Raw genomic sequence first — 57,671 nt, 5'->3', positions numbered from 1 at the left:
GATTTTTCCCTTGGGTTTCGGTTAAAAGTGCAGTCATCTTTTTAAGTGTTTTTACAGCAACTCTTCCACACTCACGCCATTGAGGCCGTCTGAAACCACGCTGATTTTGTAATCGCCAAAACCGCTTGCGGGCGTACCTGATTCGCCGTTTACGCGTTCAACTTTCACGGCGTCAAACAATTTATGTGCAGGCTGGCTGCCGAGTGTGCTGTCGTGTTTGAAGACAATCAGTTTGCGCGCCGCCATTTCGCCACAGGCGGCGGATCGGTCGTGTTCAAACATCAGTTGCAGGGCTTGCCAGAGTTTGGCTAAATCGTCGTCTGAAAAGCCGGTTTTGGCGGCAAGGTTGGCGGAGATAAAACCGTGCACGCGGTAGAGCGCGTAAGGAACGATGTATTTGCGCCCCATGGTGCGTTCTTTTTCCAAGTCTTTTTCGTTGGTTACTGCCATGCGGGTGATGGAAACTTCCAGCGGCACAATCGGATCAATGGATTGGGCAAACGCCAGTTGTACCGGGCCGCGCACTTGCCCGCTATTGACTTCGGTGGTCATCACGGCGCCGAAGGTGCGGATGTCAAAGAAGTTTTTACACATCCAAGCGGTGATGTCGCGGGCTTTGGCTTCGTCTTTTGGCAGTTTTTTGGCTTCAGATTCAATACCAAGCGCTTCATAAGCGCGTTTGTTTTGCAGGTTTAACACGCTTTTTTCTTTGACGTAGATTTCGTAACCGGCTTCGTTTTCGCTGCTGATTTCCACAAAATTACGGATTTTGCGTTTCAGGCAGACATCGGTTACCAAGCCTTTGCTGGATTCAGGGTCAAGACGCGGCATATTGCCCGCATCGGGGTCGCCGTTGGGGTTGCCGTTGGTTACGTCAAAAAAGTAAACAAATTCATAGCGGTTTTGAATGGCAGACATTTTCTGGCTCCTTAGTTTTCAATGGTTTCAGCGGTTTCTTTTTTAGCAAAATAGCTTTGTTTTTGATGGTAATAGCCGATGGCAAAGCGGCCTTGCTCGTCAATGCTTAGATGGCGCGGAAAGGTTTCGGGCAGTTTGGCAATGATTTCGCCCAAATCTTTATCCAAATTCACCGCCATGCCGGCTTTGTCTTTACGCAAGCGCGACAAATGGTGTTTTGCACCCGACAAAAGGCGCGGAAAAACCGAAAACGGCACGGCGGATGCAGAACCGTAATAGCGGTCGGCAATGCCTGCGTTTAATTCGCCCAGCGCCTGATATTGGATGCGCTCCAACACGGCAAACAGCCGCCCTAAAAGATAGGCGCGATTCGGGCTTTCATTGTTCAAACTCATAGGAACTCCTTCTTCGATAAAATCTTTTCTAAAACGCCGCTGCAATACAGCTTTAATCATTGCCACGCGCAGTCCGTTTACATCTCCGTCGGCGCGAATTCGGGTAATCAATTGCGACAGCAAACTTAAGGGATACGGTGTACCGCAAATCACGGCGCGGGTCATTTCACCTGCCAATACGGGCGAGATATTTTCGCTTTTGCCCAGCACGGCAGTTTGCAATAAGAGTCGCCAAATAGACGGCGGTGTTTTCCACGCGCAAGGCTCAAGGGCTAAATCTTGCCAATGCTGCGCCAAATTTTCCGCCAGCTGCCCAAAAGTGGTATCCAGCCAAAACCGAACAGAAATCCGCGCGGCGTTGGGGGCAAGCCCTAAGATATAAAAACGGGTATTGGGAGAGAGTTCGGGCGCAATTTCTTGCAGCGGACGACCTTTGCCGATTTGTTCCAATACGTTGAAAACTTTGGCGCTTTCTTGTTCATCATCCGGCGGCGTGAACACTTGCGCGAAGAAACCTTCGGCAGCCTGCGCCGTAGCGCTATCGTCCGCTTCCGCCCAAAAGACCGTGCTGGCATCGCCGATGGTCAGACAGTGATTATTTTCGCGGCGCAACAGATAGTTCAGTGCGGTGGTGTAGGCAAAGGCGGATTGTTCAGAAACAGGCGCATTTGCGCCTTGCTCTTTACCAAAAGAGGCAAAGGCTTCTTTATTGAACGAAATAATCGAACCGCCGGAGCTTTGTCCGCCAAACACGCCTTTAATCGCCGGATGCAGCCGTGCAATCGGCGCGGTGTCGCCGCTAATCAGGCATAAGCCTTCGAGCGCTTCGTCGCTTTTCAGGTAGCCTGCCCACAAGCTTTGCGCGGCTTCGCGTTTATGAATAAGTGCGGTCGGTTTTTCAAGAGAAAATGCGATGTTAGCATCGAGTATTTCAATAGGCAGATTTTCGGCAGTAAAATGTGCAGGCTGCCAGTTTTGCAAAAAACGGCACAAGCCTTGTAAGCCTTCATCGTCGCTGTTTTGCAGTAAATCGAGATGGTATTGCTTAAAGGCGTCAAAAGTTTTTTTAGACGACGTAAACGGTTTTTCTTTGGCCTCGGCTTTGTTTTTATTGGCTTCCACGCCAAGCGCGTAGGCGGTTTTATCCCACAAAAAATTCGGTTTGATACCCGACGTGCGTTTTTCAGGGCGTGGTACACTCATCAGCTTCGGCTGCGGCTTTTTATCGGCGGTCAGATTCGGCACGGCAGTTTTCAGACGACCTTCTTTATCCAACACCAAAATCCAGCTGATTTTCTCCTCGCTAAAGCCATAAGGCGGCACTTTCGGGTTACCCATTTCATCGTTTTCTGCTGCCAAACGGCGGTAATAGCGGGCAAGGGAGGCAAGAATCATGCTTTCACCTCCTCGGCGTAAAACGGCGGTACATCAATCACGCCGTCTTTCATTTGTGCGCGGAAAAAATGCGGCGTGTTGCCGTGGTCAAAATCAATATCGTGCAGCATCCAACCCAAATCGCGGTTTGCCTCGCTTTCCGATAACGCCGACAGCGGCAGCGGCTCACCTTCATCAATCAATGCAAAATCGGCAGGAAATTCACGCACGCCCAAACAAGGCTGCTGAAAGCATTGCCCCTTTTTCGCACGGCGTTTGAACATCTCGATATGCTTGGTAACGGTCTCATCCACCCCCGCTTTTGCCGTCAGCACCGCATGGGCTTCAATCACATAAGCCACGTCTTTAAGCACCGTCGCCGCGCGCTGCTGGCGGTCGTCTTCAATCAGCATATATAAATCGGCAACGCTCTTGCGCTTCATCGCACCGCCGACCTTGCCCGCCGAGATCTTGCCACCCAACTCATTGCGCCGCACCGACTCAAACCGAATCGGCTTCAACACATAAATCCGGTCAATCACCCACCGAATCGCCGGCTTCCAATGCACCGCCGCCAAAATCCCGCGCGCCGCCGACGGCGTGATGACATCATAAGACACCCGCTCCACCTTCATCTCCGGACGGGTAAAACAGGCATAATCGCCCCAAACGTGTAGGCGGATTTGGTTCATTTGGTTCTCCTTTTGGTTGGGAAGTTCGGTTTCAGACGACGTTTTGAAAACGTTAGCGAAAATGACCGCACTTTGAATGATATTTTTATATATCTGTAATTTCTGCAAATCTTACTTCTGGAAGTGGATCATTCTTTGCCATTTCCAATATTCTTTTTAGCTCTATATCATTATTTTGTTCTTTATTTAAAATATCTCTAGCCAATCTAACGCAAGCAGCACGAACAAGTGAAATACTTACAGATTCTTGATTATATGGCGGAGTTCTCTCGTAACTCGTACTATCAAAAATAACAGGAAGAATTTCACTTAGCGATTCAATATCTTCGTTTGAAAGATATTCTTTTTTATACATTTGATTAGCCGTCCAAAGAAGTGCTGCTAATCCTTGTTTTTGATTTGAACCAATTATATAAATCAATCGCTTAATTAATTTGTTTATAACTGGTGAATCTTGGAGCTTCCTCCAAGTAAGAAGAGCATAAGAGGCATACGCTAATTTATTAGATCCTGTAGATTGAAAACCTTTCTTTATAAAACCTTCAACTCTACCGACAAACATTTCATCTGATGCAGCAAAATATGGATACGCCATCAGAATTTCCGGTTTATCAAGTGCTATATGCATATCACACAACTTCTGGAAATTTTCTTCAGTTAATGCTTCTTTTGATAATGCAGGAACAATAGAACGCGCTAATACTTCACTAATTAATTCAGCCGTTTTAGAATTTATATTTTTAGAAAAACCTATTTCGTTATTATCTTTTTGAGGCAATCTCCAAGAAGTTAATTTTTCAAAATAATCAAGAGCTCGTTCTTCACTTGGCAATTCCTTAACATTTTTTCCAAGTGCTGCATTAGCAACATCCATTAAAAAATCCAATTTAAACAAGTTTTCTTCTTTCTGTTCAAATAAGTATTCTCTAACTAATGTTTTTACAGACAAAGAATCCATGTTTGGCAATTCAAGTAGAACGTAATTAAGCAATCCAGTTTCAGGTATATTTTTATAATCAGGATTATCCCCCCATATATTTAATGCAATTTGTCTGCATTCTTTTTCGGTAAGGAATTTACTCTTTATTAATGGTAATAATCTTAATAATGCTGGAGCATTTTTAGAAGAGTTTCTTTCTATAGTATCTATAATTTCATTAATACGTTTATCAATAAAAATATTTTGCTTACGCTCCCCCGGATTATCTATAACAGGATTAGCCCACTTACCATATTCATTTTTTTGAATTTCTGTTTCAAGTGGATAAGATAATGCATCAAGCAACACCTCATGTTGTTCAGCGTCAGGAATACTTTTAAGAGAAAATTCAATTAAGTCTTTAATTGAATCAAATAGCCATAAGTGTTGAAGTTTATTATTCTGCCCTAAAGATACTGCTAAGCGAAATATTTGTTTAGCTTGTTCAGATGTTGCTCTTACAGAAATTCTAGCTAAAACTTCAATAAAAACACGTAAGCGATCAATTGCATAGTTTGTAATACCGCTTATACTCGATTGAGTCTCTCTCTTTTTAGACCAATATTCAATTAAAGATATAGTTTTTTCTATTAAAAAATTAGCCTCATCCTGAGATAAACACGCAATTTTAATTCTAGAAAATACTCTTTTTAAGACATTAGATGTCTCACTACTGGCGGCTCTAATAGCAAGAGAGAAACGTTGGATATTATCAATTTCAGTTAATTCAGCAATTTTTGCGGCTGAATCGACAAGAAAATTTGTATGTTGCCAACGTAATGGTAGTCCAACAGTATTAGATATACCTTCAAGTAGAAGTAGCGGGTGTAATTCATTACTCCAAGTTACAGTATTGGAGTTATCTTTGTAATGCCCTGGTTCAAATAAAGGCTCAATCTCTTGTTCTTGTTGCTTTGCTAATTTTTTGGTAATTTTTTCCTGCATGTATTCTATGTAATCCCAAGGATCACATTTAGATTCTTTATAATCAAAAGAGAAAATTCTAATTTTCTCTTCCAGTTCACTCAAGTTAACACCTCTAGCTAACCAGTATGCCCAAGCTAAGCGAGAGAGCAAATAAATAGAACCATGATTGTTTCTATACTGCTTAAGTAAATCACTATATGCTTCACTTATTAAGTGTTTACCTTCTTCAAAATTTCCAAGCTCTGCAAATAAAGAAGCTTTTTTCAACTTCCAAATTGGATCATTGGTAGTAATTTCTTCTGCATATTTCTCTAAAGCTGGATAATCAAATGAATCCCGAGCTAAAATAGCAGAATAATAGGACAATTCGTTATCAATCTCTGTCCAATATTCTTTTCCTTTTTCCAATATACGTCTTGTTATTAGAATAATATCTTTACTTTCTGACTGTTCCATCCAATGTGTATTTTTCAATAAAAGAAGCGCAATATCTAATTGTTGTTTCTTTGTTAAACAACAAGGTTTATCAAGATCACATACTGTTAGCAGTTCATTTACCAACCAATTTGGAAGAATTTCAAAAGTTACTTTATAATGCCAAGCAATTTCATAAAGCAGCTTAGCTCTTGAATCTTTATTCATTCTTGACAAATTATCAGGATTAGGCCAAGGATCTGTTAACTGCATATGCAAGGTAAATCTCAATAAATTTGGACATACCAACCACTCAGGGTAAGACAATCTATCCTTTTCCAAAGGAACTAATTGCCTTTCAAGGAGATGAGCTGCATGCTCATGATCTTGATAACGCCTATTTAGCTCTTCTTCTGTCATTTCTGTTCGATGTAGCTGACTTGGCTCCCATTCCCATGTATTCTTAGGTTTTAGTTCCTGCAAGGTCTGAAAAAATATTTCTGTGGCCTTAAAATGACGCATATCCGCGTCATCATAATCTTTAACCAAACTATATAAATCTATGGGTGCGATATTGAGCGACTCTAAATATTTCCGTTTTGAAGAATTTAATCCTAAAGCTCCAACGAGGTAAATCCGTCTAGAATGGCTAGTTAAATGATCTCTAACCCAACCAGCCCACTGTAAGAAATTTGGGTCATCTCCAGAGAACCCAATTAGACATAGTTCATTTTCAATAAATACTTGCCGAGCAAAGTTCACAAATGCTGCATATTGTTGCGGATATTTACGGTAATCTTCCTGAGTAAAAATCAAATCTTTACTTACATCGATAGTGCCATGCAATTTCACGATACGAGGTGATCTTGCACTTGAAAGATCTTCCTGTTTTGAAACAATACTATATACAGGCTGATGAATTTCTTCTGAAGCACGTTCAAGCAAAGTATCCCAGTTTGTAGTCAAAACCTCTGACCATGGTAATTCTAGTAAGGATTTATGTAGTTCCCCCGGTATCCAGGCTGAATCATTAATTTCCTTTTTGATTAAATCATGTAATGCTTGTTTACCGAAATATGCATTGTATTCTTCAGCTAGTCGTAATGGATCTGAGCTATTTGAACTCAATTCTTTAGTTAATAGTTCAGAAAAGTTAAACCAAAGTGGAAGCTTTTTATTGCTATCTCCTGTTGTCGCAGCGCTTCTACTAAAACCAGCACCTATCATAATAGCTGCACCATGATAAGAGTTATTTTGTTGCCAAAGGGCAGAAGCAAGTTTTTTTAATTTTGTATAGTCATCAAGTTGTGTAATATCTTTAGCCATTCTGAATTCCTATGTAATTATCTTCTCAATTAATCAAAATAATTTTCTTTAAAACACCAAACTCTCCCCCTTCAAAAACCCCGTACCCCCCCAAGAAACCCCCGCCACTTCATCATACAAATCCAGCCCAATCAGCGTATAAAACTGTTTGCCGAAGTTTTTCTCGTTAATCGGTTCGATACGCCCTGCTTTATATAAAGCGGCGAGGGCGCTTTCGGGGATTTGGACGGTGTAGGGTTGCAGTTTGCGTAGCAGTCCGCCAATGTGGCCGGCATGGTGCAGGCTGCTGATGAGGTTTTCGGCCTCACCATCAAACGGAATAATCAGCGGCTGCATATGGCTTTCAATCATGCGGAATTTGTCGGCGATGGTTTGGAATGGGAAATCAAGGCTTTGCCCTGTGTCGTTGTGCATTTTCAGGATTTTTTTATTGTCCAGTTCACTGCCTTTTAATTGATAAAGCTCGGCGAAATAGGCGGCGACGGCTTGGGTGGATAATAGGTCGTCTGAAAAGCTGTCGGCGGTCAGGCGCATAACGGCGGCTTGTGTGGCAAGTTCAGGCGGGGCTTTCCATTGTTCTTCGGGCGCGAATATCCAGACAAAGCTGTTTTCAGACGGCCTTTTACCTTCTCGATTGCAGCGTCCTGCAGCTTGCGCAACGCTGTCTAAGCCTGCTTCGGCGCGCATCACCAGCGGAAAATCCACATCAACACCGGCTTCGATTAAAGAGGTGGCGATGACGCGGCAGGGTTCGCCATTTTTCAGACGACCTCGAATCTCATCGAGTTTTTGGCTGCGGTGTTTGGCACACATTAAGGTGGTCAGATGGAACATGCCGTCAAGGTGTTTGGCTTGGTCGTACAAGCTACGGGCGTGGCGGCGGTTATTGACGATGACGAGCATTTGCGGGTGTTCACCAAGTTTGGCAAGCAAGTCGGCGTCGGTTTGTGTGCCGATGTGATGCACGGTGGTGCGGCGCAGTTTGTCGAAAAGTGCGGTCGGTTTTGGGGCTATTTCGCGCACATTTTCAAAGCCGCGATAGAAGCCGTTTTCGGCTTGCACGGCTGGCTGGGTGGCGGTGCACATGACGACGCTGCAGCGGTAGTTTTGCGCCAATTCTTTAATGGCTTGCATGATGGGCAGCAAAAGATTGAGCGGCAGCATTTGCGCTTCGTCGAGAATGATGACGGAGCCTGCAATGTTGTGCAGCTTGCGGCAGCGCGAGGAGCGGTCGGCAAAGAGGGATTCGAAGAATTGCACGGCGGTGGTTACGACAATCGGCACATCCCAGTTTTCTGAAGCTAGGCGTAATTTGTCTTTAGTGGCTTCGTCTTGCAGTTTGTCATCGTTGAAGGTGCTGTGGTGCTCCAACACGGCTTGTTCGCCCAATTCGCCAAAGGCTTTGCGGAATTCTGCGGCATTTTGTTCGATGATGCTGGTGAACGGGATGACGTAAATCACGCGCCGCATACCGTGCCGTTTGGCGTGTTCCAACGCAAAGGCCATGGAAGTGAAAGTTTTACCGCCGCCGGTCGGCACAGTGAGCGTGAACAGCCCTTGCGGTTGTGCCGCTTGTTCTACGGCATAATCGAGAATTTCGCTGCGCAGGCGGTTTAAGACGGCATTGCGTTTTTCGGCTTCGGTTTGCTCTGGCGCTTGGGCGATACGTCGTCTGAAATTGTTGATGAATTGATTGAAATTGTGTTGTAAGGCATTTAAATCGGGATAGCCGCCGCGCTCGACGGCGTTGTTTTCTAGGTTTAAATAAAAGGCTTCGGTATCGAGATAATCAGCATCCACCAAGCAGGAATAGAGCATTCGGGTGAAAAAAGCGTAGGAGAAATAAGGATGATGCGCGTCGGCTTTGAGTGGCGGTGCGGACAGGTTTTGAGGGAGTTTGATTTCTTGTTGCCACACGTTATCGAGGGTGGGAATATCTGCGCCGAACTGCAACGCCAAACGCTGTTTTAACGTGCGGCGGTTATCGCCTTCGCCATTTCCATTTGCCAGCCCGGCATGATGCCCCGCAATGCAAAACGCCATCAGCTTGCCGATAACATTTCCCCAACGCTCGATGGCAACTTTGGCTCCGGCAGTAGCATGATCGACTGATGGGCCACCATGCAATCGCTGATTAAAGAGTTCTGAATATTTCCCTAAATCGTGAAGTTGTCCCGTCTGGTAGGCAATTTCCTGCGCCCCGAATACCCGAGCAAACTCCGCCGCTATTTCCCCAACATTGACCAAATGGCTTTGCAAGGTTTGCCAATGTTTGTAAGGCAAGAGATTGCCGAGTTTGTCTTGGGCGGAATGGGCGTAGTAAATGAGGGGTTTCATATTGAAATTCTAAAAAATTCAAATTGATACAAATGCAATGATAATATGCTATCAAATTTAATATGTAAATAGAAAAATGCCGTCTGAAACTTTTTCAGACGGCATTGTTATTGATTACCCTTTATAACTTACTTCTAATATCCTCTACTGCTTTCACTAATGCTTCAGAAAGCGAGGGATCAAAAGAAGAGTGGCCTGCCTGGACAATTCTCAATTCTGCTTCTGGGAAGGCTTGTGAGAGTTCCCATGCGCTTTGCATCGGAGTGCACAGGTCGTAGCGGCCTTGGACGATGATGTTTGGGATATGGCGGATTTTATCGATATTTGACAAGATGGCTTTATCGCCCTGCAGCCAGCCTTCGTTCACGAAATAATGGTTTTCCATTCTTGCGATGGCAAGGGAGGCTTGCGGGTCTTCATCCACGTCTTTGGGTTCAAACTGAATAAGGTAGCTTTCCCAGTCTGCCCATGATTTAGCTGCTTTGAGGCGCGTGGCTTCATCTTCGCTGAACAGCATTTCATGGTAGGCTTTAATTAGGGTTTGGCGTTTGTTTTCGGCTACGGGAGCAATGAATTTTTGCCATTGAGCCGGATAAATTTGGCTGACGCCACCTGCTTCGTTCAGCCATGCCATTTCAGACGGCCTGCACAGGAAAATACCGCGCAAAACTAAGCCGCTGACGCGATCGGGATGGGTTTCGGCATAAGTCAGCGACAAGGTGCTGCCCCATGAGCCGCCGAAAACCAGCCATTTTTGAATGCCGAGCATTTCGCGTACTTTTTCAATATCGGCAACCAAATCCCATGTGGTGTTGTCTTCGATACAGGCATACGGTTTGGAGCGTCCGCAGCCGCGTTGGTCGATGATGACGATGCGGAAATGTTCTGGATTGAAAAAGCCTCGGCAAGCAGGTGATGCGCCTGCTCCGGGGCCGCCATGCAGGAAAATCACGGGGTGTCCATCAGGATTGCCTGACTCTTCCCAGTAGATTTCGTGAATGTCGGATACGCGTAAAAGGCCGCTATTTCGTGGTTCTTGAATCGGATGCATGAGCTTTCTCCTTTGTCTGATAAATATATTTAATTGTAACACTTTACCTGCTGATTTTTCAGACGGCCTACATAGGTTTAACGCCACAAATGGCGTAAAATACCACTTTTTGACAGGATTTTTTTATGACTGACAACAAACAAACCCATGCCGCCCCCGAAGGACAACTTTTATTGCGTACGGTAGCCATGCCGCGCGATACCAACCCTAATCAGGACATCTTCGGTGGCTGGATTATGTCGCAAATGGATTTGGGCGGCGGTATTTTGGCGGCAGAAATCGCACAGGGACGAATTGTAACCGTGGCTGTTCAAGAAATGAATTTCATCAGACCGGTAAAGGTCGGCAACGTCGTATGCTGCTATGGTCATTGCGTACGCGTCGGCAATACTTCTTTGCAACTGAAAATCGAAGTGTGGGTGAAGACTTTGATGAACGATATGGTAACGGAAGACCGCCAACTGGTTACTGAAGCTGTATTCACTTACGTCGCCATCGATGCACAAGGTAATCCGCGCCCTATTCCACGCGAAGGCAATGCAAAGCTGGCTCATTTGTCAGTTTAAGAAATCAAAACCAGGCCGTCTGAAATTTCAATGTTCAGACGGCCTTTTTTAATATGGGGACAAAATGTAATAATATTTCTTTTGAGCTAAAACAAGGCGAAGTATCTGTTTTTTAGGTTTAATTCAGACTGATTGATAAGATAAAGACCGTACACCGGCTCCCTATAACACCACTCTACCGCGACAGTTTGTACCACCTTTAAAACAACGTTTCCTCCTCAACCCACTTTAAGGAACATCATGGCTTCGCGCGATTTATACCCACAGGAAATTTTACAGGTTGTTCTCGACAAAAGCTGCGCCAAAGCACAATCCAGCATCCCCACACTGGCAATTTTGAGCATTTTGGCCGGCGGATACATCGGCTTCGGTTATCTTGCCTATTTAAAAGTAGTCAGCGGCATTCCGCACGAATGGGGCGGCGTTGCAACTTTGCTTGGCGCCGCCGTATTCCCAATTGCCTTGATTTGTATCCTGCTTGGCGGCGGCGAGCTGGTAACCAGCAACATGATGATTATGTCTTTAGGCAGGTTGGCCGGACGGATTTCCTCTAAAATGCTGCTGCGAAACTGGGTTATCGTCTGCATTGGCAATTTGGTAGGCACGCTGGCGATGGCGTTTTTTCTCGGACACTATGTCGGCATGACCGAAAGCAGCGTGGCAGAAAAAACCATTGCTGTGGCGGAAGCAAAAGTCCATATGGATTTCGGCCGTGCTTTCGTATCGGCAGTCGCATGTAACTGGATGGTCTGCATGGGCGCGTGGCTGCACTTTGCCGCTAAAAACACAACCGGACGAATGCTGGCCATTTGGTTCCCTGTCATGATTTTCGTATTAAACGGCTTCCAACACCTTGTCGCCAATATGTTCGTTATCCCGGCCGGCATTTTGGCAGGTGCAAACATCACATGGGGGCAGTTTTTCTTCAACATGATTCCCGTATTCCTGGGCAATGTCGTCGGTGGCGCATCCTTTGTCGGCGCATCGTATCTTTATACTTATAAAGACACGCTAAAAAATAGTGCCGAATAGACCTGCTTTAGAAACAACAAAACCTGCTTTTTTAAGCAGGTTTTTCGTTATTTTCAGACGGCCTTTGCTACACAAAATCATCATACTGCCCCACAAGGTTGCAAGATTTTTTTCAGCCTAATAGTCTATACCTAAGTGAGCAATCTATAATGAGACTTGAAGAGTAAAAACAAAAAGGACTTAACCGGAAAAATAGGTTAAGTCCTTAAATCTTTTGGTCGGAGTGAAAGGATTCGAACCTTCGACCCCTTGCACCCCATGCAAGTGCGCTACCAGACTGCGCCACACTCCGACTCGATAAGCTATGAATTTTAGTTTCAAATACTGATTTTGACAAGTGTTTTTTAGGAAGGGAAATTTACTCGTTTGAAAATATTTGAATTATTTATACACAAAAAAGGCCGTCTGAAATCGTTCAGACGGCCTTTGATTATTCAGTCAAATATCAAGCTTCAACCGGAATAATACCGATTTTGGCCTGCCATTGTTTTGGCGCAATGGCGTGAACCGATTCGCCGTTGCTATCTACTGCAACGGTCACAGGCATGTCTTTGACTTCAAATTCGTAAATCGCTTCCATACCCAATTCTGGGAACGCCAAGACTTTAGATGCTTTAATGGCTTTGGCCACCAGATATGCCGCTCCGCCAACAGCCATCAGGTAAACGGCTTTGTTATCGGCAATGGCTTGGCAAGTCGCTGCGCCGCGTTCGGATTTACCGATCATACCCAAAAGGCCGGTTTGTTCCAGCATTTGGCGGGTAAATTTATCCATACGGGTGGAAGTAGTCGGACCGGCTGGGCCAACAACTTCATCGCGGACTGGATCAACCGGGCCGACGTAGTAAATCAGTTTGTTGGTGAAATCCACCGGCAACTCTTCGCCTTTATTGAGCATGTCAACCAGACGTTTGTGCGCGGCATCGCGGCCGGTCAGGATTTTACCGTTCAGCAACAATACGTCGCCGGTTTTCCATGTAGCCACTTCTTCTTTGGTCAAATTGTTGACATCGACACGTTTGCCGTTGTCAGGGCTGTAAGTCAGATCCGGCCAGTCTTCCAAAGATGGGGCTTCCAGTTTGGCCGGACCTGAGCCATCCAATTCAAATTCGATGTGGCGGGTTGCCGCGCAGTTTGGAATCATGGCAATCGGCTTGGAAGCCGCGTGGGTTGGGTAGTCAAGGATTTTGACATCCAGCACGGTGCTCAAACCGCCCAAGCCTTGTGCGCCAATGCCCAAGGCATTTACTTTTTTGTAGAGTTCCAAGCGCAGGGCTTCGGTGGTAGACAATTCTGCACCGGAATCGGCTTTTTCTTTGAGCTCCTGAATATCGATATGGCTCATCAGGCTTTCTTTGGCCATCAACACTGCTTTTTCAGGCGTACCACCGATGCCGATACCCAAAATACCCGGAGGACACCAGCCTGCACCCATTTGAGGAACGGTTTTCAATACCCAATCAACGATACTGTCTGATGGGTTGAGCATGGCCACTTTGGTTTTGTTTTCAGAACCGCCGCCTTTGGCCGCGCAAGTAACCTCGACTTTGTCGCCTTTCACGATTTCCATGTGTACAACGGCAGGGGTGTTGTCTTTGGTATTTTGACGTTTGCCTGCCGGGTCGGCCAATACGGAGGCGCGCAGTTTGTTGTCAGGATAGGTATATGCGCGGCGTACGCCTTCGTTGACCATTTCCTGTACGCTCATCTCGGCATCCCACTGTACATCCATGCCCACTTTCAAGAATACGGTCGCAATACCGGTATCCTGACAAATCGGACGATGGCCTTCGGCACACATACGGCTATTGACCAAAATCTGCGCCATTGCATCTTTGGCGGCAGGGTTCTCTTCTTTTTGGTAAGCCTTGTACAAAGCCTGAATGTAGTCTTTAGGATGGTAGTAGCTGATGAATTGGAAAGCGTCGAAAATACTTTGGATAAAGTCTTCTTGCTTGATGACGGTCATGATTGTGTTCCTTTTCGGGAGTCATGGTAGGAAGGGTTTGTTTATTTTTTAAGAGACCGATTTTTCAGACGGCCTTCAATAGTGTAATAGTGCTTTCAAATGAATAATCCAGACAATATCATTTTCATACCTTATTGATTTAAATAGAATTTAATAACATATTAAATCACTTGGTTATTGATAACCTATATCTACTGGCCATTCGCTCACATAGAAATAAAACTACATTATTTTTAAACGATAACCTTATTGCTAGGCCGTCTGAAATATTTGCCCTACACATCTGAGTAAAAAATTTAGTAGCCTGTATTTAAAAGAGAACCATCCCCATTTCAGACGGCCATTTTATTTTTTAATACGATACACAATTGTAAAATTTATGTCATTCCCTCCCTCAACCTTCTTGACGAATGTCAAACTTATTTAATTTTCTGAAATTTTATAACAGCCTTTTCGTTTGTTTACAAAATTAGATATTATCCAATCTATACAACAGGTTATATATTAATTTCTAATATATAATAATGATTTCTACTAGCAAATATTAGATTATTTTTGCAAATATACTAAAAAGGTAATTTTCTTTTACCTTTAAAATCAAATATAAATAATTAATTTGTCTAAATAATAGGCATATTTTGTTTACAATCTTTTCCTTAAGTAAGGCTAATCCCTCCCTATCATCAAATCCAACAAATTCTGATACACTTCGCCTTATATAGATAAACATTGATTTTAAAAGAATTTCCGAGTAAATCACTTGGATATTTTCCTCATACGCAATAAATGTAATAAAAATACAATTAACCAAATTATCCACTATTCCAACTTCCAATTTCACAGGAACAAATCATGAGTGAAAATTTGTTAACCCTGACCATAGACGGCCACGAAGTCAAAGCTTCCGCCGATTCGTCAATCATCCAAGCCTATGCACGTTCGGGCAATGCAATTACTGCCAACGTCGGCTGCATGGGTCAAGGCGTATGCGGTTCCTGCCGCTGCATGATTCGTAAAGAAGGCGAGCGCGAAGTAACGACTGCACTGGCATGCGAGACCAAAGTCGAGGAAGGCATGCAGGTTAGCTTCTTGGACTACTTTATTCCTGAGCATATCCAATATTACGACGTGAGCGAGATTGGCGACGGCTGGAACTGGTTGGACGATACCGCCAAAGCCTTCCCCGAAGCGCAAAACTGCCGTCATTGCGGTGGTTGCAACCGCGCCTGTCCTAAAGGTTTGCAAGTGGAAAACGGCGTAGCGCAGGTAGTTTCCGGCGATTTCGGCGCGGCTGCGCTGACCTTCGACCAATGCGTGATGTGCAACCTCTGCACCCTCTCCTGCCCAGAACACATCCGTCCGAACCACTTGGGCCTGTTCGCCCGCCGCATGAAAGCGGCGCGTACATTGCGTCCGGTGGATTTGATGCGCCGCCTGCGCGAAATCGACAGCGGCAAAATGAAAGTCGAATTTGAAGAGGAGGCACTGTGATGGCTAACAAAATTCAAGGCATAGACTACGAAACCGCCCTTGCCAATCTGCGTGCGTCCTCATTGGAACTGCGTGGCGATTTACCTGAAAAAAACGAATTGCTGAGCCAGTTTCACCCTGACTATCAGGCCGATGCGCGTGTGAAACTGCCTATCGGCCCGAACCAAGGAGATTACTGCCACCCTGACCTGGCCAAACTCTTAATCAGTCAGCCTCTGATTGACGACTATGATTTGTCGGGTGCAGAACACCTGAACACCGACGTCTTGGTGATCGGCGGCGGCGGTGCAGGTGCGGCGGCAGCATTATCCGCGACTGAAGCAGGCGCGCGCGTGATTATGGCGAACAAGCTGCGTATCGGCGACAGCAATACCGTGATGGCCGAAGGCGGCATTCAGGCGGCAGTCGGCGCGGAAGACAGTTTGCAGCAACACTTTGACGACACCATCAAAGGCGGCCACAACGCAGGCAAAAAAGAATTGGTGGCACAAATGGTTACCGATGCGCCGTCCGCCATCCGTTGGCTGATTGGCTTGGGCATGACTTTTGACCTTGCCAAAGGCGCGGACAGCAACGGCATGTTGAGCCGCAAACGTGCAGGCGGTACAACCGTACCGCGTATTTTGAGCTACCGCGACTTTACCGGCCTCGAAATGATGCGCGTACTGCGCGAGGCGGTCGAACTCGACGAAAATATCACCCAGCTCAACCGCCACCCCGCCATCGAATTATTATCAGACGAACACGGCCGCTGCGTCGGCGCGATTTTGTACGATTTGGAAAAACGCTCCTTGGTATTGGTTCACGCCAAAGCCGTGGTCTTAGCAACCGGCGGCAGCGGACGTCTGCACCTGCAAGGTTTCGCCACATCCAACCACTATGGCGCGACTGCAGACGGCCTGGTAATGGCTTACCGCATCGGCGCGAAACTGCGCGATGTCGACTCTTTCCAATACCACCCGACCGGCGTCGCCCATCCGCCACACTTGGCAGGCGCGCTGATTTCTGAAGCCGTCCGCTCTGCAGGCACCAAACTGGTCAACGGCTTGGGCGAACGTTTCGTTGACGAATTGCAGCCGCGCGACGTCGTTGCCGCCGCCATCCTGCGCGAGTGCCGCGAAGGCCGCGGCGTGGTGCGCGACGGTCAAGTCGGCGTGTTCCTCGACACCCCGCGCCTGATTGCCAACGACCCCGATGTATTGAACCGTTTGGTAACACTCGGCCACGTTGCCCACAAATGCGGTATCGACCCTGCTGTTGAGCCGATGATGATTCATCCAACCCTTCACTATCAAAACGGCGGTGTCGAAATCAACGGCGACGGCGCGACCTGCGTCGAAGGCCTCTATTGCGCCGGCGAAGTAACCGGCGGCATCCACGGCCGCAACCGCCTGATGGGCAATGCACTTTTGGACATCATCAGCTTCGGCCGCCGTGCCGGTAAAGCCGCGGCAAATTGCGGCCTGCCGCTGAAAAAAGTGCGCGGCGGTGTCGGCCACGTCCACGATCTGCAACGCGAAATGACCCGCGCCGGTCTGACCAGCGACATCAAAGCCCCCGTTTTATATCCCGACTACGGCAAATTCGATTTGCGCGAACACGCCTGTTTGCAGGAGCAACAATCATGAATCAAGCCAATCAAAACTTACTGCACCCTTCCCGCCAAGTCGGCGCAGATTTAGCCGCATGGCGTAAAGTTGGCGGCGGCGAAGGCCTGTTGGCGGCGCTTGCCGATCCTCAAAGCATTGTTTCCAAACTGCAAGAAGCCAATCTTTGCGGTATGGGCGGTGCAGGTTTCCCGACCTGGCGCAAATGGGAGGCTGCCGTTGCCGCCCAAAGCAAAAATGGCGACAAATACGTCGTCTGCAATGCCAACGAAGACGAACCGGGCACATTTAAAGACCGCGTTTTGCTGGCGAAAACGCCGCACCAAGTTATCGAAGGCGTCCTGATTGCCGCTGTTGCCTGCAGCGCCAACAAAGCGATTTTGTATATCAACCCGCATCAAACCGAATCCATCGCTTCCATCACACCGGCCATCGAGCAATGGAAAAACAGCGATTTGTTTATCCGCATTGAAAACTACTTGGGCAAACCTTTGGATTTGCAGCTGGTTGAAACTTCAGGCCGTTATATCGGCGGTGAAGAAACCGCTGTCATTTCATGGTTGGAAGGCGGTTTCCCCTTCCCTCGCCGCAAACCGCCTTTCCCTGCCGAAAGCGGTGTCAACGGTGAACCGACCCTAATCAACAACACCGAAACCTTCGCCAATATTCCGCAAATCCTTGCCAAAGGCGCGGAATGGTACAAATCACTGGGTTTGGGTGATGCCACAGGTACGAAACTCTACTCGCTCTCCGGCGACGTATTGAATCCTGGCCTGTACGAGCTGCCGATGGGTACAACGCTGAAATCACTGATTTTCGATCACGGCGGCGGTATGCTTGAAGGCCGCACGTTTAAAGCCGTCTTTACCGGCGGCCCGTCAAACACGCTTCTGACCGCCAAAGATTTGGATGTGCCATTGGACTTCGTTTCCGTACGCGAACGCAAATCCAGCCTCGGTACGGGTGCGATGATTGTGATTTCCGAAGGCACGAGTGTGGTGCGTAAAGTATCTGAATATGTGGAGTTTTTTGCTGCCAACTCATGCGGACAGTGCCCGCCGTGCAAAGGTGGCACGTTCCAACTTTCCCGCCTGCTCAACCGCGTGGACACCGGCATCGGCACTCCCGACGACCTGCGCGCCTTGCAAAGCCTGTGCCAACTGCTGCCCCGAAGCGGCCGTTGCGGTTTGATTGACGGCGCAGTAACCGTGCTGCAAAGCTCGCTGCGTACCTTCCCCGAAGAGTACGGCCTGCCGGCAGAACAGGAGTAAATCGGTATTGTTTTCAGACGGCCTGTTACTGTAAAGGCCGTCTGAAAAACGATACCCGCCCCCCTTTCTCTTCTTTCCAAGATAGAAAAGAAACCCATTAAGAAAAATACCTTCCGAACCTACCAAAATACGTTCAGACGGCCTTAAGCAACACTCAGGCCGTCTGAAAACCGATTTCCCAATTCTTTAATCCTCAAATTAGGAGATTCAACATGGGCTTCAAGCCAATTCCTGCTGCGGTCGCACTTGTGCTGACGCTGCTTATCTGGTTCGTTATCCCCGTTCCCCAAGGCGTATCGCCTGACGCATGGCATCTTTTGGCATTGTTCGTCGGCATCATCGCCGGCATCATCGGCAAAGCCATGCCTATCGGCGCAATGGCGATTTTGGGCATTACCTTGGTTGCACTGACCGGCGTGACCAACGAAAAAGCCGCCGATGCAACCAAAGACGCTTTGAGCAGCCTCAACAACTCGCTCATCTGGATGATCGGTATCGCCATCATCATTTCACGCGGCCTGTTGAAAACCGGCTTGGGTATGCGTATCGGCTACCTTTTGATTTCCCTCTTCGGCAAACGCACGCTGGGCGTTGGTTACAGCTTGGCGCTGGCCGACTTGGTCATCGGTCCGGTAACGCCGAGTAATACCGCACGCGGCGGTGCGATTGTGCATCCGATTATGAAATCCATTGCCTTAAGCTTCGACTCCGACCCAGAAAAAGGGACGGAAGGCAAAATCGGTAAATACCTTTCACTGGTCAACTTCCACTCCAATGTAATTACCTGTCTGATTTTTATCACTGCCACCGCACCTAATCCGCTGGTGGTCGAATTGGTTGCCAAAGCCACCAATTCGCAAATCCAACTCTCTTGGGGTACTTGGTTCTTGGCAATGGTCGTACCCGGCCTGATTGCTATGCTGCTGATGCCGCTGGTGCTGTATTTCCTGTATCCGCCTGAAATCAAACAAACCCCTAACGCCACTGCATTGGCAAAAGAGCATTTGGCTGCCATGGGACCGATGAAGCGTGAAGAAAAAATCATGCTGGGTATTTTCTTAGTTCTGCTGCTGTTGTGGGCGGGTATTCCTGAAATGCTGTTCGGCGTGAAAGTGGACGCTACCGCCACTACCTTCCTCGGCTTGAGCCTGTGCCTGTTGACCGGCGTACTGACTTGGGACGACGCGCTGAAAGAAAAAAGCGCTTGGGACACCATTGTCTGGTTTGCGGCCTTGGTCATGATGGCAAACTTCCTCAACAAACTGGGCCTCATCAGCTGGTTGTCCGACTCCATGCAAAGCGGTATCGCCCACATGGGTTTGGGTTGGGAAGCCGGTTGCGCCCTGTTGATGTTGGCCTACCTCTACGCCCACTACGTTTTCGCCAGCGGTACGGCACACGTTACCGCCATGTTCGGCGCATTCTACGGCGCAGGCTTGGCCTTGGGCGCGCCACCGATGCTGTTTGCCCTGATTATGGCAGCCGCTACCGGCATCATGATGTCGCTGACTCACTACGCCACCGGTTCCGCCCCTGTCATTTACGGCTCAAACTACGTCAACATGACCGAGTGGTGGAAAGCCGGCTTCATCATGAGCGTGGTCGAAATCCTGATTTTCAGCACTGTCGGCATCTTGTGGTGGAAAGCCTTGGGCTATTGGTAATCCTTTAGCCGATTGAAAAATCAGGCCGTCTGAAACTCCAATTTCAGACGGCCTTTTGTTACAATTTCACTTTTACCGAACACACTCGATTACCGTGAAAATACTCATTCTCGGCAGCGGCCAAGTCGGCTCGACCGTCGCCCAAAACCTCGCCTCCGTTCCCAGCAACGACGTTACCATCATCGACATCGACGAAAAAGCGCTCAACCGCATCAGCAGCCGCCTCGATGTCCAAACCATCGTCGGCAACGGCGCATCGCCCTTTACCCTCGAACAGGCAGGCGCGGCAGACTCCGACCTCCTGCTTGCCCTGACCCGCAGCGACGAAACCAACATTGTCGCCTCCAAAATCGCCGCCGACCTATTTAACATCCCCAGCCGCATCGCACGCGTGCGCTCAAGCGAATACCTCGAATATCCGGTTGACGGCAGCGACAACCCCGAAGAAGGCAGCCTCAACATCTTCGGCATTACCGAAACCATCAGCCCCGAACAACTGGTTACCGAACAACTCGTCGGCCTGCTCAACTACACCAGCTCATTGCAGGTACTCAGTTTCGCCAACGATAAAGTGCGCATGGTGATTGTTCAAGCCCGCAAAGGCGGTTTGCTGATCGGCCGTGAAATTGCCGACATCAACCAACACCTGCTCGAAGGCGTGGACTGCCAAATCTGCGCCATCTACCGCAACAACCGACTGATCGTCCCCACCCCGCAAACCGTCATCATTGAAGGCGATGAAGTCCTGTTTGCCGCCGACATCAACAGCGTGGAAGCCATCATGCGCGAATTGCGTCCGAAAGAAGCGCGCACCCGCCGCATCATGATTGCCGGCGGCGGCAACATCGGCTACCGCCTCGCCAAGCAGCTCGAATCCAAATACGACATCAAAATCATCGAATACAAACCCCACCGCGCCGAATGGCTGGCCGAAAATCTGGACAACACCCTCGTCTTGCAAGGTTCCGCCACCGACGAAACCCTACTGGATGAAGAATACATCGACGAAATCGACGTCTTCTGCGCGCTGACCAACGACGACGAAAACAACATCATGTCCAGCCTGTTGGCAAAAAACCTTGGCGCCAAACGCGTGATTACCATCGTCAACCGCTCAAGCTACGTCGATTTGCTCGAAGGCAACAAAATCGATATTGTCGTTTCCCCCCATCTGATTACCATCGGCTCCATCCTCGCCCACATCCGCCGTGGCGACATCGTTGCCGTCCACCCCCTGCGCCGCGGCACGGCCGAAGCCATCGAAGTGGTGGTACATGGCGACAAAAACACTTCCGCCATCGTCGGCCGCCGCATCAGCGGCATCAAATGGCCGAGCGACTGCTACATCGCCGCCATCGTCCGCGGCGCAACCGGCGAGGTCATCATGGGACACCACACCGAAATCATCCTCCAAGACGGCGACCACATTATCTTCTTCGTCTCACGCCGCCGCGTCCTGCCGGAGTTGGAAAAACTCATTCAAGTCAAAATGGGCTTTTTCGGTTAAGCCTAAAATCCATCCTCTTGAAGACATTAAAAGGCCGTCTGAAAACCTTTTCAGACGGCCTTTATTCATTGTTTTATTTATGCTTTGGCAACACGGTTTTTACGGCCAAACCAAACGAAACCAATCACACCCAATACAATCATCGGCACGCTCAACCATTGCCCCATGGACAAGCCCAAAGTCAATAGGCCGAGATAGTCGTCAGGCTGACGGGCAAATTCTGCAATAAAGCGGAACAATCCGTAACCGCCCAAGAACAATGCTGCCGTTTGTCCGGCCGGACGTGGTTTTTTCGAGAAAATCCAAACAATGACAAACAGGCAAATGCCTTCAAGGGCAAACTGGTAAAGTTGAGACGGATGGCGCGGCAGCATGCCGTATTGTTGCAGCCATTCTGCCCACAAAGGATTATGCGCCGCGGCTTCCGCATCTTCGTAACGCGCTTGCGGGAAACCCATCGCCCAGAAAGCATTGAGTTCGGTCACACGTCCCCAAAGTTCGCCGTTGATAAAGTTGCCGATACGGCCGGAAGCCAAACCCAGCGGTACGAGCGGCGCAACGGTATCCATCAGCTTCAAGATACTGATGTTGTGTTTACGGCCAAACAGCCACATGGCAACGACCACGCCCAAGAAGCCGCCGTGAAACGACATGCCGCCTTCCCACACTTTGAAAATATCCAACGGGTTGGCCAGATAGTCGGAAAATTTATAAAACAAAACGTAGCCGATACGGCCGCCCAAGATGACGCCCAAGATACCCCAAGTCAGGAAATCGTCGAGTGTTTCTTTGGTAAACACAGAATTGCCCTGTGCGATACGGCGGCGGCCCAAAATCGTAAACAGGATAAAGCCGACAATATAGCTCAAGGCATACCAACGGATGGCAAGCGGGCCGATGCTGATCAGCACCGGATCAAACTGGGGATGTATCATCATAATGTGTGTTCCTTATCTCAAAGGCCGTCTGAAAGCCTGAACTTTCAGACGGCCTGTATGCAGTGTTAGGCGGTTTAACGCAAATCGCCAACCACATTCAAAATAGCAGACAACATGGCCTCGCCCAAGCGCAGCGAGCGTTGGCCGTTCCAGCCGAAATCGTCGTCCGGCAGGTTGGCATTGTCTTTAAACGGCATTTCCAAAGTATAGGCAAGGCAGTTGAAATGATTGCCGACCCAGTTGGTCGCCAAAGTCATGTTTGCCTGACCCGGCGCATCTTTGTCATAGCCGTAATCGTCTTGGAAATCAGGGCTGGCATTGAGCAACGCAAGCTTGAATTGGTCTTCCAAAGCTTCGATGCGCTCATCGTAGTTCGGCACGCCTTCGGTACCGGCCACAAAGACAAACGGCAGACCTTCATCGCCGTGAATATCCAAGAACAAATCCACGCCGGTTTCCATCATTTTTTCGCGAACGGTAAAAACTTCGGGGCTTCGCTCCAAAGTCGGGTTTTCCCATTCGCGGTTGAGGTTGGCGCCGGCGGCATTGGTGCGCAAATTGCCCAATACCGAACCGTCCGGATTCATATTCGGCACAATGTAGAAAGTCGCACGGTCAAGCAGCATGCGCGCGGTCGGATCTTGCGGATCAAGCAGGCGGCCCAGCAAACCTTCGACAAACCATTCCGCCATGGTTTCGCCCGGATGTTGACGGGCGATAATCCAGACTTTCATGTCGCTTTCGACTTGGTTGCCGATGGTCAACAGATTAATATCGCGGCCTTGAACGGTACTACCCAAGTCGTCGATACGGCACAAGCCGCTACCCTGCGCATCGCCCAAAAGGTTCAAATGCTGCTCGTTGGAATAAGGCTCGAAATAAGCGTAGTAAACGCTGTTGGACAAAGGCGTATGGTTGATGGTCAACACACCGTTTTCATAGCTGGTCGGCACGCGGAACCAATTTTGGCGGTCGTAAGAAGCGCAAGCCTGATAGTCCTCCCAGCCCAAAGGATACGCAGCGTCCGCCGCATTTTCAAAATGCATCACGCAGTTTTGATAGGCCGCACCCTGCAAACGGAAGTAAAACCATTGGGCAAACTCCGAAGCATTGTCGGGACGCAGGGCGAGACGGATATCGGCAGGGTTGCTCAAGTCTTTGACAACGACCGAACCGGCATCGAATTGGGTGCTGATTTTCATCATGGGTATCCTTAGTAATCGGCAAAGAGGCCGAAGCAAACCGTCATTTTACCGTTTGCATGAGGCTGGTTTCAACCATTTAACTGATTTAACAGGATTTCAAGCGCTTGGAAATATTGTTTCAGACGGCCTTTGGGATTAAGATAAAGGTCGAAATCATGAAACAAGGTTGAAACCATGACTCAGCAACAATCTGTCTCCTCTGCGATCAAAGCGCGCGTCCTTGCCGAATCTTTACCTTATATCCGCCGTTTTTCCGGCTCCATCATCGTCATCAAATACGGCGGCAACGCCATGACCGAGTCGGCCTTAAAAGAGGGCTTCGCACGCGATGTCGTCCTGCTCAAACTGATCGGCCTGCATCCCGTCATCGTTCACGGCGGCGGCCCGCAAATCAATGAAATGTTGGAAAAAGTCGGCAAAAAAGGAGAATTTGTTCAAGGTATGCGCGTCACCGACAGCGAAACCATGGACATTGTGGAAATGGTTTTGGGCGGACACGTCAATAAAGAAATCGTTTCCATGATTACCTCCTTCGGTGGTCGCGCCGTCGGCATTACCGGCCGGGACAACCACTTCATCAAAGCGGAAAAACTCCTGATCGACACGCCCGAACAAAAAGGCGTGGACATCGGTCAAGTCGGCACAGTGGCCGACATCGATACCCGTTTGGTAGAAGGCTTGGTCGAGCGCGGCTGCATTCCGGTCATCGCACCCATCGGCGTAGGCCAAAACGGCGAAGCGTTCAACATCAATGCCGACTTGGTTGCCGGCAAACTGGCGGAAAAACTTCAAGCCGAAAAACTGCTGATGATGACCAACATCCCCGGCGTACTGGATAAAGAAGGCAAATTATTGACCACTCTGACGCCAAGCCGTATTGACGAATTAATTGAAGACGGCACGCTGTACGGCGGTATGTTGCCTAAAATTGCCTCTGCCGTCGAAGCCGCCAAAAGCGGCGTTAAAGCCACGCACATTATAGACGGCCGCGTTCCCAACGCCCTGCTCTTGGAAGTGCTGACCGATGACGGCGTAGGCTCGATGATTTTGGGCGAAGGCTAATCTGGTTTTCAGACGGGCTTATGCCTGATTTAATCAGCTTTTCACCCTAAAAAGGGTAAAAAATGTTACACTATACGGCTTATGTTTGTTTGAACGATATTGACGTGAAACAAACTTACAGTCGGTTTCATTCCGACGCCGATGCCATGCCCGGCAAAGACGGTATAATGTCTGCATTCATCAGATTTCGGCAATCATCCTCAAGGCCGTCTGAAGCGTAACAAAGCTACTTTTCTTTTACCATCCTATTTGGAGATATTCATGAGCGCAATCGTTGATATTTTTGCACGCGAAATCTTAGACTCTCGCGGCAACCCTACTGTAGAGTGTGACGTATTGTTGGAATCCGGCGTCATGGGCCGTGCAGCCGTACCAAGCGGCGCATCAACCGGTCAAAAAGAAGCTTTGGAACTGCGTGACGGCGACAAATCCCGTTACTTGGGCAAAGGCGTATTGAAAGCCGTTGACCACGTTAACAACCAAATCGCGCAAGCCCTCATCGGCATCGATGCCAGCGAACAATCTTATATCGACCAAATCATGATCGAATTGGACGGTACTGAAAACAAAGGCAACTTGGGTGCCAACGCCACTTTGGCCGTTTCCATGGCCGTAGCACGCGCGGCCGCTGAAGATGCAGGCCTGCCGCTGTACCGTTACTTGGGCGGCGCAGGCCCAATGGCTCTGCCGGTTCCGATGATGAACGTAATCAACGGCGGCGAACACGCCAACAACAGCCTGAACATCCAAGAATTCATGATTATGCCTGTCGGCGCAAAATCTTTCCGCGAAGCCCTGCGTTGCGGTGCCGAAATTTTCCACGCGCTGAAAAAACTGTGCGATAGCAAAGGCTTCCCAACTACCGTTGGCGACGAAGGCGGTTTTGCACCCAACCTGAACAGCCACAAAGAAGCCCTGCAATTGATGGTGGAAGCCACTGAAGCCGCCGGCTACAAAGCAGGCGAAGACGTATTGTTCGCCCTGGACTGCGCATCCAGCGAGTTCTACAAAGACGGCCAATACCACCTGGAAGCCGAAGGCCGCTCCTACACCAGCGCAGAATTTGCAGAATACCTGGAAGGCCTGGTTAACGAATTCCCAATCATTTCCATCGAAGACGGCATGGACGAAAACGACTGGGAAGGCTGGAAACTGCTGACCGAAAAATTGGGCAAAAAAGTTCAATTGGTCGGCGACGACTTGTTCGTAACCAATCCAAAAATCTTGGCCGAAGGCATCGAAAAAGGCGTGGCAAACGCATTGCTGGTTAAAGTCAACCAAATCGGTACATTGAGCGAAACCCTGCAAGCCGTCGACTTGGCCAAACGCAACCGCTACGCCAGCGTAATGAGCCACCGTTCCGGCGAAACAGAAGACAGCACCATTGCCGACTTGGCAGTTGCCACCAACTGTATGCAAATCAAAACCGGCTCCCTGTCCCGCTCCGACCGCATGGCGAAATACAACCAATTGCTGCGCATTGAAGAAGAATTGGCCGAAGCCGCTTACTACCCCGGCAAAGCCGCATTCTACCAACTGGGCAAATAAGCAGAATATAGGATATTGATTGTATGAAGTGGGTGACTTTTGTTTTAACCTTCGCACTGTTGTGCTGTCAGTACAGCCTTTGGTTTGGCAAAGGCAGCGTTGGGCATACGGAAGAATTGCAGGAGCAACTCGTCCGTCAGGAGGAAAAAAACCAAACACTCACTTTACGCAACAATTTCCTCAATGCGGAAGTTGAAGACTTGGCACACGGACAAGAGGCCATCGCCGAAATTGCCCGCGTCGAATTGGGCTATGTCCAAGACGGCGAAGTATATTACCGAATCATCGACCGCCGCTAAACCCTGCAAAACAAAGGCCGTCTGAAAACACACTTTTCAGACGGCCTTTTTTATCGCAATCGCTATATAATCACATATCCCAAAATCAAATTACACCCGCTATGTATGACGTAAACACCCACGATGTCCGCCGATTTTTTGCCCACGTCTGGCAACACAGGCTCGCACCGCTCCAATTGGACGGCCTACAGCAAAAAGCCTTACGCATTATCGAAGCCCATCCCGAATACGGACACTATCTCGAAAACATCGAACAATATTTAGATAAAGAATGGCTGCCCGAAGACGGCGAAAGCAACCCATTCCTGCATATGTCGCTACACCTTTCACTACAAGAGCAAAGCGCCATCGACCAGCCCCCGGGCATCCGTGCCATCCACCAACAACTTTGCGCCCGTTACAACGGCGACTGGGTCAAAGCCGAACACGATATGATGGAAGCCTTAGCAGAAACCATCTGGGAAGCACAACGCTACAGACGGGGCCTTGATGTCAACGCCTACATGACCCGCTTGCGGAAATTGGTCGGCTTAGGCCAAGAAGAAAACGCCCGCCTCAATCCCCATGAGGTCGGCCTGATGGATACAAAGTAACTTCTTTTCAGACGGCCTCAGCCCATACAAATCCTTACGCTTGCCAAAACCAACGTTTCCATCTTTCATGCTAAATTACTTTTTTGAAATCCCCTTATAAGGAAACCAAAATGCTCCGTCCAGCCCTTATTGCCCTACTGCTAGCTGCCTCCCTGCCCGTAGCAGCAGAAAGCCTCAACTACAACATCGTAGAATTTTCCGAATCCGCGAATATTGAAGTACCGCGGGACACCATGACCGCATATTTCAGCGTCAACGCAGAAGGCAAAGACCGTCAAACCGTCAACCAAGCCTTCATGAAGAAATTCAACCAGTTCAACAAAATCTCCCAAAACGGCAAATTTAAAGCCGAGCTGATGGAACGCAACGCGTCCCCACGCTATCAATACACCAACGGCAAACGTACCCAAACCGGCTGGGAAGAACACGCCTACTTCAAAGTAGAAAGCAAAGACTTTGAAGCACTCAACCGCCTGATTGCCGACAGCATCAATATCGCCGTTTTGGAAAACTCCTCATTTTCCGTATCCAAAGAAAAACGCGAAGAAACCGTCGATCAACTGAGCAAAGCCGTCATCCTGCGCTTCAAAGACCGCGCCCAAAATCTCGCCCAAACGCTCGGCTTCTCAAGCTACAAAATCGTCAAACTCAACCTGGGCCATATCGGCAACCGCCAAGTCGGCGGTGACTTTGCACACGCCAAAATGCTGCGTGCAATCCCCGCCGCAGAAGTGGCTGCAGGAATAGAAGATGGCGTACCGGCTTCTCCGGGTTCGGAAGAAATCAGCCTGACTGTTAACGGCTCGGTACAAATGTAGGATTTTATTTAGATAATTTTAAAGACAATCTTAATATAAATTAAGAATTTATTATTTTTTAACTTTCAAATTAATTCTTTATAAAGATGCTAGCTTGTATAAAAATAATATTTATTTTTATTAATAATTTTTGTAGAAAAATTTATTAAAACCTCATCTAAATTAATTTTAAATTATTTAATTATAAGAATTCTTGTGAAACAATATTTCCTCCTTCAACTCCTGCAGAAGGCCCTACTTTTACCTCATAATCTGCATAACGAATAACTTCAGAACGATGTTCGATCAAGATAACACTAGAGAATAAATCTGATCGTTTCCGAATAAAAGCAGCAACTTTATCTGCTGTTTCTGGATCTAAGCCTGCTGCTGGTTCATCAATAATCAAAATTTTCTTTGTCTCTTTCTGACGCGCAAGATGTTCACACAATTTCAAACGGCGGATCTCACCACCTGATAATGTTTGAGTTTTGCGAGAAAGTGTTAAATGTCCCAAGCCTAACTCATTAACTGTTGTGAGTATTTGTACAAAGCTTCCCAGTGATTTGGGTAACAAAGATAAAAGTTCGCTGATCTCAGTCTGATAAAAATCTAAAATAGACAATCCATCTACTTTTTGATAAATTGCTAAATTTTGCTCATTAAACAAATGTCCATTACACTGATGGCAGTTTAGATATAGATCCTTATCAAATCCTCTTTCATATTTAATAACCCCAATACCGTGACAAATTTTACAACCTGCATTTTTATGCAAGAGAAATTCATCTTCATGTAAACCAGTCTGCTTAGCAAAGTATTCAGCGATGATTTTATTAACCTTCAAGGTAGAAGCTAATACTGAACGTGCAGAGAACTGGCTATTTTTTTGTGTAATATAAATTGCTTTTTGATTAATTTCAATCCATTTTGCTAAGCTAGATTTACCACTTCCCGATACACCCGTAAACACAGTAATAGATTTCTTAGGAATATTTACTGCTTGATTATGTAAATTATGCTTATTTATCCCAGTAAATTTGAAAAAATCCCTAGTTTTTCTATGTTTAATAGAATTATTAGAAGCACAAATATTCTCTTTTTCACAAAGATAACCACCTTGGCTACCTGCGAATCTCCCAATATGAATCTGATAATCCGCTTTTTCAATAAAATAACAATTATGCTCAACTAACACCACAGTATTTTTTTCAGTAAGCTGTTTCAGTTTACACCAAATAATTGGGTATGACTCATCACTTAATTGAGATGAAATTTCATCAATCACAATTAGTACCCCTGAAATCTCTGAATTTAAAATACGGCTAAATTTTAATTTTTGCAATTCACCACCAGATAAAGATGGAATAGCACGAGATAGATTCAAATAACCTAATCCCATTTCACAAATACTATCTAATACGCGGTGCAAATGAGAGAACTCGGCTTGATGTTTCAACTTATTTTCTAACTCACTAATAGGTAAGCGTAAAAAATCGATAAAATCAATATTTGCTACTTTTTGATCCTTATAAACTGTTCGATCTACCCTGCTTCCTAAGCAATAAGGACAAACCCTCATCTCTACACAATCAACCATCGTATTTGAACTCAATTTAGATTCCGCACAGAGCATTACACCTTGATAATATATCTTTCTTTGCTTATATTTACCATTATGCTTAAAACGCACAACTAATTTTTCTTTACTTGTAGCATAAAGTAACTTATTTTTTTCATCCTCTGAAAGCAGATAATATGGTTTATTTATTGAGATAAATTCAGCTTCGCAATAGGCAATCATTAATTTGTAATATAACTCTGATAGATATCCTTTTTGCCATATTTTAAATGGATTTTCTTCAAGTGTTTTCTGCTCATCAATTAAATTAGTATCTATAACTTCAGCTGTTTCACCTAAACCGTTACAATGTTTGCATTCATTTTGTGGTTTATTGAGTTTAAGTAACGTATATGGAAATAGATTATCTTTCTTAACTGCAGAAATGATCTGTGCCATATTTAAAAATGAATAAAGTGTAGAACGTGGATTATTATTTTTATTGGTTTGATTAATCGCAATACTGGGAATAATGCCACTATATCCATCAAGCTGATAATCTTCGTTATCACTAAAACCATTTTCCATTGCTTCAAATTCATCAGCACAAAGTTTATGTAGTGTAGAAAAAGCTAATGAACTTTTCCCTGCTCCAGAACGCCCATAAATTACTGTAATTTTCTTTTTAGGAATCGATACAGAAATGTTTTTCAGATTATGAGTTCGTACCTGATAAAGTTCAATATTATTATTCATTACCACACCATTTACACTTTTTTGAACGGTTTACTTGCATAACAGAAAATTTATGCGAAGCTGAGTTAAATTCTATTCTCTTATTAGCTTGTTGTAGTTTATCTAATCTACCAATTAACAACTTAAATGCATCTAATACAGCTAAATTCGATGCTATACCTGATAATGGTGCAAATGAACCTAATTTTCTATTTTCTCTGTGTAGTTTTTTCACATTCCGTAAACTAGTATCATTTAACTCTTTCAAAAATAGATTAAAGCATTCGAAACAAGCTGTTTGAAATGGAATAATTGTTTGACCAATTAATGTTAAATGTAAATTATAACCACCTCCAATAATATGAGGAATACGCTTCTCCATCGCATACTCCGCCACAATACGGCTGGTTTTATCTACATTTGGTTCATCTGCACAATTAATAATTAGATCTAAATGTGCAGGCATTTCATATTTTTTAAAAAAGTCTTCAGTTAGAAAATCGTCAATAATCTCAATATGACAATCAGGATTTATAGCTAAAATTTCTTGCTGTAAAACTTTAGATTTTAGCTTACCTATTTGTTCTTCAAAATAATACTGTCGGTGTAAATTACTCTCATCAACACAATCTTTATCTACAAAAATCAAGTTAGAAACACCAAATTGTACTAATTGCATTGCAATAAAGCTTCCTACTGCACCTAAACCAATGATCAGTACAGTTTTATTAGCCAAATCTTTTACTTTAGCCATTACTTCACTTGTTGAATGACAATAGTCCTCCAGCAAATTTAACAAACGAATTTTATTTGTAACAAAATCTAATGGATATGGTACATCTTGATGAATTAAAATATGTTCTTTATATAAATATTCTAATAATTTTTCTAATTGAGCTATATTGCTAATTTGATACTTTTCACAAACCTGTTGTATGCTTGTATTACCATCAAAACATTGTAACAATGTTACAATTTGAGGGTTATTCATTTTCAATATGATACTTTCTCGCGTATTTGATTTAAAAAAATCAATGTATTGTTCCATAGTAACAATACCTATTGAACGACGTAAACGTAAATTATCCATTACACAATCCACAAAAATTAGTTTGCTTAACCATTTCAAATACCGTCATTTCACCCTTATCAATTAAATACTCATATCGCTCTGTTTTATAATCAAAATTATCATCGCCAACCAAGAACTGAATAATTCTCAGACAACTCAAATTAGCAGAAAAAAGTGACATAGCTGACAATCCACCTGCTCCACCAATATCCCAAAGCTGTTCTTGACTTATTGAAATATTATTTATTTCTTTTATTAATATCTCAGGTTTTTCTACTTTAGTATAAGTAGGTTTCCAATTGGTTAACGCTTTTTGGAAGGTTTGCTGACAACAATCAATACAAGGGGTATATGGTGAAAAAACCAGTTCTCCCGAACTCATTAGATGTGCATCAAATCCCCCCATTACATACATTGGAATATTTTTCTTTTGTAAAAAACGTCCAATTTTTAAAGAAGTATGTCCAATATAGGGTTCATCACAACCATTAATCACTAAATCAACATCATCTGTGATCCAATTATTCAAATCAGTTTGTGGCAATAACTTTTCATGAAAAATTTTTGTTTGAATTTTGTAATTTATACGTTTTAAATAATCAGCTAATATATCTGTTTTATAATTACCAATCTGATTCAAACGACAAAATAAATGACGAAGGAGATCTGATTGACGAACTTTTCTATCATCAATAAGCGTAAATTTTTCTACTCCTGCTCGAGCTAAAATTTCTGCCATAGCACCAGTAACGGCCCCACAACCGATGATCACAATATGCTTATTCTGCAATTTTTGCTGTGATTCATTCCCGCTCTGATTCAATACCATATCATCAAAATAAGCAATTTGGCGGGAATAACGAGAATTTTCAATTGCATTATTATCTATTTCACAAATAAGGTGCTTAGATCGTAAAAAATCTAATAGTTTAACTGCTTGTCCAATATCAAAATGCCCTAAAGTATTTAGAATTTCTAATGTCGTTTGTTTTCCATTCAAGCAAGCTAAAAACATAGCCACATCACGATGAGTTGTTATTTCTAAACGTTCTCGCGTAGTCATTCTACTAAAAGTAACTATAACTTTATCATTTTCCAATTCCGAAATATAAACATCTAGAGTATCTTGTAATTTAAATTTTTTATTTAGCATAATAATTTTAGCAAAAAGCCCTGTTTAAAACAGGGCACATAAAGTTGTTTAGTATTGCAATACACCTGCATTAACTTCAAGGTACATATCCCAAGCATCTGTTGATGATGCTTCATTATTGATTCTCGTACATACTCTCGTACAACAATCACTACGCTGTCCAGAACAGCCGTCGGAATATTTTGCCATCGTTGTTGATTGCTGGTTTACTACTTCAAAAGAAAGATCTAAATTCATTTTCTTATCCTTAATGATAAAATTGAAACATCACCTATGTATAATTTCTAATAAACCATACTATTCTAATAATACCATAGAAAATAAAAGAGATGTCAATTTCATAGATACATATTAACAAGAAAAAACTTAATGCTCAGAACGGAATATCGTCGTCGATATCTTCAACCGGAGCGGTCGGTTGTGCCGGGGCAGGACGACGGGCTGGGGCGGCTGGGGGTTCTTGCGCCGGGGCAGATTGGTATTGCTGTTGTGGCGCTTGTTGGTAGCTGCTTTGGCTTGAATGACCGCCTTGGTTATAGCCGTCATCGTATGGTGCGCCACCGCTGTTGTCGTTGCGGCTGCCGAGCATTTTCATCTCATTGGCGATGATGTCGTAAGCGGTACGTTCGATACCGTCTTTGCCTTGGTATTTACGGCTTTGGATACGGCCTTCCAGGTACACTTGGCTGCCTTTACGCAGGTATTGGCCGGCGATTTCGGCGAGTTTGCGGTACATGGTGATGTTGTGCCATTCGGTACGTTCTACGCGTTGGCCGTTGCGGTCGTTCCACGTTTCGCTGGTGGCAACGCTGAAGTTACAGACGGCCTCGCCGTTGGGCATATAGCGGACTTCCGGGTCGCGGCCGAGACGGCCGATGAGGATAACTTTATTCAATGACATTTTACACTCCTGTGATGATTTTTTCGGCGGCCTCTTGGTCGAATCCTTTTTGCAAGGCCTTGATATAAATGGTTTGTTTGTCTGCGCTGAAGCTGATGCTTTCAACGCCTTCAATTTCGGTCAGTTTTTGGTAGAGCAAATCCGGATTTTGCTGCCATTTGGCGTTAAGCGGATAGCTGAGGTTTTTGACGGGTTTTGGTGCCGGTAAGATGAGTGCCAATACCAACCACAGCAGCATCAATACGCTACAAAAGGTAAAAACGCCTGAAAACCCATATTTTTGGAACAATAAGCCGCCGGTCGCGCCGCCGACAAACAAGCCGACTGACTGTAATGTGTTATACACGCCCATCGCCGTTCCTTTCAAATCGGACGGGGCGATTTTCGATACCATAGACGGCAGGCTGGCTTCCAATACATTGAAACCAATAAAATAAACAATCAAATAGGCGGTAATCAACCATATCGAGTGCATGCCAAACAGCAAGCCGATTTGCGCCGCAGCAATGCAAACAATACCGAGGATAAACACTTGCTTGAGTTTGTTTCGTGTTTCGCCGACGATAATCAACGGCACCATAATAATCAGGCCGGTAATGGTTGACGGCAGATAGACTTGCCAGTGATGGATTTTTTCCAAACCCAGCTGCGTCATGGCAAACGGCAATGCGGTAAATAATGCCATTTGCGCCGCATGCAAGGCAAAAATGCCGAAATCAAGATTGAGCAGCTGGTGGTTTTTCAATACCTCGCCCATACGCGAAGGCTGCGCCTGCGTGTCTTCGTGCAGTTTTGACTCTTCCGGCTCCGGCGTCATCCACGCAACCACGCCGATACTGATTACCGTCAGGATACCGGTCAGCGCAAACAGGCCGGATACGCCGATAAAGCTAGCAATCATCGGGGCAAGCACCAGGCTGACGGAGAAGGTCAAGCCGATACTCAGGCCGATCATCGCCATCGCACGCGTCCGCACTTCGCTACGGGTTAAGTCAGCCAGCAAAGCCGTTACCGCCGCACTGACGGCACCCGCGCCTTGAATGGCACGCGCGGCGACCAACATTTGCAGGCTGTCGGCAACTGCGGCTAGGAAACTACCGGCGGCAAACACAATCAAGCCGATATAAATCACTTTTTTACGGCCGAACTTGTCGGAAGCGATGCCCAATGGCAGCTGCAACAAGGCCTGTGTCAGCCCGTAAATGCCCATTGCCATACCGACCAATGCTTTATTATCTTCCGCACCGGGCAACGAAGCGGCATACATCGCCAAAACAGGCAGCACCAAAAACATCCCCAGCATACGCAGTGCGTAAACGCCGGAGAGTGTGGTACTGGCACGCCATTCGTGCGGAAACATTTGAATGCGGTTATCTCTTGCCATAGATAATGTTTCAGACGGCCTTAAATTTACGAAAGGCCGTCTGAAAGTGTGAATTAACAGATTTTCTGATTATACAGGATTCAAAGGAATTGCATGAGGCAAATCGCAAGCCGCTCAACCCCACTGCCATCTATTCCGCCATGCGCCCAATACGGCATTCGGATATTTGTTGCTACCCAAGCTGCCGTTAAACCTTGCCAACGCGCGGACAATATTGCCTTTTTCGATATTGTTGTAATGGCGCAGAATGGTGCAGCCGTAGCGCAGATTGGTGCGGATGTCGAAAAGGTTGTGCGACGGATTGCCGATATAGTTTTTCCAAAACGGCATCACCTGCATCAAACCGCGCGCACCCACGCCGCTGATGGCATATTGGCGAAACGCGCTTTCCACTTCAATCAAGCCCAAAATCACTTGAGTATTGAGTCCGGCCCGGCTGCTTTCGTATTGGATATTGATCAGCAGGCGGCGGCGCTCGCCTTCATCGGGAATAAAGCGTGCCAATCGGGAAGACATCGCCGCCAACCAACGCTCCCCTTCCCTTGCATCGGTAAACACCAGCCGCGCAGGGCTGGCGCTATTGATCGAACTGCGCATCACGGACGCCACATCATCGGCCAGCGTTTCTTCACGTTGCGCCCCCGCCCAAGCGGCCGCAGGCGTCAAAAGCATGGCTCCGCCGACTTGCAACAGGCGGCGGCGCGATAAAAATAAGGAATCTTGGTTTTCCGATTTCATGTATTTCTCTTTTTAGGCCGTCTGAAAAGTTCAGACGGCCTTTGATATATTTGCTTAAAATCAGCATTATAAAATACATCTATGAGCAGAATCAAAGAGCTGTATTCCTTTTATTGTCAAGTGATACCGCCTCAAGTAACATTTAGGTTTTTCTAATCAAGCGGTATTTTTTATGACCACCACTCCCGCCAACGTTTTAGCCTCCGTCGATTTGGGCTCCAACAGTTTCCGCCTGCAAATTTGTGAAAACAACAACGGCCAGCTGAAAGTCATCGACTCCTTCAAACAAATGGTACGCTTTGCCGCCGGCTTGGACGAACAAAAAAACCTGAGCGAAGCCTCTCAAGAACAAGCCTTGGAATGTTTGGCAAAATTCGGCGAACGCCTGCGCGGATTCCAACCTGAAAACGTGCGCGTGGTGGCCACCAACACTTTCCGCGTCGCCAAAAACATCGCCCAATTCCTGCCCCGTGCCGAAGCGGCGCTGGGTTTCCCCATCGAAGTCATTGCCGGCCGCGAAGAAGCACGTCTGATTTACACCGGCGTAGTGCATACCCTGCCGCCCAAAGGCGACAAAATGCTGGTTATCGACATCGGCGGCGGTTCGACCGAATTTGTCATCGGCTCGGATTTGCAACCGCTGACCACAGAAAGCCTGCCTTTGGGCTGCGTAACATACAGCATGCGCTTCTTCCAAAACAAAGTGACCGCCAAAGATTTCCAAGCCGCCGTTTCCGCCGCGCGTATCGAAATCCAGCGCATCAGCAAACTGATGAAGCGTACCGGTTGGGATTTCGCTATCGGCACGTCCGGTTCGGCAAAATCCATACGCGACGTTTTGGCGGCCGAATTGCCGCAAGAAGCCGATATTACCGCCCAAGGCATGCGTTATCTTGCCGATAGGATTATCGAAGCCGGTTCGGTTAAAAAAGCCAAATTTGAAAACCTCAAACCTGAACGCGTCGAAGTTTTTGCGGGCGGGTTGGCCGTGATGATGGCCGCTTTCGACGAACTCTCGCTGACTAAAATGACCGTTACCGAAGCCGCCCTCCGCGACGGCGTGTTCTACGACTTAATCGGCCGCAGCCTCAATGTCGATATGCGCGAGCAGACAACGGCCGAGTTCCAAAAACGCTACCACGTCAGCCTCAACCAAGCCAAACGCGTTGCCGATACCGCGCAAGCCTTCATGAACAGCCTGTGCCACGCCAAAAACGTAACTGTTCAAGAACTTGCCCTGTGGAACCAATACCTCAGCCGCGCAGGCCGTCTGCATGAAATCGGTTTGGATATCGCCCATACCGGTTATCACAAACACTCCGCCTACATTCTCGAAAACGCCGATATGCCGGGCTTCTCACGCAAAGAGCAAACCATTTTGGCGCAACTGGTTATCGGCCATCGCGGCGACCTTAAGAAAATGGCGGACATTATCGGCAACAACGAAATCATGTGGTGTGCCGTATTGTCCCTGCGCCTGGCTGCCCTCTTCTGCCGCTCACGCCTGCCGCTTGATTTACCGCCGCAAACCCAGCTTCGCGTCGATGAAATCAACCACAGCTTCATCTTGCGCATCAACGCCCAATGGCTGGAGCAACACCCCCTTATCGCCGATGCGCTGGACTACGAAAGCGCGCAATGGCAAAAAATCGATATGCCTTTCTCGGTTCAAGCACAATAAACCGCGCTCCGTTATAATAGGCAGCTGTTCAAAATCCAAACCGCAGGTCGTCTGAAACGACAGCCTGCCATACATCAAGGAAAACCATGAGAAAACCCCTACGCGGCTACGCCCGCCAAGACCGTGTCAAAGAACAAATCATGCGCGAACTGGCCGAACTCGTCCGCACCGGCCTGAAAGATCCGCGCGCAGGCTTCATCACCATCAACGAAGTCGAAGTTACCCGCGATTACAGCCACGCAACCGTGTTCTACACCGTCCTCGACGACAGCACACGCGACATCACCGAAGAAGCTTTGGAGCACGCCAAAGGCCATTTGCGCAGCGAATTGGCCAAACGCATCAAACTCTTCAAAACGCCTGAGCTGCACTTCAAATACGACGAATCACTCGAACGCGGCATGAGTATTTCCAGCCTGATCGACCAAGTGGCGGCGGAAAAACCGGTTGAAGACTGATTGATTAAAACACACAGGCCGTCTGAATGCTTTCAGACGGCCTGAACATTAACACTCCCCCCGCTTAATATGACAGCCAAACCCACCAAACGCCCGGTCAACGGCGTTCTTCTCCTTGACAAACCCGAAGGCCTTTCCAGCAACACCGCCCTGCAAAAAGCACGGCGCTTGTTCCGTGCCGAAAAAGCCGGGCATACCGGCGTACTCGATCCTTTGGCCACGGGGCTTTTGCCTGTTTGCTTCGGCGAAGCGACCAAGTTCGCCCAATATCTGATTGATGCCGACAAAGCCTATACCGCCACGCTGAAACTGGGCGAAGCCAGCAGCACAGGCGATGCAGAAGGCGAAATCATCGCCACCGCACGCGCCGATATTTCATTGTCCGAATTTCAGACGGCCTGTCATGCCTTAACAGGCGATATCCGCCAAGTGCCGCCCATGTTTTCCGCCCTCAAACACGAAGGCAAACCGCTGTACGAATACGCACGCAAAGGCATCGTCATCGAACGCAAAGCGCGCGACATCACCATCTACTCCATTAATATCACTGAATTTGATGCACCCAAAGCCGTGATAGACGTACGTTGCAGCAAGGGTACCTATATCCGCACCCTCAGTGAAGACATCGCTAAACACATCGGCACATTCGCCCACCTGACCGCCCTGCGCCGTACTGAAACCGCCGGCTTTACCATTGCCCAAAGCCACACGCTCGAAGCCTTGGCAGAATTGGACGAAGCCGAACGCGATGCCCTGCTGCTGCCTTGCGATGTTTTGGTGCAACATTTCCCCAAACTTGAGCTAAACGACTACGCCGTTACCATGCTCAAACACGGCCAACGTCCCCAGTTCACCGACGACATTTCCGCCAAACAGCCCATCCGTGTGTACAGCCGAGACGGCACATTTATCGGGCTGGTGGAATATCAAAAAGAAATAGGCCGTCTGAAAGCCTTGCGCCTGATGAATACCGCCGACCAATAACTTCCTGCAAAGAGAGCCGATCATGAAAGTCTATACCGCCGCCCAAATGCGCGAACGCGAACAAGCAGCCGTCGACAAAGGCACGAGCTTCGACCAACTGATGGAAAACGCCGGCAGCTCTGCCGCCCGAGACCTCATGCAGCGTCATCCTCAAGCCGGACGCGCCCTGATCGTTTGCGGCAAAGGCAACAACGGCGGCGACGGCCTAGTCATGGCAAGATATATGCAGGCGCAAGGTTGGCACATCGACATTCTGTTTTCACTCGGAGAAAACCTCTCCCCTTTGGCTCAAACCAATCGGGAACGCCTCAACGGTTTGCCCCATATTGAATTGATATCCGTCCAAGAACTGGAAGGCCGTCTGAAAAACGGTTACGACATCATTATCGAAGGCATATTCGGCACAGGCTTCAACGGCGCGCTTCCAACCGAAATCGCCGCCCTCTGCCGCCAACTCAATCATTCAGACGGCCTGAAAGTCGCCCTCGATATTCCCACCGGCCTCAACTGCGACACCGCCGAAGCCGATCCCGACACATTCCGCGCAGACCTGACCTACACCTTTGCCGCCTACAAACCGGCGCATTTAAGCGAATTCGGCAAAACCTATTGTCAAGAAACCGTCTGTTTACCTATTGGCATTGATTGAATACCTATAAAAAATAACAGGGTGCAATTTTGCACCCTGTGACTTTTGCTTACTTCCAAATCTGCGCCAATTTAATCCCCAGCGCCGTCAAACCAAACGAACCGAAAACATGCAGACAGGTTGCCATCAAAGCCATGCCCCAGCGTTGCGCCTGCATCAAACCCACCATCTCCACTGAAAAACCTGAAAATGTGGTCAAGCTGCCGAGAAATCTGGTAATCCAAAGCAAACGCCATTGCGGATCGGTTAAGAGTTCTGCCAATACGCCGATCAGCAGCGCGCCCAGCCAGTTTGCCGCCAATGTACCGATAGAAAAAGGCGCAGAAGACACCAGCACCAAGCCAAACAGCCAACGCAATACAGCCCCGACAGCGGCACCGCAAATAATGGGAAAAATATAAGCAAACATAACACGTTAAAAATTTAATTGAAAACAGGCCATCCGGTCATGAGGCCGTCTGAAAACCACACAAAGATGCCTTCATATCTTATTGCCAAATCTTAGGCGCAGATTTCAAATACCTGCCGTCATCAAAAGTACAAATCCATTGCGGCTTGAGCGCAATAAAAATGGCTGTTGAAATACCGCTCAAAAATGCCTCTGCCCAAGCGATTAAGAAGAAAACAGGAAAAGCGGTTTTCCATAATACCGTCGTATCAAACACATCCGCCCAGTCCAACAAACCGACCAAAACCACACCGGTAAACACCATGCCGACCGCCGCGGCCCAGAAACCATTCAGAAAAATAAAGATAAAGATATTGGCAGGCAAACGCGACACCCAATGGCGAAAACCCAAGTTCACCAACAAAGGCGGAAGCAATACGGACAAGGCGTTGATGGGGAACATATGCCAATCGCCCCAAAGCCATAAATATGGAAAAAACAGCAAAACGCTGATGCAGAACGCAGCAGAGGTGCCCAGCATTAAAGCCGTCAGGTTCAAGGCGAGCAAATGATAGCTCATGCCGGCCAGTTGTCCGCTTTCCGGAGAGGCATTCAAACTCCAAGCCAGCGGCAACATCACGGCAGCCAACAAAAATGCGGAACGATGCTGCGATACCGACACCCATGCCTGCTTTGCGCATAAAGCAAAAATCACCAGCAATACAGGCCATGCCGCCATCACGACACCAACGGGAAACCATCCGTTTTGAAAAATCATCTTCTCATCCGCAAAATGTTCAGACGGCCTATTATACGCGCCTCAAGCCACAGCTTTGACAATCCTGTCTGCCTTTGCCGTTAAAGCTTGTTTCGGCTGGTTTTGTTTACCTGAAAAAAGCGTTAGAATAACGGACTTTGCCGTTTAATTAAGGGGATGGACGCATGCTTTGGACAATATTGGCTTTAATTCTGCTGGCTGTCATAGCCGGATTGTTCTGGTGGCGCCAGAAACAAGAGCAAAAGTGGCGCCAAGAATTGGCACGACTCAGTGGCGATGAAGAAGAAATCAACGAAGAAGACAGCCCGGTCGGTTTTGCCAGCCAACTGGACAGCCTGAAACGTTTGTTCAGCATGAACAAGCGCACCGCCGACAACCATAAAATCGCCCGCATCCGCCTGCTTTCCGCGCTCGAACACAATAAAATGCAACACGCCGAAACAGACGAAGAGTACGCAGCAGAGCCCGTTGCCGAAGAGCCGGAACACATCGCAACGACCGAAGAAGAAATCAAAGTTGCGCCTAAAACCCGCAAATCTGCCAAGCCGGAACGTATTCCCAAAATCACGCCGTTTGCGCAAATGGAAACGCCCGAATACAGCCCGTCTTTGGTGCAAAACAGCAATTTTGAAGAAATCACATTAGAAGAAGCCACCCGTTCCCTGCACGAAGCGGCGGTTGAAGAATGGAACGAGCATTTGGCCGAAAAAAATGCGCCGATTTACAAAGACGAAGTTGAAACCCCATTGTTACGCGCTTCATCCCTGCCGATGACCGGCATGGAAATCATCGACTACAACGACCCTATCTTGCGCCGCACACGCGAGCGTGCCTTGGCGCGCGCCAATAATGTCCGCGTGGCAGAAGCCCATGCGCCGCATATCGAAACCGTTCAGACGGCCTTAAGAACTGCCGAAAAAGAAGCCGTCCTCCCCTATACTTCCACGCAGGCATTCCCTTCTGAAATCCAAGCGGAAGATATTCACGACAACCTTGCCCGCCGTACCGCCGCGCGCCACAAACTGGCCGCGGCCGTCGCCCCATTACGCGACTATTCTCCGCGCACCATCGAAAATGACGAAATTCTGGCCAACTTGGGACAAATCAGCCGTCCTGCCAGCTTGCGCCGTCAAGTTCGCCATACCGAAGCGGCCGCCGAAAGATGGGCGCGTAAACAAGCTGCCACGGAAGCTGTTGCACCACAACCTGCCGCACCGGCAACGCCGTCCCGTCCAAAACCGGCTGCGCCTGTTAAAAAATCCCCTTATATCTCCCAACCTGCCGCGCCAAACGCAACCGTAGTCGAGCCGCCTGCCGTACCGGTTGTCCCTATGGCTAAAACCGATATTCCCGAGCCGCCTGTTTTCCAAACCTCGATTGCGCCGATTGACATCCCCGAGCCGCCTGCTTTTGAACATAAAATCCAAGTGCCGATTTTTGATGCACAAGTCAATGCGCATGTTAGCAATCAGCCTGAACGCAGTATCCGCGATTATTTAATCAGCGAATCTGCCGTCGAAGAAACAGAATTCGATGGTGAGCCGGAAGCTCCTGTACAAGCGGAAGCAGAAGCGATTCAAGCGGTTGAAACGATTGAACCTGTTGAATCTATTGAAACAATCGCAAGGCCGTCTGAATATACACAGACAGTCGTTGAAACACCTGTGCAAACCGTAGAACCAAGCGTTCAAGAGAGTATGCCAAGCGTAGTTCATCCGACTTCAACAACACTGACCGATGCGCTTCTACCGACCACTGCCCTGCTCCTGCCGCCGCAGTTTGACCCGAGCGCCTCGCAAACTGAAGAACAGTTGCTGGAAAACAGCATTACCATCGAAGAAAAACTGGCCGAGTTCAAAGTTAAAGTCAAAGTGATGGACTCATATTCTGGCCCGGTCATTACACGCTACGAGATTGAGCCTGATGTCGGCGTGCGCGGCAGTGCCGTTTTGAATCTTGAAAAAGACTTGGCACGCTCGCTTGGCGTGGCTTCCATCCGCGTGGTGGAAACCATCCCCGGCAAAACCTGCATGGGCTTGGAATTGCCTAATCCGAAACGCCAAATGATCCGCTTGAGCGAAATCTTCAATTCGCCTGCGTTTACCGAATCTAAATCCAAACTGACCCTCGCCCTCGGCCAAGACATCACCGGCCAGCCTGTTGTGACAGACTTGGCCAAAGCGCCACATCTGCTGGTTGCCGGTACGACCGGTTCGGGTAAATCCGTGGGTGTGAATGCCATGATTCTGTCCATGCTCTTCAAAGCAACGCCGGAAGACGTGCGCATGATTATGATTGACCCGAAAATGCTGGAATTAAGCATTTACGAAGGCATTCCGCACCTGCTCGCCCCTGTCGTAACCGATATGAAGCTGGCTGCAAACGCCCTGAACTGGTGCGTCAACGAAATGGAAAAACGCTACCGCCTGATGAGCTTTATGGGCGTGCGCAACCTTGCCGGCTTTAACCAAAAAATTGCCGAAGCCTCCGCGCGTGGTGAAAAAACCGGCAGCCCGTTCAGCCTTACGCCCGAAGACCCTGAGCCATTGGAAAAACTGCCGTTTATCGTGGTCGTCGTAGATGAATTTGCCGACCTGATGATGACCGCCGGTAAGAAAATTGAAGAGCTGATTGCCCGCCTCGCCCAAAAAGCACGCGCAGCCGGCATCCATTTGATTCTTGCCACCCAACGCCCAAGCGTGGATGTCATCACCGGCCTGATTAAAGCCAATATTCCGACACGCATTGCCTTCCAAGTGTCCAGCAAAATCGACAGTCGCACGATTCTTGACCAAATGGGCGCGGAAAACCTGCTCGGCCAAGGCGATATGCTGTTCTTGCCACCAGGCACCGGCTATCCGCAACGTGTACACGGCGCGTTCGCTTCCGACAACGAAGTACACCGCGTAGTGGAATACCTGAAACAATTCGGCGCACCCGATTATATCGACGATATTTTGAGCAACGGTTCGGCCGAAGACTTTACCGGTACCAGCCGCAACAACGACAGCGACCTCGACCCCATGTATGACGAAGCCGTTTCCGTTGTCTTGAAATCACGTAAAGCCAGCATTTCCAATATCCAACGCCAACTGCGCATCGGCTACAACCGCGCCGCCCGCCTGATTGACCAAATGGAAGCCGACGGTATTGTTTCCCCGGCGGAAAACAACGGCAACCGCACCATCCTGGCGCAAAGCAGCGACCATCTGGATTAATTTATCCTTGTTTAAAATTAAGGCCGTCTGAAAACTTTTCAGACGGCCTTTTTAAATCAGATATGGTTCAGAGATTCCAATCAAATAAACAAGCAAATAAGTAATCTATAAACAACATTTCTTACAAATCTAAATGCTTTTGCATTAACGGCATTTGCTTCACAAAAAACAAGGTTCAATCAACCAAACTCGACCTGCAAAATGCATATCTCTACCCGTTTGTCACTATTTTCAGACAGCCTTTTGTCAAGACCGGAAAAAACAGGTAAATCCGTTTTTCGATTAGAAACAATATTATTATGATTCATGCCCTCGGCAACACCCCACCCTTTACGAGGAAAAACAAATGAAAAAATATTTTGCAGAATTTTTCGGCACTTTCTGGCTGGTATTCGGCGGCTGCGGCAGCGCAGTATTGGCAGCAGCCTACCCTGAACTCGGCATTGGCTTTGCCGGTGTCGCCTTGGCGTTCGGCTTGACCGTACTGACCATGGCTTACGCCGTCGGCCATATTTCCGGCGGCCACTTCAACCCTGCCGTTTCCGTCGGCCTCTTCATCGGCGGCCGTTTCAACGGTAAAGACCTGTTGCCTTACATCGTATCCCAAGTTATCGGTGCGATTGCCGCTGCTGGTGTTCTGTATCTGATTGCTTCCGGTAAAACCGGTTTTGATGCTGTTGCTTCCGGCTTTGCCAGCAATGGTTTCGGCGAACACTCTCCTAACGGTTACGACATGATGGCCGCGTTGCTGATCGAATTCGTACTGACCGCATTCTTCCTGATCATCATCATGGGTTCTACCGACAAACTGGCTCCGGCCGGCTTCGCCCCTATCGCCATCGGCCTGGGTCTGACCCTGATTCACTTGATCAGCATTCCTGTGACCAATACTTCCGTCAACCCTGCACGTTCTACCGGCGTTGCCTTGTTCCAAGGCGGCTGGGCTGTTGAACAACTGTGGTTGTTCTGGTTGGCCCCTATTGCCGGCGCAGCAGTTGGCGCGGCTATTTACCGCTTTGTTTTAGCAAACAACGACGACAAATAATCTAAACGGAATGATATTTCCGGTGCGGCCGACACCTTAAACCGTCCGCACCCAAGTTGCCGAGATACAAACGCACCGCCTGACTCAGACGGTGCGTTTGTTTTTGCCATGTTACAATACTTCCTTTTCTCACATTCTCAAACCATCATGCAAACCTTACCTTTTCAAACCGATATCGCCGCCAGAATGCTGGTCAATACTGAAAACGAAACCATCCATCCCGATGCCGTATTCGTACAAACGCAAAACGGCTATTGGATTGCTTGGCACGACCAACAGGCCGCCCTGCTTGCCCCCGACACACCGCCCGATATTCCCTGCTTTTGGGTAGAAGGCGCAGAAAGCCTGGAAGAGCTGGTAAGCATGGTAGAAAACGGCGAATTTGACGAAGTTGAAGAATTTGACGGCGACGATGATGCTTGGCAAGAAGCACTCGGATGCGGCCATCATCACGAAGGACACTGCGGATGCAGCCATTGAGATGCACAAAACACCTGCTTCCGGCACTTGCCCTTTGCCTGACGCTTAACGGCTGCGTCGTAGGCGCGGCTGTCGATTTGGCTGCTACAACTGTCCTGACTGCTGGAAAATTGGTTGTCAAAGGAACGGGGGCAGTGATTGATGCCGCCATTCCTGACGGCAAAAAAGACAAGGACAAAGAAAAAGAAAAGAGCAAAGAAAAGCCAAAATCGGAAGAAATCATCTATCAGGAAGAGTCCTCCGATGAAGTAACGCAATAATCCTTCAGACGGCCTTGGTAAGGTAACCCATCTTACTGAGGCCGTCTGAACATTCATCCTTACATATAGCCTTGTTCACGCAAAGAACAGGTTTCTTTTGCCGTTACGATAAAATGGTCTAAGAGCGTAATATCCACCAAACTTAAAGCCTGTTTCAAACGCTCTGTAAACTGCACATCAGATTCAGACGGCCTTGCCGAACCACCCGGATGATTGTGTGCCAAAATCAAACTGTCGGCGTATTCATCCAATGCCAATTTGACGATTTCACGGATATAAACCGTGTTTTCCGCCACCGTACCGCGCGACAATTCCCGTACCGCAATCAATTGATTTTGACGGTTGAGCAGCAAGGCAACGCTGACCTCGATTTTTTCATGCCCAAGATGCAGGCGCAGATAATCCGCAACCGATTTCGGGTTTGACAACACCATCTGCTCCTGCAAATCCTCACCCAAAATCCGCCGTCCGATTTCTTTGACTACGGCAAACTGAGTATAGCTCGCCAAACCCATGCCCTTGCAAGCAGAAAGTGTTTTGGCATCCGCACTCATCAGCTTTCCCAAGCTGCCGAACTCGCTCAACAAATAACGCGCCAAATCAACCGCGCTCATGCCGCGCGTTCCGACACGCAATAAAATCGCCAGCAACTCCGCATCACTCAATGCCGCCGCGCCGCGCTCCAACAGCTTCTCACGCGGCCGCTCCCCCTCGGGCCATTCTTTGATACTCATGTTTTCCCTTTTTATTCATATAACGGATTTGTTTTTTTATTCAGAACAAAACCATCTTGCCCGCATAAAACGCAATCCGCACAACTTTATTAAAATTAATGCAATTTGCGTATTTTATTCTATCTTGAATTATTTTTTAAGACATTTGAATATAAATTAAATCCTTTTGTGCAGAAAAACAACGTTACCCATTTTCGCTATCCTGTTCCCCTGCCTGCCTTTCCTTTCCTATTTGTTTCAAATCAGCCGCTACAAGCATTTTCATATTGCCCCTATGAGGCTTAGGCTAATATAATATTGAGTTTGCCGAGAGCAAAAGCTGAGGCTTAAACTGCTTTCTATCCACGCTGCCCGTGCGCTTTACAAGAGTTTCAGACGGCCTCCGTCCGACTCCCGCCAGCAATCAAACAGCTTTTTATCACCCATTCGAAAATCCGTTTTGCCGGTACTCGTCTTTCTTTTTGGAGTATTGCCATTATGACCGCAACCACTGCGTCTTCAGCCAAACCTTATTTGCAAATCCAAGGCTTGGTGAAAAAGTTTGGTGACAATTACGCTGTCGATAACATCGACTTGGACATCTATCAACACGAAATCTTCGCTCTTTTGGGCAGCTCAGGCAGTGGCAAATCCACACTGCTGCGTATGTTGGCAGGCATGGAAAGCCCCAATCAGGGCAAAATCATTCTCGACGGTCAAGACATTACCAAGCTTGCCCCGTATGAGCGCCCAATCAACATGATGTTCCAAAGCTATGCTCTGTTCCCGCACATGAGTGTTGAACAAAACATTGCTTTCGGCCTGAAACAAGACAAAATGCCTAAAGGCGAAATCGACGCCCGCGTCGAAGAAATGTTGCGCCTGGTGCAAATGACCAAATACGCCAAACGCAAGCCGCACCAACTTTCCGGCGGCCAACAACAGCGTATCGCTTTGGCGCGCAGCCTGGCAAAACGTCCGAAAATCCTGTTGCTTGACGAACCTTTGGGCGCACTCGATAAAAAACTGCGCCAACAAACCCAACTGGAATTGGTCAACACGCTGGAACAAGTCGGCGTGACCTGCATCATGGTTACCCACGACCAAGAAGAAGCGATGACGATGGCGACCCGTATTGCCATTATGTCCGACGGCCAATTGCGCCAAGTCGGCACACCTAGCGACGTGTACGACTATCCTAACAGCCGCTTTACCGCCGAATTTATCGGCGAAACCAATATTTTTGACGGCGTTGTTATTGACGACCGCGCCGATTTCTCTATCGTCAAATGTGACGGCTTGGAAAACCACGTCCGCATCGACCACGGCCTGGGCGTTCCGAACGACCATGAAATTTGGATCAGCATCCGTCCTGAAGATATTGATTTGCATAAAGAAAAACCAGAACACTTGGGCGCGCACAACTGGGCCCAAGGCACAGTCAAAGAAATTGCCTACTTGGGCAGCTTCGCGATTTACCACATCAAACTTGCCAACGGCCGTGTCGTTAAGAGCCAAGTTCCCGCACCTTATTGGTATGTGCGCAACATTACGCCGCCGACCTGGGACGAGACTGTCTACATCAGCTGGCCTGAAAACCAACCGACACCTCTGTTCAGTTAATTTGAGGGAAATGCAATGAACCTTAAAAAACTGAAAAACAAACTGTTCCGCCGCCCCGGCCAGCGTGCAGTGATTGCCGTGCCGTATATTTGGCTTTTGATTCTGTTTCTGATTCCGTTCGCCATCGTATTGAAAATCAGCTTTGCCGAACAAGAAATTGCCATTCCGCCATTTACGCCGCTGACAACGATTGATGAAGACTTAGGCCGTCTGAACATTGCCATCAGCTATCAAAACTACGCCGACATTTTCCAAAACTTTTGGAATACGCTCAATCCGTTTGGCGACAGTGAAAACAGCAATATCTATCTGATGACCTACTGGTCTTCGATTAAGACGGCGCTGACGACAACCATCATCTGCCTGTTGATCGGTTATCCGACCGCTTATGCCATTTCACGCGCCAATCCGGCTGCGCGCAACGGCCTGCTGTTGGCAATCATGCTGCCTTTCTGGACCTCTTTCCTGCTGCGTGTTTACGCATGGATGGGCTTATTGGGACACAACGGCATCATCAACAATTTCTTAATCAAATACGGAATCATCAGCGAGCCTTTAGACTTGTTCTACAATGCGTTTTCGCTGAATTTGGTGATGGTTTACGCCTATTTGCCGTTTATGATTTTGCCGCTGTACACACAATTGGTAAAACTGGACAACCGTCTGCTCGAAGCCGCTTCCGACTTGGGCGCAGGTCCGATCAAATCGTTCTTTACCATTACCCTGCCTTTGTCCAAAACCGGCATCATCGCAGGCTCTATGTTGGTCTTCGTACCGGCCGTCGGTGAATTTGTGATTCCTGAATTGGTGGGCGGTTCTGAAAACCTGATGATCGGTAAAGTATTGTGGCAGGCATTCTTCGACCAAAACAACTGGCCGCTGGCTTCTGCCGTCGCCGTCATCATGGTTGCCCTGCTGGTTGTACCGATTGCCCTGTTCCAACACTATGAAAACCGCGAATTGGAAGAAGGAGGCAAATAATGCAGAAAACCAAATTATCCTGGTTCTTGAAACTGATGCTCCTGCTCTCGCTGGCATTCCTCTATATTCCGCTGGTGGTTTTGGTCATCTATTCTTTCAATGAATCCAAACTGGTTACCGTTTGGGGCGGTTTCTCAACCAAATGGTACGGCGCATTAATGGAAAACGACACCATCTTGGAAGCTGCCTGGCTGTCATTGCGTATCGCCATCGTTTCCTCGCTTGCCGCCGTGGCACTCGGCACATTGGCAGGCTACGCTATGGCACGGATTAAACGTTTCCGCGGCAGCACCCTGTTTGCCGGTATGATTTCCGCGCCTATGGTGATGCCTGATGTGATTACCGGTTTGTCCATGCTGCTGCTGATTATTCAGGTACAAATGTTCCTGCAAGGCAGTGAATTGCTGCAATCGCTCTACTTCGATCGCGGTTTCTTCACCATCTTCCTCGGCCACACCACGCTTTGCATGGCTTACATTACCGTCGTCATCCGCTCGCGCCTGGTAGAATTGGATCAATCCTTGGAAGAAGCCGCTATGGACTTGGGCGCCCGTCCACTGAAGATTTTCTTCGTGATTACCCTGCCGCTGATTGCCCCTGCGATTGCTTCCGGCTTCCTCTTGGGCATTACCCTGTCTTTGGATGACTTGGTGATTACCTCCTTCCTGTCAGGCCCGGGTTCATCGACATTGCCGCAAGTAATTTTCTCCAAAATCAAACTCGGCCTTGACCCTCAGATGAACGTTTTGGCAACCATCCTGATCGGTATCATCGGTACGCTGGTTATTGTCGTCAACTACTGGATGATGCGTCAGGCGACCAAACGGGAACGCGAGGCTGCCGAAGCCTACCGCCAAGAAAAACTGGCAGCCGAAAAAGCCGCCTAATATGCAGACAGGCTGTCCGATAAAGCGTCGGAACAGCCTGTTTTATTAACTGCATTTAATCCTTTCAGACAGCCTAAACTTAAGCCCATATTCCTGGCCGTCTGAAAACCTGTTTTCAATGAAGTTAAAACCAACCTAAAGCCCAAATCATGATCAATCCCAGCTTCAAAGAATACCTTCCTTCCTACTATGTCAGCACAGCCAATCCCCATCCGTCTTATCCGACGCTCGAAGGCCGTCTGAAAACTGAAACCTGCGTTATCGGCGGCGGCTTGACCGGTTTATGCACCGCCCTACCGCTTGCCGAAAACGGCCATGAAGTCATCGTGCTTGAAGCCGCCCGTATCGGTTTCGGCGCATCAGGCCGCAGCGGCGGACAAGTCATCAGCGACTTTGCCTGCGGCATGGAAGAGATCGAAAAACAAGTCGGCTTAGAACAGGCCCAATGGTTCTGGCAGCAATCCCTGCAAGCCGTTGAACTGGTTGACTCGCGCATTCAAAAACACAATATCCAATGCGATTGGCAACGCGGCTATGCGACCGTCGCCGTCCGTCCTCAGCATTGGGAAGAATTGCAACAATGGCACGAACACACCCAAAAACATTATGGCGCAAGCCATTACCAGCTTTGGGATAAAGCCACGCTGAAGCAGCAACTTGCCAGCGATATGTATCAAGGCGCGCAATTTGATCCTTTATCCGGCCACTTGCACCCGCTCAATTACACCCTAGGCATTGCCAAAGCGGCAGCCGATGCAGGCGCACAACTTTTTGAGCAATCCCCGATGACACGTATCGAGCCATGCGATAACGGCTGGCTGGTACACACACCCAATGGCAGCGTTGAGTGCAAAAACCTCGTTTATGCCGTCAATACTTATGCCGGTTTACACCCGAAATTCAAAGTATTGGAACAAAAAGCCATTGCCATCAGCACCTTTATCATCGCCACCGAGCCTCTGGGCGAGCGTGCCAAAGACCTGATCCGCAACAATATGGCCATCTGCGACAACCGCCACGTCCTCGACTACTACCGTCTCAGCGCCGACGGCCGCCTGCTCTTTGGCGGCAAAGACAACGAATTTATCGACGATCCAGACCGCATGACCGAACTCGTCCGCCAAGACATGCTGAAAGTTTTCCCGCAACTTGCCGATGTCAGAATCGAGCATTCCTGGGGCGGCGAATGCGACATCACGCGCAACCTCGCCCCACATTTCGGCCGTCTCGCCCCTACCGTTTTCTTTGCACAAGGCTACTCCGGACACGGCATGGCAATTACCGGCATTGCCGGTTTGGCAATTGCCGAAGCTATCATGGGTGATGACGGCCGTCTGAAACCTTTCGAGCAGCTGCGCCACAGCAATATCATCACCCAACCATTCCTGCGCAAACTCGGTTCTTACCTCGGTTCAAAATACTATCAATGGAAAGACAGTCACTAAACCCAAACGACAAACATATTTCAGACGGCGGCAGATTCAAGTAGAATTTAGGCCGTCTGAAAGCGTAGACACGACAAAATTCAATCATTTATCAGCAAGGAAACCATCATGAGCAACCATCACAAACTCATCATCCTCGGCTCCGGCCCTGCCGGCTATACTGCCGCCGTCTATGCCGCCCGCGCCAACCTTAACCCTGTAATCATTACCGGCGTTGAGCAAGGCGGACAACTGATGACCACCACCGAAGTGGACAACTGGCCTGCCGACGCAGAAGGCGTACAAGGTCCGGAACTAATGGCCCGTTTCCAAGCTCATGCCGAACGCTTCGGCACTGAAATGATTTTCGACCAAATCCACACCGTTGATTTGCAAAACCGTCCGTTTACCCTCAAAGGCGATATGGGCGAATACACCTGCGATGCACTCATTGTTGCTACCGGCGCATCCGCCAAATATTTAGGTTTGCCAAGCGAAGAGACTTTTGCCGGCAAAGGCGTTTCCGCCTGCGCAACTTGTGACGGTTTCTTCTATAAAAAACAAGATGTTGCTGTAGTCGGCGGTGGCAATACCGCTGTAGAAGAAGCCCTCTACCTTGCCAATATCGCCAACACTGTTACCCTGATTCACCGCCGCGACAGCTTCCGCGCCGAAAAAATCATGGTGGACAAACTGATGCAACGGGTTGAAGAAGGTAAAATCATCCTCAAGCTCAACAGCTCGGTCGATGAAATCTTGGGCGACGAAAGCGGCGTTACCGGTGCACGCCTGAAACACAATGACGGCAGCACTGAAGAAATCGCTGTAAAAGGCGTTTTCATCGCTATCGGCCACAAACCCAACACTGACATCTTCAAAGGCCAACTTGATATGGATGAAACCGGCTATTTGAAAACCAAAGGCGGTACCGGCGACAATGTCGGCGCCACCAATATCGAAGGCGTATGGGCGGCAGGCGACGTCAAAGACCACACCTACCGTCAAGCCATCACCAGCGCGGCTTCCGGCTGTCAGGCCGCGCTTGATGCCGAACGTTGGCTCGACCGCCACGGCGCATGAATCTCTAAACTGCGCCCTATTCTTTGAAACATCATTAACAGGCCGTCTGAAATTTCAGACGGCCTATTATCTGTTTGCCACACTGAATTTCATTTTAATGGCAAATTTATATCAAATAAGTACTTTTGCTTTATAATGACAACAAATACCCAACAAACAGGGAACAAACATGAAAAAAACACTAACGACACTTATCCTTTGCGCACTGACTCCTGCCGCCCTGGCTGCCGACACTTACGGCTACCTGGCCATGTGGCAAAACCCAGCCGACAGCAATGAAGCGCTGCAAATCAAAACCACCAAAGAAAATGCCACCCAACTGGATGCGACGGCAGAACTCGAAACATTCTGCAAAGGCCAAGATGCCTTAGCCGGTATCAGCGCAGGCCAAGCAACAGGCTGTAAAACAGTTGTCCCTCTGCACAACACCTGTATCGCTGTTGCCTACCCTAAAGCCATGGGCAAATTGACTGCTCAAAACGTAGTGGCTATTACCTCCCCACGTTTCAAAACCGTGCATCAAATTGCCTTGAACCAATGCATCAAAAAATACGGCTCTCAAGGACAATGTGCTTTAGAAACAGTCTATTGCACTTCTGAAACCTACTATCAAGGTACGGTCAAAACCCTTTGGGAAAAAATCAAATCCATTTAAGGCCGTCTGAAAATAAAACCGGCTTGCCCGATATTCTCCATATCACGGCAAGCCGGTTTTTTTATTCTGGCTTTTATTTGCTGTTTTTTTCCAACAATTTGGCCACAACGCCTTCGGCCTGTTTCACCAAATCAGGATTGGTTCGGAAGTGGTTTTCATCGTTCAAAGAGTAGCTGACCGTAGAAACCGCGTACTTGGTGCTTCGCAACACAAATACGCCTTTACGCAAGATTTCGTTATTGCCTTTGGTTTTGTAACGCAGGTTATACGGGCAAGAAAAATCATACAGTTTGCCGCGGTTGTCTGCGGTTACAATCGTGCTGCCAATGCCGCGTTTTGCCAAAGCTTTGGACAAAGCACGATCCAAATCATGCGGTCTTACTTTTGCGTTTTGAATGATGCAGACATGTTTGATGCTGGTCAGCTCTTCAGGTTTCAATACTCTTTGTTCGGTCGTAGAACACGCGCCCAGCAACAATACGGCTGAAGCCGCCGCTAAAATCATGGTTTTCATCTGTTTTCCTTTTAAAATGTTCAAACAATAAATATTCAGACGGCCTTTATACAAAGGCCGTCTGAAAAAATCAACGTACGTTTTTCATCAAACGTTGTTTCTCACGCTTCCAATCCGCTTCTTTCAGGCTTTGGCGTTTGTCATGCTGTTTCTTACCCTTGGCCAAACCGATTTCCACTTTGATTTTACCGCGGGTGTAATGCAGGTTTAAAGGCACAATCGTATAACCGGCACGTTCGGTTTTGCCGATTAACTTATTGATTTCCGATTGTTTCAACAACAACTTACGCGGACGGACAGGGTCGGGTTTGACGTGTGTCGAGGCAGTGGGCAATGCGGTAATGTGGCAGCCCACCAAATAAAATGCGTCTTTTTTCCAGTAGATATAGCTTTCTTTTAATTGCACGCGTGCAGCGCGGATGGCTTTGACTTCCCATCCCTCCAATACTATACCGGCTTCGATTTGGTCTTCGATAAAGAAATCGTGAAAGGCTTTTTTATTATTGGCAATACTCATTGTGCTGATTCTTTACAAACTTTTCAGACGGCCTATTTTATCAGGCATGCTTAAAAATTAAAACGGCAAACGGTTTTGAAACGTTTATTCGCTTAAAACATGGCGGCGGTAAAAGCGGTCTATATCGGCAATGGCTTTTTCATCTTCAGGGCGCAAATCCAGTTTCAAATCGGCAAGGCGGATTAAGATTTGGTCTTCACGCTCGGCAACGGCGCAGCTGACTTCGCCTTCGCTGCGGAAATGACGGATAAGCTCGTCCAACTGGTTCAAAGCATTTTGATAAGATGAATTTGGATTCATAATTTTTAACTCGAACGCCCATAAAAAATGGCGGGAAACCCCGCCATGATTTTACGGCTTACGCCGCGCATTTGATTAAGCAGCTTGAATATTAGCAGCTTGTTTGCCTTTAGGGCCGGTGGTTACGTCGAAAGACACGCGTTGGCCTTCTTTCAGGGTTTTGAAACCTTCCATGTTGATCGCTGAGAAGTGAGCGAACAAATCTTCGCCACCTTCATCAGGAGTGATGAAACCAAAACCTTTAGCGTCGTTAAACCATTTTACGATACCGGTTGCCATTAGAAACTTCCTATACTTAAAAATTAACAAAATCAGCAAAACAAGGCATACAGCAAACTAAAACGTTCAGCGTTTCTCCCCCGTTTTTATTACGCGGTCGAGTGCCAACTTCTGCTTAACCGTCTTTTTACATTTGTTAAGACAAAACGTCAAGCTATGTTTTCAAAAAAGTGGGAAAATAGAAAAAATTGGCCGAAATACAACAGAAAACGGTTTGCACTCTAAAACAGGCGTCTGAAAACTGAAACTAAGATCATGAACCATCCGAATACCGACCACCAATCCGATACCCTGCTCAGCGATATCAACACACAGCCGCCGAAACGTTACGGCGTATTTTTATTGAACGACGATTACACCACCATGGAATTTGTCGTCGAAATCCTGACCGAAGTCTTTATGCTTGCACAGGAACAGGCCGTGGCCGTCATGCTGCTGGTGCACCACGAAGGCAAAGGCCTGTGCGGTACCTACACGCGCGATATTGCGCAAACCAAGCAACATCAGGTCATGGAACGCGCCAAAGCTGAAGGGCATCCGCTCAAATGTATAGTCGAAGAGGTTTAAACCATGCTTTCACCCGAATTGGAACACATCCTGCAACTGCTCTACCGTGAAGCACGCAACGCGCGTTATGAGTTTATCAGCTTGGAACACCTGCTTTTGGTGCTGATAGAAGAAGATGCGGCTGTGCCAAACGTCTTGAAGCTGTGTGGTGCGGATTTGAAAGTCCTGTCCGAGCAGCTGGCCGCCAGCGTGGCCGAAAATACGCCGCAAATTCCCGATCATCTTCTGGATACGGTCGAAACCCAGCCGACATTGGGCTTCCAACGCGTCATCCAACGGGCGATGGTGCATACCCAGTCTGCCGGCAAAGCCGCAGTAGAGCCTTTGGATATTTTGGTTGCCATGATGAGCGAATCCGAAAGCCATGCGGTTTATTTCCTCAAATTGCAATCCATTACGCGCTTTGAAGTTTTGCGTTGCATTGCCCATGGCTCGCCCGATGACGAAGACAGCAATGATTCAGACGGCCTGGGACGCGAGGGTGAGGAAGCAGAACAGAAAACCGGCTCCCTTTCCGACTACACCGTCAACCTCAACGCCGAAGTCAAAGCCGGCCGCATCGACCCCTTAATCGGCAGAAAACACGAAATGGAACGGTTGGTGCAAATCCTGTGCCGCCGCCGCAAAAACAATCCGCTTTTAGTCGGCGAAGCAGGCGTGGGCAAAACTGCGCTGGCGGAAGGTTTGGCACATCAAATCGTCAACGGCGACATTCCCGACGCGCTCAAAGATGCCGAAGTGTACGCACTGGATATGGGCTCGCTTTTGGCGGGTACGAAATACCGCGGCGACTTTGAAGCGCGGGTCAAATCCGTCTTGAAACAGCTTGAAAAAATCCCGCACGCCATTTTGTTCATCGACGAAATCCACACCATCATAGGCGCGGGCAGTACCAGCGGCGGCACCATGGACGCGTCCAACCTGCTCAAACCCGCATTGGCGAAAGGTTCATTACGCTGTATCGGCGCGACCACTTACGACGAATACCGCACCATTTTCGACAAAGACCACGCCTTAAGCCGCCGCTTTCAAAAAATTGACGTGGTCGAACCCACCGTTTCCGAGACCGTGCAAATCCTGCGCGGCTTAAAGCCAATGTTTGAAGATTTCCATCAAGTCCGCTATACGCAAGGCGCACTTGAAGCCGCCGCCGAACTCTCCGCCCGCTACATCAACGAACGTTTCCTGCCTGACAAAGCCATCGACGTGATGGATGAAGCAGGCGCGGCGCAACGGATTCTGCCTAAATCCAAACAGAAAAAAGTCATCGGTAAAGCGCAAATCGAAACCGTCATCGCCAAAGTCGCGCGGATTCCTGAAAAAACCGTGTCGCACGACGACAAACAAGTGTTGCAATTCCTCGGCCGCGATTTGAAAAACATGGTTTACGGTCAGGAAAATGCCATCGACGCGCTGGTTGCCGCCGTCAAAATGTCGCGCTCCGGCCTTGCCCTGCCCGACAAACCGATAGGCAGCTTCCTCTTCTCCGGCCCGACCGGCGTCGGCAAAACCGAAGTCGCCAAACAGCTTGCCTATTCGATGGGCGTACCGCTGCAACGCTTCGATATGTCCGAATACATGGAACGCCATGCCGTATCGCGCCTCATAGGTGCGCCGCCGGGCTACGTTGGCTTTGAACAAGGCGGCCTTTTGACCGAAGCCGTCAACAAGCAGCCGCATTGCGTATTGCTCTTGGACGAAATCGAAAAAGCTCACCCCGACATTTTCAACGTCCTCCTGCAAGTCATGGACGCAGGCAAACTGACCGACAACAACGGCAAGAGTGCCGATTTCCGCAACGTCATCCTGATTATGACCACCAACGCAGGCGCGGAAAGCCTCAGCCGCCCCAGCCTCGGCTTTACCGCCAAGCGCGAACGCGGCGACGAAATGCAGGCGATCAACAAACTCTTCACGCCCGAATTCCGCAACCGCTTGGACGCGATTATCCCGTTTGTGCCCTTGTCCGAACCCGTCATCACCAAAGTCGTGGACAAATTCCTGCTCCAGCTCGAACACCAGCTCCTCGACAAAAAAGTCGAAGCCGAGTTCACGCCAGCATTGCGCAAATATCTGGCGGAAAAAGGTTTCGACCCGCAAATGGGCGCGCGCCCGATGCACCGCCTGATTCAGGAAAAAATCCGCAAACCACTCGCCGACGAACTCCTGTTCGGCAAACTCGCCGACGGCGGCTTCGTGCGTATAGACTGGGATGCAGCAAAAGAAGAAGCCGTATTGAAGTTTAAGAAAAGCAAGGTCAAACCTGAAACAGCAGCGGTTTGAAGGATAAAGGCAAAAAAGGTCGTCTGAAAACGAGATTTCCGTTTTCAGACGACCTTTTTGTAATTAATGCCTAATTCTCCGTCTATATAAAGGCTACAAATAACAAAATACCTCGTAATTTAACAAATTAATTATTTTTGTAAATTATTTACTTGATATTTTTAAATGACTATTTGATAATACATCTACATTTTAATTATCAATCAATTCATTGCAAAGGAAATATCTATGTCTTTCAAAAAAGTAAGTGCAGCAACTATTATCGCCCTGAGCTTGGCGGCTTGCAGCAACAACCAGCCTAATGACACTCCATCCATCACTAGTTCATCAAATGGCATCCAGAAGAATAACGGCAATTCTGCTGACAATAATAGCAATACTTCCGGCAACAATAGCAATAC

The 57,671-nt window shown here is 47.9% G+C and carries 53 protein-coding genes and 1 tRNA gene (1 of these 54 running past the window's edge); 28 read left to right on the top strand and 26 right to left on the bottom strand.

The annotated features are described in order from the left end of the window. The 7 genes from cas4 to pip form a co-directional block, all read right to left on the bottom strand. Positions 1-37: the 5' portion of a CRISPR-associated protein Cas4 gene (gene cas4, locus HMPREF2596_RS03825; RefSeq protein ID WP_070849733.1), read on the bottom strand. 620 nt of this gene lie to the left of the window's left edge; only the first 37 of its 657 coding nucleotides appear in the window; the start codon lies at positions 35-37; the stop codon falls past the left edge of the window. A 14-nt stretch (positions 38-51) separates the two neighbouring features. After that, a complete protein-coding gene (cas7c, locus tag HMPREF2596_RS03820; protein ID WP_070849731.1) occupies positions 52-918 on the bottom strand; it encodes a type I-C CRISPR-associated protein Cas7/Csd2 in 867 nt (288 codons plus the stop codon). A gap of 11 nt (positions 919-929) precedes the next feature. Next, on the bottom strand, positions 930-2,708 hold the full coding sequence (cas8c, locus tag HMPREF2596_RS03815) for a type I-C CRISPR-associated protein Cas8c/Csd1 (RefSeq protein WP_070849729.1): 1,779 nt from the start codon (positions 2,706-2,708) through the stop codon (positions 930-932). Beyond that, the gene (gene cas5c / locus HMPREF2596_RS03810) at positions 2,705-3,379 is read right to left on the bottom strand and encodes a type I-C CRISPR-associated protein Cas5c (RefSeq protein ID WP_070849727.1); all 675 of its coding nucleotides are present in this window, start codon (positions 3,377-3,379) and stop codon (positions 2,705-2,707) included. The genes cas8c and cas5c overlap by 4 nt, the downstream gene beginning before the upstream one ends. A gap of 85 nt (positions 3,380-3,464) precedes the next feature. Next, positions 3,465-7,025: an SIR2 family NAD-dependent protein deacylase gene (locus HMPREF2596_RS03805; protein WP_070849725.1), complete on the bottom strand. Its 3,561-nt coding sequence runs from the start codon at positions 7,023-7,025 to the stop codon at positions 3,465-3,467. 48 nt (positions 7,026-7,073) lie between these two features. Next, entirely contained in the window at positions 7,074-9,362 is a 2,289-nt protein-coding gene (locus HMPREF2596_RS03800; RefSeq protein WP_070849723.1) for a CRISPR-associated helicase/endonuclease Cas3, read from the bottom strand. A gap of 121 nt (positions 9,363-9,483) precedes the next feature. Next, the gene (pip, locus tag HMPREF2596_RS03795) at positions 9,484-10,413 is read right to left on the bottom strand and encodes a prolyl aminopeptidase (protein ID WP_070849721.1); all 930 of its coding nucleotides are present in this window, start codon (positions 10,411-10,413) and stop codon (positions 9,484-9,486) included. Positions 10,414-10,538: 125 nt separating this feature from the next. On the opposite strand from pip, the gene yciA reads away from it, so the two are divergent. Further along, positions 10,539-10,979 (top strand): acyl-CoA thioester hydrolase YciA, encoded by a 441-nt coding sequence (gene yciA / locus HMPREF2596_RS03790; RefSeq protein WP_049359798.1) that lies wholly within the window; start codon positions 10,539-10,541, stop codon positions 10,977-10,979. Between the two features lie 240 nt (positions 10,980-11,219). After that, a complete protein-coding gene (locus HMPREF2596_RS03785; protein ID WP_070849719.1) occupies positions 11,220-12,011 on the top strand; it encodes a formate/nitrite transporter family protein in 792 nt (263 codons plus the stop codon). Between the two features lie 215 nt (positions 12,012-12,226). On the opposite strand, the gene HMPREF2596_RS03780 is transcribed toward HMPREF2596_RS03785, so the two are convergent. After that, positions 12,227-12,303: transfer RNA gene (locus HMPREF2596_RS03780), tRNA-Pro, on the bottom strand. Between the two features lie 153 nt (positions 12,304-12,456). Next, on the bottom strand, positions 12,457-13,980 hold the full coding sequence (locus HMPREF2596_RS03775) for a fumarate hydratase (RefSeq protein ID WP_049323434.1): 1,524 nt from the start codon (positions 13,978-13,980) through the stop codon (positions 12,457-12,459). A gap of 852 nt (positions 13,981-14,832) precedes the next feature. Here HMPREF2596_RS03775 and HMPREF2596_RS03765 point away from each other — a divergent pair. From HMPREF2596_RS03765 to trkA, 5 genes are all read left to right on the top strand, one after another. Beyond that, the gene (locus HMPREF2596_RS03765; protein WP_003746216.1) at positions 14,833-15,471 is read left to right on the top strand and encodes a 2Fe-2S iron-sulfur cluster-binding protein; all 639 of its coding nucleotides are present in this window, start codon (positions 14,833-14,835) and stop codon (positions 15,469-15,471) included. Then, positions 15,471-17,099 (top strand): FAD-binding protein, encoded by a 1,629-nt coding sequence (locus HMPREF2596_RS03760; protein WP_070849716.1) that lies wholly within the window; start codon positions 15,471-15,473, stop codon positions 17,097-17,099. Before HMPREF2596_RS03765 ends, HMPREF2596_RS03760 begins: the two co-directional genes overlap by 1 nt. After that, complete coding sequence (locus HMPREF2596_RS03755) at positions 17,096-18,349, top strand: complex I 51 kDa subunit family protein (RefSeq protein ID WP_070849714.1); 1,254 nt, start codon at positions 17,096-17,098, stop codon at positions 18,347-18,349. Before HMPREF2596_RS03760 ends, HMPREF2596_RS03755 begins: the two co-directional genes overlap by 4 nt. Positions 18,350-18,561: 212 nt before the next feature. Beyond that, the gene (locus tag HMPREF2596_RS03750; protein WP_036491426.1) at positions 18,562-20,013 is read left to right on the top strand and encodes a DASS family sodium-coupled anion symporter; all 1,452 of its coding nucleotides are present in this window, start codon (positions 18,562-18,564) and stop codon (positions 20,011-20,013) included. 94 nt (positions 20,014-20,107) lie between these two features. Beyond that, a complete protein-coding gene (gene trkA, locus HMPREF2596_RS03745; protein WP_070849712.1) occupies positions 20,108-21,520 on the top strand; it encodes a Trk system potassium transporter TrkA in 1,413 nt (470 codons plus the stop codon). Positions 21,521-21,597: 77 nt separating this feature from the next. Here the strand turns inward: trkA and lgt are convergent, their stop codons facing one another. Next, positions 21,598-22,458, bottom strand: a complete 861-nt coding sequence (lgt, locus tag HMPREF2596_RS03740; RefSeq protein ID WP_070849710.1) for a prolipoprotein diacylglyceryl transferase — start codon at positions 22,456-22,458, stop codon at positions 21,598-21,600. Between the two features lie 74 nt (positions 22,459-22,532). After that, entirely contained in the window at positions 22,533-23,663 is a 1,131-nt protein-coding gene (locus HMPREF2596_RS03735; RefSeq protein WP_070849708.1) for a M14 family metallopeptidase, read from the bottom strand. A gap of 174 nt (positions 23,664-23,837) precedes the next feature. On the opposite strand from HMPREF2596_RS03735, the gene argB reads away from it, so the two are divergent. From argB to HMPREF2596_RS03710, 5 genes are all read left to right on the top strand, one after another. After that, positions 23,838-24,725, top strand: a complete 888-nt coding sequence (gene argB / locus HMPREF2596_RS03730) for an acetylglutamate kinase (RefSeq protein ID WP_049323441.1) — start codon at positions 23,838-23,840, stop codon at positions 24,723-24,725. A gap of 261 nt (positions 24,726-24,986) precedes the next feature. Then, entirely contained in the window at positions 24,987-26,273 is a 1,287-nt protein-coding gene (eno, locus tag HMPREF2596_RS03725; RefSeq protein ID WP_003746198.1) for a phosphopyruvate hydratase, read from the top strand. 23 nt (positions 26,274-26,296) lie between these two features. Continuing rightward, positions 26,297-26,572 carry a cell division protein FtsB gene (ftsB, locus tag HMPREF2596_RS03720; RefSeq protein ID WP_003679613.1) on the top strand — a complete coding sequence of 92 codons (276 nt, stop codon included), beginning with the start codon at positions 26,297-26,299 and terminating at the stop codon, positions 26,570-26,572. 101 nt (positions 26,573-26,673) lie between these two features. Beyond that, a complete protein-coding gene (locus tag HMPREF2596_RS03715; protein WP_070849706.1) occupies positions 26,674-27,165 on the top strand; it encodes a DUF1841 family protein in 492 nt (163 codons plus the stop codon). A 110-nt stretch (positions 27,166-27,275) separates the two neighbouring features. Further along, positions 27,276-27,983 carry an SIMPL domain-containing protein gene (locus HMPREF2596_RS03710; protein WP_070849704.1) on the top strand — a complete coding sequence of 236 codons (708 nt, stop codon included), beginning with the start codon at positions 27,276-27,278 and terminating at the stop codon, positions 27,981-27,983. Positions 27,984-28,164: 181 nt separating this feature from the next. On the opposite strand, the gene HMPREF2596_RS03705 is transcribed toward HMPREF2596_RS03710, so the two are convergent. From HMPREF2596_RS03705 to HMPREF2596_RS03680, 7 genes are all read right to left on the bottom strand, one after another. Continuing rightward, positions 28,165-30,279, bottom strand: coding sequence for an ATP-binding cassette domain-containing protein (locus HMPREF2596_RS03705; RefSeq protein ID WP_070849703.1), 2,115 nt, complete (start codon positions 30,277-30,279; stop codon positions 28,165-28,167). Then, complete coding sequence (locus HMPREF2596_RS03700) at positions 30,272-31,348, bottom strand: HesA/MoeB/ThiF family protein (RefSeq protein WP_070849701.1); 1,077 nt, start codon at positions 31,346-31,348, stop codon at positions 30,272-30,274. The genes HMPREF2596_RS03705 and HMPREF2596_RS03700 overlap by 8 nt, the downstream gene beginning before the upstream one ends. Beyond that, a complete protein-coding gene (locus HMPREF2596_RS03695; protein ID WP_070849699.1) occupies positions 31,341-32,483 on the bottom strand; it encodes a HesA/MoeB/ThiF family protein in 1,143 nt (380 codons plus the stop codon). Before HMPREF2596_RS03695 ends, HMPREF2596_RS03700 begins: the two co-directional genes overlap by 8 nt. A gap of 48 nt (positions 32,484-32,531) precedes the next feature. Further along, a complete protein-coding gene (locus HMPREF2596_RS10945; RefSeq protein ID WP_080614082.1) occupies positions 32,532-32,720 on the bottom strand; it encodes a hypothetical protein in 189 nt (62 codons plus the stop codon). Positions 32,721-32,856: 136 nt separating this feature from the next. After that, the gene (gene ssb, locus HMPREF2596_RS03690) at positions 32,857-33,384 is read right to left on the bottom strand and encodes a single-stranded DNA-binding protein (protein ID WP_049323447.1); all 528 of its coding nucleotides are present in this window, start codon (positions 33,382-33,384) and stop codon (positions 32,857-32,859) included. Position 33,385: 1 nt separating this feature from the next. Next, positions 33,386-34,768 (bottom strand): MFS transporter, encoded by a 1,383-nt coding sequence (locus tag HMPREF2596_RS03685; RefSeq protein ID WP_070849697.1) that lies wholly within the window; start codon positions 34,766-34,768, stop codon positions 33,386-33,388. Between the two features lie 114 nt (positions 34,769-34,882). Continuing rightward, positions 34,883-35,506 carry a lytic transglycosylase domain-containing protein gene (locus HMPREF2596_RS03680; protein WP_003746174.1) on the bottom strand — a complete coding sequence of 208 codons (624 nt, stop codon included), beginning with the start codon at positions 35,504-35,506 and terminating at the stop codon, positions 34,883-34,885. 172 nt (positions 35,507-35,678) lie between these two features. Between HMPREF2596_RS03680 and ppx the strand changes: the two genes are divergently transcribed. The 4 genes from ppx (at position 35,679) to HMPREF2596_RS03660 (ending at position 39,278) form a co-directional block, all read left to right on the top strand. After that, positions 35,679-37,187: an exopolyphosphatase gene (ppx, locus tag HMPREF2596_RS03675; RefSeq protein ID WP_070849695.1), complete on the top strand. Its 1,509-nt coding sequence runs from the start codon at positions 35,679-35,681 to the stop codon at positions 37,185-37,187. Positions 37,188-37,273: 86 nt separating this feature from the next. Further along, a complete protein-coding gene (rbfA, locus tag HMPREF2596_RS03670; protein WP_070849693.1) occupies positions 37,274-37,645 on the top strand; it encodes a 30S ribosome-binding factor RbfA in 372 nt (123 codons plus the stop codon). 69 nt (positions 37,646-37,714) lie between these two features. Further along, entirely contained in the window at positions 37,715-38,629 is a 915-nt protein-coding gene (gene truB / locus HMPREF2596_RS03665; RefSeq protein WP_070849691.1) for a tRNA pseudouridine(55) synthase TruB, read from the top strand. A 22-nt stretch (positions 38,630-38,651) separates the two neighbouring features. Continuing rightward, positions 38,652-39,278: an NAD(P)H-hydrate epimerase gene (locus tag HMPREF2596_RS03660; protein ID WP_070849690.1), complete on the top strand. Its 627-nt coding sequence runs from the start codon at positions 38,652-38,654 to the stop codon at positions 39,276-39,278. A 49-nt stretch (positions 39,279-39,327) separates the two neighbouring features. Here HMPREF2596_RS03660 and HMPREF2596_RS03655 read toward each other — a convergent pair whose 3' ends face one another. After that, complete coding sequence (locus tag HMPREF2596_RS03655; RefSeq protein ID WP_070849688.1) at positions 39,328-39,687, bottom strand: CrcB family protein; 360 nt, start codon at positions 39,685-39,687, stop codon at positions 39,328-39,330. 79 nt (positions 39,688-39,766) lie between these two features. Then, entirely contained in the window at positions 39,767-40,444 is a 678-nt protein-coding gene (locus HMPREF2596_RS03650) for an energy-coupling factor ABC transporter permease (RefSeq protein WP_070849686.1), read from the bottom strand. 164 nt (positions 40,445-40,608) lie between these two features. Between HMPREF2596_RS03650 and HMPREF2596_RS03645 the strand changes: the two genes are divergently transcribed. From HMPREF2596_RS03645 to HMPREF2596_RS03630, 4 genes are all read left to right on the top strand, one after another. After that, complete coding sequence (locus HMPREF2596_RS03645) at positions 40,609-43,662, top strand: DNA translocase FtsK (RefSeq protein WP_070849684.1); 3,054 nt, start codon at positions 40,609-40,611, stop codon at positions 43,660-43,662. 346 nt (positions 43,663-44,008) lie between these two features. After that, complete coding sequence (gene aqpZ, locus HMPREF2596_RS03640; protein ID WP_049359809.1) at positions 44,009-44,707, top strand: aquaporin Z; 699 nt, start codon at positions 44,009-44,011, stop codon at positions 44,705-44,707. A gap of 147 nt (positions 44,708-44,854) precedes the next feature. Beyond that, positions 44,855-45,187, top strand: coding sequence for a hypothetical protein (locus tag HMPREF2596_RS03635; protein WP_004520787.1), 333 nt, complete (start codon positions 44,855-44,857; stop codon positions 45,185-45,187). Further along, positions 45,175-45,447 carry an NF038104 family lipoprotein gene (locus tag HMPREF2596_RS03630; RefSeq protein ID WP_070849683.1) on the top strand — a complete coding sequence of 91 codons (273 nt, stop codon included), beginning with the start codon at positions 45,175-45,177 and terminating at the stop codon, positions 45,445-45,447. Before HMPREF2596_RS03635 ends, HMPREF2596_RS03630 begins: the two co-directional genes overlap by 13 nt. A gap of 59 nt (positions 45,448-45,506) precedes the next feature. On the opposite strand, the gene radC is transcribed toward HMPREF2596_RS03630, so the two are convergent. Continuing rightward, complete coding sequence (gene radC / locus HMPREF2596_RS03625) at positions 45,507-46,181, bottom strand: RadC family protein (protein WP_003746150.1); 675 nt, start codon at positions 46,179-46,181, stop codon at positions 45,507-45,509. Positions 46,182-46,658: 477 nt separating this feature from the next. On the opposite strand from radC, the gene potA reads away from it, so the two are divergent. From potA to HMPREF2596_RS03595, 6 genes are all read left to right on the top strand, one after another. Further along, positions 46,659-47,783 carry an ABC transporter ATP-binding protein gene (potA, locus tag HMPREF2596_RS03620; RefSeq protein WP_003746147.1) on the top strand — a complete coding sequence of 375 codons (1,125 nt, stop codon included), beginning with the start codon at positions 46,659-46,661 and terminating at the stop codon, positions 47,781-47,783. A gap of 15 nt (positions 47,784-47,798) precedes the next feature. Then, on the top strand, positions 47,799-48,764 hold the full coding sequence (locus HMPREF2596_RS03615; protein ID WP_070849681.1) for an ABC transporter permease subunit: 966 nt from the start codon (positions 47,799-47,801) through the stop codon (positions 48,762-48,764). After that, positions 48,764-49,651, top strand: coding sequence for an ABC transporter permease subunit (locus HMPREF2596_RS03610; protein WP_003679574.1), 888 nt, complete (start codon positions 48,764-48,766; stop codon positions 49,649-49,651). The genes HMPREF2596_RS03615 and HMPREF2596_RS03610 overlap by 1 nt, the downstream gene beginning before the upstream one ends. Positions 49,652-49,800: 149 nt before the next feature. After that, complete coding sequence (locus tag HMPREF2596_RS03605) at positions 49,801-51,096, top strand: NAD(P)/FAD-dependent oxidoreductase (protein WP_070849679.1); 1,296 nt, start codon at positions 49,801-49,803, stop codon at positions 51,094-51,096. Positions 51,097-51,204: 108 nt separating this feature from the next. Then, on the top strand, positions 51,205-52,155 hold the full coding sequence (gene trxB, locus HMPREF2596_RS03600; RefSeq protein WP_070849677.1) for a thioredoxin-disulfide reductase: 951 nt from the start codon (positions 51,205-51,207) through the stop codon (positions 52,153-52,155). Positions 52,156-52,324: 169 nt separating this feature from the next. Then, a complete protein-coding gene (locus HMPREF2596_RS03595; RefSeq protein ID WP_070849676.1) occupies positions 52,325-52,810 on the top strand; it encodes a DUF4189 domain-containing protein in 486 nt (161 codons plus the stop codon). Between the two features lie 73 nt (positions 52,811-52,883). Here the strand turns inward: HMPREF2596_RS03595 and HMPREF2596_RS03590 are convergent, their stop codons facing one another. From HMPREF2596_RS03590 to HMPREF2596_RS03575, 4 genes are all read right to left on the bottom strand, one after another. After that, entirely contained in the window at positions 52,884-53,324 is a 441-nt protein-coding gene (locus tag HMPREF2596_RS03590) for a hypothetical protein (RefSeq protein ID WP_070849674.1), read from the bottom strand. A 70-nt stretch (positions 53,325-53,394) separates the two neighbouring features. Continuing rightward, complete coding sequence (smpB, locus tag HMPREF2596_RS03585; RefSeq protein WP_049348437.1) at positions 53,395-53,841, bottom strand: SsrA-binding protein SmpB; 447 nt, start codon at positions 53,839-53,841, stop codon at positions 53,395-53,397. Between the two features lie 84 nt (positions 53,842-53,925). After that, positions 53,926-54,141: a hypothetical protein gene (locus tag HMPREF2596_RS03580; protein WP_003746135.1), complete on the bottom strand. Its 216-nt coding sequence runs from the start codon at positions 54,139-54,141 to the stop codon at positions 53,926-53,928. Positions 54,142-54,216: 75 nt separating this feature from the next. Further along, positions 54,217-54,420 (bottom strand): cold-shock protein, encoded by a 204-nt coding sequence (locus HMPREF2596_RS03575; RefSeq protein ID WP_002217533.1) that lies wholly within the window; start codon positions 54,418-54,420, stop codon positions 54,217-54,219. Between the two features lie 255 nt (positions 54,421-54,675). Here HMPREF2596_RS03575 and clpS point away from each other — a divergent pair, with 255 nt between their 5' ends. After that, entirely contained in the window at positions 54,676-54,987 is a 312-nt protein-coding gene (gene clpS, locus HMPREF2596_RS03570; protein ID WP_003679561.1) for an ATP-dependent Clp protease adapter ClpS, read from the top strand. A gap of 3 nt (positions 54,988-54,990) precedes the next feature. Beyond that, the gene (gene clpA / locus HMPREF2596_RS03565; RefSeq protein ID WP_070849672.1) at positions 54,991-57,270 is read left to right on the top strand and encodes an ATP-dependent Clp protease ATP-binding subunit ClpA; all 2,280 of its coding nucleotides are present in this window, start codon (positions 54,991-54,993) and stop codon (positions 57,268-57,270) included. 203 nt (positions 57,271-57,473) lie between these two features. Here clpA and HMPREF2596_RS11375 read toward each other — a convergent pair. Continuing rightward, positions 57,474-57,671 (bottom strand): hypothetical protein (locus HMPREF2596_RS11375; RefSeq protein WP_168167168.1); only part of this gene is annotated, 198 nt, incomplete at its 5' end.

The sequence above is a fragment of the Neisseria sp. HMSC078C12 genome, from assembly GCF_001838065.1.
In the GTDB taxonomy this organism is placed as follows: domain Bacteria; phylum Pseudomonadota; class Gammaproteobacteria; order Burkholderiales; family Neisseriaceae; genus Neisseria.
This window is presented reverse-complemented; position numbering and strand designations above follow the sequence as displayed.

Coding starts and splice junctions, on each gene's coding strand:
- HMPREF2596_RS03800 (WP_070849723.1), bottom strand. CDS start 9,362: ATGAAACCCCTCATTTACTACGCCCATTCCGCCCAAGACAAACTCGGC.
- ppx (WP_070849695.1), top strand. CDS start 35,679: ATGACCACCACTCCCGCCAACGTTTTAGCCTCCGTCGATTTGGGCTCC.
- HMPREF2596_RS03765 (WP_003746216.1), top strand. CDS start 14,833: ATGAGTGAAAATTTGTTAACCCTGACCATAGACGGCCACGAAGTCAAA.
- trxB (WP_070849677.1), top strand. CDS start 51,205: ATGAGCAACCATCACAAACTCATCATCCTCGGCTCCGGCCCTGCCGGC.
- HMPREF2596_RS03635 (WP_004520787.1), top strand. CDS start 44,855: ATGCAAACCTTACCTTTTCAAACCGATATCGCCGCCAGAATGCTGGTC.
- HMPREF2596_RS03715 (WP_070849706.1), top strand. CDS start 26,674: ATGTATGACGTAAACACCCACGATGTCCGCCGATTTTTTGCCCACGTC.
- smpB (WP_049348437.1), bottom strand. CDS start 53,841: ATGAGTATTGCCAATAATAAAAAAGCCTTTCACGATTTCTTTATCGAA.
- HMPREF2596_RS03615 (WP_070849681.1), top strand. CDS start 47,799: ATGAACCTTAAAAAACTGAAAAACAAACTGTTCCGCCGCCCCGGCCAG.
- clpA (WP_070849672.1), top strand. CDS start 54,991: ATGCTTTCACCCGAATTGGAACACATCCTGCAACTGCTCTACCGTGAA.
- HMPREF2596_RS03630 (WP_070849683.1), top strand. CDS start 45,175: ATGCAGCCATTGAGATGCACAAAACACCTGCTTCCGGCACTTGCCCTT.
- pip (WP_070849721.1), bottom strand. CDS start 10,413: ATGCATCCGATTCAAGAACCACGAAATAGCGGCCTTTTACGCGTATCC.
- clpS (WP_003679561.1), top strand. CDS start 54,676: ATGAACCATCCGAATACCGACCACCAATCCGATACCCTGCTCAGCGAT.
- HMPREF2596_RS03610 (WP_003679574.1), top strand. CDS start 48,764: ATGCAGAAAACCAAATTATCCTGGTTCTTGAAACTGATGCTCCTGCTC.
- radC (WP_003746150.1), bottom strand. CDS start 46,181: ATGAGTATCAAAGAATGGCCCGAGGGGGAGCGGCCGCGTGAGAAGCTG.
- ssb (WP_049323447.1), bottom strand. CDS start 33,384: ATGTCATTGAATAAAGTTATCCTCATCGGCCGTCTCGGCCGCGACCCG.
- HMPREF2596_RS03645 (WP_070849684.1), top strand. CDS start 40,609: ATGCTTTGGACAATATTGGCTTTAATTCTGCTGGCTGTCATAGCCGGA.
- HMPREF2596_RS03760 (WP_070849716.1), top strand. CDS start 15,471: ATGGCTAACAAAATTCAAGGCATAGACTACGAAACCGCCCTTGCCAAT.
- HMPREF2596_RS03575 (WP_002217533.1), bottom strand. CDS start 54,420: ATGGCAACCGGTATCGTAAAATGGTTTAACGACGCTAAAGGTTTTGGT.
- rbfA (WP_070849693.1), top strand. CDS start 37,274: ATGAGAAAACCCCTACGCGGCTACGCCCGCCAAGACCGTGTCAAAGAA.
- HMPREF2596_RS03605 (WP_070849679.1), top strand. CDS start 49,801: ATGATCAATCCCAGCTTCAAAGAATACCTTCCTTCCTACTATGTCAGC.
- HMPREF2596_RS03695 (WP_070849699.1), bottom strand. CDS start 32,483: ATGCTAAATAAAAAATTTAAATTACAAGATACTCTAGATGTTTATATT.
- potA (WP_003746147.1), top strand. CDS start 46,659: ATGACCGCAACCACTGCGTCTTCAGCCAAACCTTATTTGCAAATCCAA.
- HMPREF2596_RS03700 (WP_070849701.1), bottom strand. CDS start 31,348: ATGGATAATTTACGTTTACGTCGTTCAATAGGTATTGTTACTATGGAA.
- HMPREF2596_RS03580 (WP_003746135.1), bottom strand. CDS start 54,141: ATGAATCCAAATTCATCTTATCAAAATGCTTTGAACCAGTTGGACGAG.
- cas8c (WP_070849729.1), bottom strand. CDS start 2,708: ATGATTCTTGCCTCCCTTGCCCGCTATTACCGCCGTTTGGCAGCAGAA.
- HMPREF2596_RS03775 (WP_049323434.1), bottom strand. CDS start 13,980: ATGACCGTCATCAAGCAAGAAGACTTTATCCAAAGTATTTTCGACGCT.
- HMPREF2596_RS03710 (WP_070849704.1), top strand. CDS start 27,276: ATGCTCCGTCCAGCCCTTATTGCCCTACTGCTAGCTGCCTCCCTGCCC.
- yciA (WP_049359798.1), top strand. CDS start 10,539: ATGACTGACAACAAACAAACCCATGCCGCCCCCGAAGGACAACTTTTA.
- aqpZ (WP_049359809.1), top strand. CDS start 44,009: ATGAAAAAATATTTTGCAGAATTTTTCGGCACTTTCTGGCTGGTATTC.
- HMPREF2596_RS03660 (WP_070849690.1), top strand. CDS start 38,652: ATGAAAGTCTATACCGCCGCCCAAATGCGCGAACGCGAACAAGCAGCC.
- HMPREF2596_RS03805 (WP_070849725.1), bottom strand. CDS start 7,025: ATGGCTAAAGATATTACACAACTTGATGACTATACAAAATTAAAAAAA.
- truB (WP_070849691.1), top strand. CDS start 37,715: ATGACAGCCAAACCCACCAAACGCCCGGTCAACGGCGTTCTTCTCCTT.
- HMPREF2596_RS03705 (WP_070849703.1), bottom strand. CDS start 30,279: ATGAATAATAATATTGAACTTTATCAGGTACGAACTCATAATCTGAAA.
- argB (WP_049323441.1), top strand. CDS start 23,838: ATGACTCAGCAACAATCTGTCTCCTCTGCGATCAAAGCGCGCGTCCTT.
- HMPREF2596_RS03595 (WP_070849676.1), top strand. CDS start 52,325: ATGAAAAAAACACTAACGACACTTATCCTTTGCGCACTGACTCCTGCC.
- HMPREF2596_RS03590 (WP_070849674.1), bottom strand. CDS start 53,324: ATGAAAACCATGATTTTAGCGGCGGCTTCAGCCGTATTGTTGCTGGGC.
- cas5c (WP_070849727.1), bottom strand. CDS start 3,379: ATGAACCAAATCCGCCTACACGTTTGGGGCGATTATGCCTGTTTTACC.
- ftsB (WP_003679613.1), top strand. CDS start 26,297: ATGAAGTGGGTGACTTTTGTTTTAACCTTCGCACTGTTGTGCTGTCAG.
- HMPREF2596_RS03735 (WP_070849708.1), bottom strand. CDS start 23,663: ATGATGAAAATCAGCACCCAATTCGATGCCGGTTCGGTCGTTGTCAAA.
- eno (WP_003746198.1), top strand. CDS start 24,987: ATGAGCGCAATCGTTGATATTTTTGCACGCGAAATCTTAGACTCTCGC.
- HMPREF2596_RS03680 (WP_003746174.1), bottom strand. CDS start 35,506: ATGAAATCGGAAAACCAAGATTCCTTATTTTTATCGCGCCGCCGCCTG.
- HMPREF2596_RS03650 (WP_070849686.1), bottom strand. CDS start 40,444: ATGATTTTTCAAAACGGATGGTTTCCCGTTGGTGTCGTGATGGCGGCA.
- HMPREF2596_RS03655 (WP_070849688.1), bottom strand. CDS start 39,687: ATGTTTGCTTATATTTTTCCCATTATTTGCGGTGCCGCTGTCGGGGCT.
- HMPREF2596_RS03750 (WP_036491426.1), top strand. CDS start 18,562: ATGGGCTTCAAGCCAATTCCTGCTGCGGTCGCACTTGTGCTGACGCTG.
- HMPREF2596_RS03755 (WP_070849714.1), top strand. CDS start 17,096: ATGAATCAAGCCAATCAAAACTTACTGCACCCTTCCCGCCAAGTCGGC.
- HMPREF2596_RS03785 (WP_070849719.1), top strand. CDS start 11,220: ATGGCTTCGCGCGATTTATACCCACAGGAAATTTTACAGGTTGTTCTC.
- HMPREF2596_RS10945 (WP_080614082.1), bottom strand. CDS start 32,720: ATGAATTTAGATCTTTCTTTTGAAGTAGTAAACCAGCAATCAACAACG.
- HMPREF2596_RS03685 (WP_070849697.1), bottom strand. CDS start 34,768: ATGGCAAGAGATAACCGCATTCAAATGTTTCCGCACGAATGGCGTGCC.
- cas7c (WP_070849731.1), bottom strand. CDS start 918: ATGTCTGCCATTCAAAACCGCTATGAATTTGTTTACTTTTTTGACGTA.
- lgt (WP_070849710.1), bottom strand. CDS start 22,458: ATGATGATACATCCCCAGTTTGATCCGGTGCTGATCAGCATCGGCCCG.